The 53,451-nt window shown below is 71.0% G+C and carries 49 protein-coding genes and 4 tRNA genes; 14 read left to right on the forward strand and 39 right to left on the reverse strand.

Annotated elements, in window-relative coordinates; all coding sequences use genetic code 11:
* From IEZ01_RS21170 to IEZ01_RS21200, 7 genes are all read right to left on the reverse strand, one after another.
* On the reverse strand, positions 1 to 413 hold a 413-nt coding region (locus IEZ01_RS21170), incomplete at its 3' end, for a chorismate synthase (RefSeq protein WP_189203198.1).
* 165 nt (positions 414 to 578) lie between these two features.
* Entirely contained in the window at positions 579 to 1,436 is an 858-nt protein-coding gene (locus IEZ01_RS21175) for a shikimate dehydrogenase (protein ID WP_019884833.1), read from the reverse strand.
* Entirely contained in the window at positions 1,433 to 3,130 is a 1,698-nt protein-coding gene (mltG, locus tag IEZ01_RS21180) for an endolytic transglycosylase MltG (RefSeq protein WP_189203200.1), read from the reverse strand. The genes IEZ01_RS21175 and mltG overlap by 4 nt, the downstream gene beginning before the upstream one ends.
* Before the next feature lie 101 nt (positions 3,131 to 3,231).
* Positions 3,232 to 3,699, reverse strand: a complete 468-nt coding sequence (ruvX, locus tag IEZ01_RS21185) for a Holliday junction resolvase RuvX (protein WP_189203279.1) — start codon at positions 3,697 to 3,699, stop codon at positions 3,232 to 3,234.
* Positions 3,700 to 3,701: 2 nt separating this feature from the next.
* The gene (alaS, locus tag IEZ01_RS21190; RefSeq protein ID WP_189203202.1) at positions 3,702 to 6,371 is read right to left on the reverse strand and encodes an alanine--tRNA ligase; all 2,670 of its coding nucleotides are present in this window, start codon (positions 6,369 to 6,371) and stop codon (positions 3,702 to 3,704) included.
* Complete coding sequence (locus IEZ01_RS21195) at positions 6,371 to 6,718, reverse strand: DUF6167 family protein (protein ID WP_019884840.1); 348 nt, start codon at positions 6,716 to 6,718, stop codon at positions 6,371 to 6,373. Before IEZ01_RS21195 ends, alaS begins: the two co-directional genes overlap by 1 nt.
* Before the next feature lie 5 nt (positions 6,719 to 6,723).
* Entirely contained in the window at positions 6,724 to 7,155 is a 432-nt protein-coding gene (locus IEZ01_RS21200; protein WP_028797314.1) for a DUF948 domain-containing protein, read from the reverse strand.
* A gap of 158 nt (positions 7,156 to 7,313) precedes the next feature.
* On the opposite strand from IEZ01_RS21200, the gene IEZ01_RS21205 reads away from it, so the two are divergent.
* Positions 7,314 to 9,443 (forward strand): ATP-binding protein, encoded by a 2,130-nt coding sequence (locus IEZ01_RS21205; protein WP_189203204.1) that lies wholly within the window; start codon positions 7,314 to 7,316, stop codon positions 9,441 to 9,443.
* Between the two features lie 24 nt (positions 9,444 to 9,467).
* On the opposite strand, the gene rpsD is transcribed toward IEZ01_RS21205, so the two are convergent.
* Positions 9,468 to 10,082 (reverse strand): 30S ribosomal protein S4, encoded by a 615-nt coding sequence (gene rpsD, locus IEZ01_RS21210; protein ID WP_019884843.1) that lies wholly within the window; start codon positions 10,080 to 10,082, stop codon positions 9,468 to 9,470.
* A gap of 254 nt (positions 10,083 to 10,336) precedes the next feature.
* Here rpsD and IEZ01_RS21215 point away from each other — a divergent pair, with 254 nt between their 5' ends.
* Entirely contained in the window at positions 10,337 to 11,032 is a 696-nt protein-coding gene (locus IEZ01_RS21215) for a DUF2470 domain-containing protein (protein ID WP_189203206.1), read from the forward strand.
* Between the two features lie 7 nt (positions 11,033 to 11,039).
* Here the strand turns inward: IEZ01_RS21215 and IEZ01_RS21220 are convergent, their stop codons facing one another.
* The 4 genes from IEZ01_RS21220 to IEZ01_RS21235 all read right to left on the reverse strand — a co-directional run bounded on the left by IEZ01_RS21220 (position 11,040) and on the right by IEZ01_RS21235 (position 15,228).
* Entirely contained in the window at positions 11,040 to 12,398 is a 1,359-nt protein-coding gene (locus IEZ01_RS21220; protein WP_019884845.1) for a replication-associated recombination protein A, read from the reverse strand.
* Positions 12,399 to 12,455: 57 nt separating this feature from the next.
* Positions 12,456 to 13,076, reverse strand: coding sequence for a vitamin K epoxide reductase family protein (locus tag IEZ01_RS21225; protein ID WP_019884846.1), 621 nt, complete (start codon positions 13,074 to 13,076; stop codon positions 12,456 to 12,458).
* A gap of 170 nt (positions 13,077 to 13,246) precedes the next feature.
* Positions 13,247 to 14,509, reverse strand: coding sequence for a histidine--tRNA ligase (gene hisS / locus IEZ01_RS21230; protein ID WP_189203208.1), 1,263 nt, complete (start codon positions 14,507 to 14,509; stop codon positions 13,247 to 13,249).
* An 11-nt stretch (positions 14,510 to 14,520) separates the two neighbouring features.
* The gene (locus IEZ01_RS21235; protein WP_189203210.1) at positions 14,521 to 15,228 is read right to left on the reverse strand and encodes an MBL fold metallo-hydrolase; all 708 of its coding nucleotides are present in this window, start codon (positions 15,226 to 15,228) and stop codon (positions 14,521 to 14,523) included.
* Positions 15,229 to 15,367: 139 nt separating this feature from the next.
* Between IEZ01_RS21235 and IEZ01_RS21240 the strand changes: the two genes are divergently transcribed.
* Both IEZ01_RS21240 and IEZ01_RS21245 read left to right on the forward strand, forming a co-directional pair.
* Positions 15,368 to 16,144, forward strand: coding sequence for a peptidylprolyl isomerase (locus tag IEZ01_RS21240; RefSeq protein WP_019884850.1), 777 nt, complete (start codon positions 15,368 to 15,370; stop codon positions 16,142 to 16,144).
* A 178-nt stretch (positions 16,145 to 16,322) separates the two neighbouring features.
* On the forward strand, positions 16,323 to 17,552 hold the full coding sequence (locus tag IEZ01_RS21245; protein WP_189203212.1) for a DUF349 domain-containing protein: 1,230 nt from the start codon (positions 16,323 to 16,325) through the stop codon (positions 17,550 to 17,552).
* Between the two features lie 66 nt (positions 17,553 to 17,618).
* On the opposite strand, the gene IEZ01_RS21250 is transcribed toward IEZ01_RS21245, so the two are convergent.
* From IEZ01_RS21250 to pgsA, 15 genes are all read right to left on the reverse strand, one after another.
* Complete coding sequence (locus IEZ01_RS21250) at positions 17,619 to 20,111, reverse strand: RelA/SpoT family protein (RefSeq protein ID WP_019884852.1); 2,493 nt, start codon at positions 20,109 to 20,111, stop codon at positions 17,619 to 17,621.
* 282 nt (positions 20,112 to 20,393) lie between these two features.
* Positions 20,394 to 20,936 carry an adenine phosphoribosyltransferase gene (locus tag IEZ01_RS21255; protein ID WP_189203214.1) on the reverse strand — a complete coding sequence of 181 codons (543 nt, stop codon included), beginning with the start codon at positions 20,934 to 20,936 and terminating at the stop codon, positions 20,394 to 20,396.
* Positions 20,933 to 22,033 carry a protein translocase subunit SecF gene (gene secF, locus IEZ01_RS21260; protein WP_019884854.1) on the reverse strand — a complete coding sequence of 367 codons (1,101 nt, stop codon included), beginning with the start codon at positions 22,031 to 22,033 and terminating at the stop codon, positions 20,933 to 20,935. The genes IEZ01_RS21255 and secF overlap by 4 nt, the downstream gene beginning before the upstream one ends.
* A 1-nt stretch (position 22,034) precedes the next feature.
* Positions 22,035 to 23,789 (reverse strand): protein translocase subunit SecD, encoded by a 1,755-nt coding sequence (gene secD, locus IEZ01_RS21265; RefSeq protein WP_028797316.1) that lies wholly within the window; start codon positions 23,787 to 23,789, stop codon positions 22,035 to 22,037.
* Between the two features lie 141 nt (positions 23,790 to 23,930).
* Positions 23,931 to 24,374, reverse strand: coding sequence for a preprotein translocase subunit YajC (gene yajC, locus IEZ01_RS21270; protein ID WP_019884856.1), 444 nt, complete (start codon positions 24,372 to 24,374; stop codon positions 23,931 to 23,933).
* 165 nt (positions 24,375 to 24,539) lie between these two features.
* Positions 24,540 to 25,613 (reverse strand): Holliday junction branch migration DNA helicase RuvB, encoded by a 1,074-nt coding sequence (ruvB, locus tag IEZ01_RS21275; protein WP_019884857.1) that lies wholly within the window; start codon positions 25,611 to 25,613, stop codon positions 24,540 to 24,542.
* A gap of 171 nt (positions 25,614 to 25,784) precedes the next feature.
* Entirely contained in the window at positions 25,785 to 26,414 is a 630-nt protein-coding gene (gene ruvA, locus IEZ01_RS21280) for a Holliday junction branch migration protein RuvA (protein ID WP_019884858.1), read from the reverse strand.
* Positions 26,411 to 26,959, reverse strand: coding sequence for a crossover junction endodeoxyribonuclease RuvC (ruvC, locus tag IEZ01_RS21285; RefSeq protein ID WP_189203216.1), 549 nt, complete (start codon positions 26,957 to 26,959; stop codon positions 26,411 to 26,413). The genes ruvA and ruvC overlap by 4 nt, the downstream gene beginning before the upstream one ends.
* 129 nt (positions 26,960 to 27,088) lie before the next feature.
* Positions 27,089 to 27,841: a YebC/PmpR family DNA-binding transcriptional regulator gene (locus IEZ01_RS21290; RefSeq protein ID WP_028797318.1), complete on the reverse strand. Its 753-nt coding sequence runs from the start codon at positions 27,839 to 27,841 to the stop codon at positions 27,089 to 27,091.
* A gap of 61 nt (positions 27,842 to 27,902) precedes the next feature.
* Entirely contained in the window at positions 27,903 to 28,493 is a 591-nt protein-coding gene (pdxT, locus tag IEZ01_RS21295; protein ID WP_019884861.1) for a pyridoxal 5'-phosphate synthase glutaminase subunit PdxT, read from the reverse strand.
* Positions 28,494 to 28,498: 5 nt separating this feature from the next.
* Entirely contained in the window at positions 28,499 to 29,422 is a 924-nt protein-coding gene (gene pdxS, locus IEZ01_RS21300) for a pyridoxal 5'-phosphate synthase lyase subunit PdxS (RefSeq protein ID WP_019884864.1), read from the reverse strand.
* 164 nt (positions 29,423 to 29,586) lie between these two features.
* The gene (locus IEZ01_RS21305) at positions 29,587 to 30,126 is read right to left on the reverse strand and encodes a membrane protein (protein ID WP_019884865.1); all 540 of its coding nucleotides are present in this window, start codon (positions 30,124 to 30,126) and stop codon (positions 29,587 to 29,589) included.
* Positions 30,127 to 30,399: 273 nt separating this feature from the next.
* Positions 30,400 to 31,560, reverse strand: coding sequence for a glycosyltransferase family 4 protein (locus IEZ01_RS21310; RefSeq protein ID WP_019884866.1), 1,161 nt, complete (start codon positions 31,558 to 31,560; stop codon positions 30,400 to 30,402).
* A complete protein-coding gene (locus tag IEZ01_RS21315; RefSeq protein WP_019884867.1) occupies positions 31,557 to 32,483 on the reverse strand; it encodes a phosphatidylinositol mannoside acyltransferase in 927 nt (308 codons plus the stop codon). The genes IEZ01_RS21310 and IEZ01_RS21315 overlap by 4 nt, the downstream gene beginning before the upstream one ends.
* Positions 32,480 to 33,142 (reverse strand): phosphatidylinositol phosphate synthase, encoded by a 663-nt coding sequence (pgsA, locus tag IEZ01_RS21320; protein ID WP_189203217.1) that lies wholly within the window; start codon positions 33,140 to 33,142, stop codon positions 32,480 to 32,482. The genes IEZ01_RS21315 and pgsA overlap by 4 nt, the downstream gene beginning before the upstream one ends.
* 331 nt (positions 33,143 to 33,473) lie before the next feature.
* Here pgsA and IEZ01_RS21325 point away from each other — a divergent pair, with 331 nt between their 5' ends.
* Together IEZ01_RS21325 and IEZ01_RS21330 are read left to right on the forward strand one after the other, a co-directional pair.
* Positions 33,474 to 35,681, forward strand: a complete 2,208-nt coding sequence (locus IEZ01_RS21325) for an elongation factor G-like protein EF-G2 (RefSeq protein WP_189203219.1) — start codon at positions 33,474 to 33,476, stop codon at positions 35,679 to 35,681.
* 186 nt (positions 35,682 to 35,867) lie between these two features.
* Positions 35,868 to 37,526, forward strand: coding sequence for an AbeC-like domain-containing protein (locus IEZ01_RS21330; protein ID WP_189203221.1), 1,659 nt, complete (start codon positions 35,868 to 35,870; stop codon positions 37,524 to 37,526).
* Between the two features lie 37 nt (positions 37,527 to 37,563).
* Here IEZ01_RS21330 and IEZ01_RS21335 read toward each other — a convergent pair whose 3' ends face one another.
* Positions 37,564 to 38,124: an HIT family protein gene (locus IEZ01_RS21335; protein WP_019884871.1), complete on the reverse strand. Its 561-nt coding sequence runs from the start codon at positions 38,122 to 38,124 to the stop codon at positions 37,564 to 37,566.
* Positions 38,125 to 38,201: 77 nt separating this feature from the next.
* On the opposite strand from IEZ01_RS21335, the gene IEZ01_RS21340 reads away from it, so the two are divergent.
* Complete coding sequence (locus IEZ01_RS21340; RefSeq protein WP_189203223.1) at positions 38,202 to 38,852, forward strand: potassium channel family protein; 651 nt, start codon at positions 38,202 to 38,204, stop codon at positions 38,850 to 38,852.
* A 30-nt stretch (positions 38,853 to 38,882) separates the two neighbouring features.
* Here IEZ01_RS21340 and thrS read toward each other — a convergent pair whose 3' ends face one another.
* The 3 genes from thrS to IEZ01_RS21355 form a co-directional block, all read right to left on the reverse strand.
* Complete coding sequence (gene thrS / locus IEZ01_RS21345; RefSeq protein ID WP_028797320.1) at positions 38,883 to 40,859, reverse strand: threonine--tRNA ligase; 1,977 nt, start codon at positions 40,857 to 40,859, stop codon at positions 38,883 to 38,885.
* Positions 40,860 to 40,997: 138 nt separating this feature from the next.
* Positions 40,998 to 42,242 (reverse strand): hypothetical protein, encoded by a 1,245-nt coding sequence (locus IEZ01_RS21350; RefSeq protein ID WP_189203225.1) that lies wholly within the window; start codon positions 42,240 to 42,242, stop codon positions 40,998 to 41,000.
* The gene (locus IEZ01_RS21355; protein ID WP_189203227.1) at positions 42,242 to 42,811 is read right to left on the reverse strand and encodes a DUF4365 domain-containing protein; all 570 of its coding nucleotides are present in this window, start codon (positions 42,809 to 42,811) and stop codon (positions 42,242 to 42,244) included. The genes IEZ01_RS21350 and IEZ01_RS21355 overlap by 1 nt, the downstream gene beginning before the upstream one ends.
* Positions 42,812 to 42,984: 173 nt before the next feature.
* Here IEZ01_RS21355 and IEZ01_RS21360 point away from each other — a divergent pair, with 173 nt between their 5' ends.
* The gene (locus IEZ01_RS21360; RefSeq protein ID WP_019884878.1) at positions 42,985 to 43,713 is read left to right on the forward strand and encodes a 3'-5' exonuclease; all 729 of its coding nucleotides are present in this window, start codon (positions 42,985 to 42,987) and stop codon (positions 43,711 to 43,713) included.
* Positions 43,714 to 43,772: 59 nt separating this feature from the next.
* Here the strand turns inward: IEZ01_RS21360 and IEZ01_RS21365 are convergent.
* A tRNA-Val gene (locus IEZ01_RS21365) sits at positions 43,773 to 43,844 on the reverse strand.
* A 130-nt stretch (positions 43,845 to 43,974) separates the two neighbouring features.
* On the opposite strand from IEZ01_RS21365, the gene IEZ01_RS21370 reads away from it, so the two are divergent.
* Positions 43,975 to 46,374 (forward strand): SCO7613 C-terminal domain-containing membrane protein, encoded by a 2,400-nt coding sequence (locus IEZ01_RS21370; protein WP_189203229.1) that lies wholly within the window; start codon positions 43,975 to 43,977, stop codon positions 46,372 to 46,374.
* 70 nt (positions 46,375 to 46,444) lie between these two features.
* Here the strand turns inward: IEZ01_RS21370 and IEZ01_RS21375 are convergent.
* Together IEZ01_RS21375 and IEZ01_RS21380 are read right to left on the reverse strand one after the other, a co-directional pair.
* Positions 46,445 to 46,516, reverse strand: a tRNA-Val gene (locus IEZ01_RS21375).
* A 54-nt stretch (positions 46,517 to 46,570) separates the two neighbouring features.
* Positions 46,571 to 47,026: a TIGR02611 family protein gene (locus tag IEZ01_RS21380; protein ID WP_189203231.1), complete on the reverse strand. Its 456-nt coding sequence runs from the start codon at positions 47,024 to 47,026 to the stop codon at positions 46,571 to 46,573.
* Between the two features lie 189 nt (positions 47,027 to 47,215).
* Here IEZ01_RS21380 and IEZ01_RS21385 point away from each other — a divergent pair, with 189 nt between their 5' ends.
* Positions 47,216 to 47,629 carry an SsgA family sporulation/cell division regulator gene (locus IEZ01_RS21385; RefSeq protein WP_003959770.1) on the forward strand — a complete coding sequence of 138 codons (414 nt, stop codon included), beginning with the start codon at positions 47,216 to 47,218 and terminating at the stop codon, positions 47,627 to 47,629.
* A 323-nt stretch (positions 47,630 to 47,952) separates the two neighbouring features.
* A complete protein-coding gene (locus IEZ01_RS21390) occupies positions 47,953 to 48,510 on the forward strand; it encodes a CGNR zinc finger domain-containing protein (protein WP_019884881.1) in 558 nt (185 codons plus the stop codon).
* 19 nt (positions 48,511 to 48,529) lie between these two features.
* Here the strand turns inward: IEZ01_RS21390 and IEZ01_RS21395 are convergent, their stop codons facing one another.
* Both IEZ01_RS21395 and IEZ01_RS21400 read right to left on the reverse strand, forming a co-directional pair.
* The gene (locus IEZ01_RS21395; RefSeq protein WP_019884882.1) at positions 48,530 to 48,682 is read right to left on the reverse strand and encodes a hypothetical protein; all 153 of its coding nucleotides are present in this window, start codon (positions 48,680 to 48,682) and stop codon (positions 48,530 to 48,532) included.
* 121 nt (positions 48,683 to 48,803) lie between these two features.
* A complete protein-coding gene (locus IEZ01_RS21400) occupies positions 48,804 to 49,241 on the reverse strand; it encodes a hypothetical protein (RefSeq protein ID WP_028797322.1) in 438 nt (145 codons plus the stop codon).
* Positions 49,242 to 49,398: 157 nt separating this feature from the next.
* On the opposite strand from IEZ01_RS21400, the gene IEZ01_RS21405 reads away from it, so the two are divergent.
* Positions 49,399 to 49,920, forward strand: coding sequence for a DsbA family protein (locus IEZ01_RS21405; RefSeq protein ID WP_189203233.1), 522 nt, complete (start codon positions 49,399 to 49,401; stop codon positions 49,918 to 49,920).
* A 314-nt stretch (positions 49,921 to 50,234) separates the two neighbouring features.
* Here IEZ01_RS21405 and IEZ01_RS21410 read toward each other — a convergent pair whose 3' ends face one another.
* The 3 genes from IEZ01_RS21410 to IEZ01_RS21420 are packed head-to-tail and all read right to left on the reverse strand — an operon-like array spanning position 50,235 to position 53,008.
* On the reverse strand, positions 50,235 to 51,071 hold the full coding sequence (locus tag IEZ01_RS21410) for a GNAT family N-acetyltransferase (protein WP_189203235.1): 837 nt from the start codon (positions 51,069 to 51,071) through the stop codon (positions 50,235 to 50,237).
* Positions 51,072 to 51,113: 42 nt separating this feature from the next.
* Positions 51,114 to 51,944, reverse strand: a complete 831-nt coding sequence (locus IEZ01_RS21415) for an aminotransferase class IV (RefSeq protein ID WP_019884886.1) — start codon at positions 51,942 to 51,944, stop codon at positions 51,114 to 51,116.
* Entirely contained in the window at positions 51,941 to 53,008 is a 1,068-nt protein-coding gene (locus tag IEZ01_RS21420; protein WP_189203237.1) for a chorismate-binding protein, read from the reverse strand. Before IEZ01_RS21420 ends, IEZ01_RS21415 begins: the two co-directional genes overlap by 4 nt.
* Positions 53,009 to 53,196: 188 nt before the next feature.
* On the opposite strand from IEZ01_RS21420, the gene IEZ01_RS21425 reads away from it, so the two are divergent.
* Both IEZ01_RS21425 and IEZ01_RS21430 read left to right on the forward strand, forming a co-directional pair.
* A tRNA-Gly gene (locus IEZ01_RS21425) sits at positions 53,197 to 53,269 on the forward strand.
* 39 nt (positions 53,270 to 53,308) lie between these two features.
* A tRNA-Cys gene (locus IEZ01_RS21430) sits at positions 53,309 to 53,382 on the forward strand.
* The last annotated feature ends 69 nt before the right edge of the window (positions 53,383 to 53,451 follow it).

Raw genomic sequence — 53,451 nt, forward strand, 5'->3', positions numbered from 1 at the left:
GCCCGCTCAAGCACCGGGCGCGCCTCGTCGAAACCGTACTTCTGCATGCCCGCCAGGTCGGCGTGGCCGGGGCGGGGCCGGGTGAGGGGGGCGTTGCGCCCCGTCTCCTTCAGCTCGGCGGGGTCGACCGGGTCGGCCGACATCACCTTCTCCCACTTGGGCCACTCGGTGTTGCCGACCATCACGGCCACCGGGGAGCCGAGGGAGAGACCGTGCCGGACGCCGCCCAGGAAGGTCACCTCGTCCTGCTCGAACTTCATCCGCGCGCCGCGCCCATAGCCGAGGCGCCGCCGCGCGAGGTGGTCCGCCACCATCTCCGTGGTGACCGGGACACCGGCGGGAAGACCCTCCAGCGTCGCGACCAGCGCGGGTCCGTGGGATTCCCCAGCGGTCAGCCAACGCAACCTGCTCAACGATGCTCCTCATGCTCGCGCCTGGCACTGCACGGCGCGACCTGGGGGCACCCCCAGCGAAGCTAGGGGGAGCGCGGCCCTGGCCCGCCACCCCCGATCCTCCCACGTCCGGGCCGTGGACCTGATCGGCGGTCCAGCTATCGGACGCTCGCGTGGACCGGTGCCTCACTCCCCGGTCGGGTGGCCTTCGGCGTGTGGCCGGTCGGCCAGGGCGCGTTCGCCCGCCGCCCGCATCGCGGCGAGGGGGGCCGGGACGATCCCGGTCATCTGCTCCACCTGGAGCACCGCCTGGTGCACCAGAAGGTCCAGGCCGCCGACGACGGCGCCGCCCCGCGCGGACCAGGACGCGGCGAGAGCCGTCGGCCACGGGTCGTACAGGACGTCGAACAGCGTGCCGGGCGAGGCGGGCACGGCGGCGGCCAGCGGGTCGGTGGTGCCGGCCGGGGTGGTGGCGACGACCAGCGGATACGCGAAGGCTTCGGCGGCGTCGGACCAGTCGGCCGTACGGACCTCCAGGCCGAGCCGCTCTCCCCAGCCGCGCATCTCGGCGGCGCGGGTCTCGCTGCGTACGTAGGCGCTGACCGGTCCGGTGCAGATCCGGGAGAGCGCGGCGAGCGCGGAGGAGGCCGTGGCGCCGGCGCCGAGGATCGCGGCGGACTCGACCTTCTCGACGCCCCGCTCGGCGAGCGCGGCGATCATGCCGGGGATGTCGGTGTTGTCGCCGACCCGCCGTCCGTCGTCCGTGAAGACGACCGTGTTGACCGCCTCGACCGCGGCGGCCGTCGCGCTGACCTCGTCGAGCAGCGGGATGACGGCGCGCTTGAGCGGCATGGTGAGCGAGAAGCCCGCCCAGGTCTCGTCCAGCTCCGCGAAGAACCCGGGGAGCCTGGCCTCGTCCACCTCGAAACGGTCGTAGGACCAGTGGGCGAGGCCGAGCGCCTCGTACGCGGCCCGGTGGAGCACCGGGGAGAGCGAGTGGGCGATGGGCGAGCCGAGCACGGCCGCCCGGGACTTCGTACTCACTGGCCGGACTTCTTCCGTTCCTTCTCGTATTCCGCCACGTTCTGGTTGTGCTCTTCGTTCGTCACCGAGAACACCGTCTTGTTCTCGTTGATGGAGACGAAGTAGTACCAGGGACCAGGCGTGGGGTTCATCGCGGACTTGACGGCCTCGAGACCGGGGTTGCTGATCGGTCCGGGGGTCAGGCCCTTGATGTCGTAGGTGTTGTACGGGTCCTTGATCCTACGGAGGTCCGCCACCGAACCGACGTCGAGCGTGCTCTCGTTCTTGATGTAGTTGACCGTGGAGTCGAACTCCATCCGGCCGACCGTCTCGACGTTGTTCGGCTTGAGGCGGTTGTAGACGACCCGCGCGACCTTGTCGAAGTCGTGCTTGTACTTGCCCTCGACCTGCACGAGGCTCGCGACCGTGATCAGTTCCCACGGTCCCTTGAGCCCGAGCTCCTTGGACTTCGCCTCCAGGTCGAGCTTGCCGTACTCGTCGTTGGCCCGGGCGACCATCTTGCGCAGGACGTCCTCGGGCTTGTTGCCCTTGGCGACCGGGTAGCTGGACGGGAAGAGGAATCCTTCCAGCGGATCCTTGACGTCCTTGTGGCCCTTGGCCCAGTCCGGCAGCCCGAGTTCGTTCGCCTGCGCCTTGGCGACGCCTTCGGTGGTGCCCTTCTTGAGGGCGAGCCGCTTGTCGATCTCGGCGTACACCCAGCCGTTGCGTTTGCCCTCGGGGATGATGAAGTTCGCCCGGCTCGCCGGATTGAGCATCAGGTCGACCGCGCGCGCGGCGGACATGCCCTTCTTCAGCGTGTAGACGCCGTCCTGGATGGACGAGCCCTTGGGGTTCTGCGCCTGGGCGGAGACGAAGGCGTCGACGCTCTTGACGACGCCGGCCTTCTTCAGGATGTTGCCGATGTCGTAGCCGCCGGCGCCCTTGGGGATCTCCACCTCGACGGATCCGCTGCCTTCGCCCACGAAGTCCGGTGCGGCACCGAACTGGCCCTGCCAGAACTGGTAGCCGAAGTAGGCGACACCGCCGACGCCGCCGACCAGGACCGCCGCGACGACCAGGCAGGCGATGCCGTTCTTGCTCTTCTTCTTGCCCTTGCCCTTGCCGCGCCGGTCCCGGCCGCCGCCGCGTGAGGAGCGGGAGCCCGGCTCGTCGTCACGGCCGTCGCCGTCGTCCGCGCCGTCGCCGGTGAAGAAGGGGTGCTTCTCCTCCTCCTGCGCCTGCGCGTCCCAGTCGGTCTGGGGTTCGGGCTCGGCCGGGCGGCGGGCCGGCGGCTGCGGCGGCGGGTACGCCTCCAGGGTGCCGTAGAGGTCGGGGCCCTGCCCGTCGGCGTACGGGTCGGGGGCCGGCGCGGCGTAGGGCATCGCGGCCTGCTGGCCGGTCTCCCAGCCGCCGTCGTACTGCTGCCCGGGGAAGCCGGACGTGTCGTACGTCTGCCCGCCGTACTGCGGGTCGGCGTACTGAGGATCGGTGTACTGAGGATCGGTGTACTGCTGCTGGCCGCCGTAGCTCTGCCCGTACACCTCCTGGGAGGTGCCGTACTGCGCCGACTGCTGCGGCTGCGACTGCTGTGGGGCCGACTGCTGGTAGTACTGCTGCTGGCCGCCGGCCTGCTGACCTCTCCATCCCTGGTCCCCGAACAGCGGGTCCTCGGGATGCCACGGTTCGGAGCCGGGGCTCCGGCCATACTCAGTCATCGATCCCCAAACGGCCGCGAGGCTTCCGGACGGTCCGCCTCTACGTAGTGCGGCAGCTGTTCGAACACTGCCGCATCGCGCGGAACGTTACCGTATCGCGATCAGATGACCACTTCGACGCCCTCACCGGGCGGATTACCTGATACCCGTTCGGACTCAAGAGCGTTCTGAAGGATGATCACAGCAGCGGCCTGATCGATGACCGACCGGCCCTTCTTCGACTTCACCCCAGAGGCGCGCAGGCCCTGACTCGCCGTCACCGTGGTCATGCGCTCGTCGACCAGGCGTACGGGCACGGGGGCGATGCCCCGGGCCATCTCCTGGGCGAAGAGGCGCACCTTCACCGCGGCCGGGCCCTCGCCCCCGGAGAGGGAGCGGGGCAGCCCGACCACGACCTCGATCGGCTCGTACTCCTGGACGATCTGGCGAAGCCGCCGGTGGGCGGCCGGGACGTCGCGTCCCGGCACGGTCTCCACCGGCGTGGCGAGGACCCCGTCGGGGTCGCACGAGGCGACCCCGATCCGGGCGTCCCCGACGTCGATCGCGAGACGACGTCCTCGGCGCATCATCGTCACGCGGTTTCCACGACGAGACGCTCGACGGCGACGATGGCGTCGCCGATGGCGTCCGGGTTCTGACCGCCGCCCTGGGCGACGTCCGGCTTGCCGCCACCGCCGCCGCCGAGGGTCTTGGCGGCCGTACGGACCAGCTCGCCGGCCTTGAGGCCGCGCTCGCGGGCGGCTTCGTTGGTGGCGATGACCGTCAGCGGACGGCCGTTGGCCGTCGTGAAGAGGGCGACCACGGCCGGGCGGTCACCGGGGATGCGGCCCCGGACGTCGAGGACGAGCTTGCGCAGGTCGTCGGCGGTGGTGCCGTCCGGGACCTGGCCGGTGACCAGGGCCACGCCACGGATGTCCTTGGCGCTGTCGACGAGCCCGGCGGCGGCCTGGAGGACCTTCTCCGCCCGGAACTTCTCGATCTCCTTCTCGGCGTCCTTCAGCTTGCCGAGCATGGCGGAGATCTTCTCCGGCAGCTCCTCGGGACGGCCCTTGACCAGCTCCTGGAGCTGGGCGACGACCGTGTGCTCCTTGGCGAGGAAGTTGTAGGCGTCGACGCCGACCAGGGCCTCGACCCGGCGGACGCCGGAACCGATCGACGACTCGCCGAGCAGCTTCACCAGACCCAGCTGGGCGGTGTTGTGGACGTGCGTACCGCCGCACAGCTCCTTGGAGAAGTCGCCGATGGTGACGACCCGGACCCGCTCGCCGTACTTCTCGCCGAACTCGGCGATGGCGCCCTGACGCTTGGCCTCGTCGATCGACATGATCTCGGCGTGGACGTCGAGCTCCCGGGCGAGGACCTCGTTGATCTTCTGCTCGACGTCCGTGAGGACCGTGCCGGGCACGGCGTTCGGCGAGCCGAAGTCGAAGCGGAAGCGGCCGGGCGAGTTCTCCGAACCGGCCTGGGCGGCCGTCGGGCCGAGCGCGTCACGCAGCGCCTGGTGGGTGAGGTGCGTGGCGCTGTGGGCGCGGGCGATGGCGCGGCGGCGCTTGACGTCGATGGTGGCGTAGGCGGTGGAGCCGACGGTCACCTCGCCGACCTGGACCGAGCCCTTGTGCACGGAGACACCGGGGACCGGCTGCTGGACGTCGCGGACCGTGATCACGGCGCCGCTGTGCAGCTTGATCCGGCCCTGGTCGGCGAGCTGGCCGCCGCCCTCGGCGTAGAAGGGCGAGCGGTCGAGGACGACCTCGACGTCGTCGCCCTCGGAGGCGGCCGGCGAGGGGACGCCGTTGACCAGCAGACCGACGACGGTGGTCTCGCCCTCGGTGTTGGTGTAGCCGGTGAACTCGGTGGCGCCGTTGCTGTCGGCGATCTCGCGGTAGGCGGTGACGTCGGCGTGGCCGGTCTTCTTGGCCTTGGCGTCGGCCTTGGCGCGCTCGCGCTGCTCCTGCATCAGGCGGCGGAAGCCGGTCTCGTCCACGGAGAGGCCCTGCTCGGCGGCCATCTCCAGGGTGAGGTCGATCGGGAAGCCCCAGGTGTCGTGGAGCAGGAACGCCTTGTCGCCGGAGAGGACGGTGCCGCCGGCGGCCTTGGTCTCGGTGACGGCGGTGTCGAGGATGTTGGTGCCGCCCTTGAGGGCCTTGAGGAACGCGGCCTCCTCGGCGAGGGCGACGGTCTCGATACGCTTGCGGTCGGTGACCAGCTCCGGGTACTGCTCGCCCATCGTGTTGATCACGACGTCGACGAGTTCCTGGACGACCGGGCCGGTGGCGCCGAGCAGGCGCATGTTGCGGACGGCGCGGCGCATGATGCGGCGCAGCACATAGCCGCGGCCCTCGTTGCCGGGGGTGACGCCGTCGCCGATGAGCATCACGGACGTACGCATGTGGTCGGCGACCACACGCAGCGAGACGTCGCTGTCGTGGGCCTTGCCGTAGGAGACACCGGTGAGCTCGGTGGCCTTGTCGATGACGACCTTGAGGGTGTCGGTCTCGTACATGTTCTGTACGCCCTGGAGGATCATCGCCAGGCGCTCCATGCCGAGGCCGGTGTCGATGTTCTTGGCCGGGAGGTCGCCCAGGATCGGGAAGTCCTCCTTGCCGTCACCGGCGCCGCGCTCGTACTGCATGAAGACAAGGTTCCAGATCTCCACGTACCGCTCGTCGTTGACGGCCGGGCCGCCCTCGACGCCGAACTCGGGGCCGCGGTCGTAGTTGATCTCGGAACAGGGGCCGCAGGGGCCGGGGACGCCCATGGACCAGAAGTTGTCCTTCTTGCCCAGGCGCTGGATGCGCTCGGCGGGGACGCCGACGACGTCGCGCCAGATGGTCTCGGCCTCGTCGTCGTCCTGGTAGACGGTGATCCAGAGCTTCTCCGGCTCAAGACCGTAGCCGCCGTGCTCCACCGAGGTGGTCAGCAGCTCCCAGGCGAGCTTGATGGCGCCTTCCTTGAAGTAGTCGCCGAAGGAGAAGTTGCCGCACATCTGGAAGAACGTGCCGTGCCGGGTGGTCTTGCCGACCTCTTCGATGTCCGGCGTACGGACGCACTTCTGCACGCTGGAGGCGCGCGTGAACGGCGGCTTGACCTCGCCCAGGAAGTAGGGCTTGAAGGGCACCATGCCGGCGGGGACGAGGAGCAGAGTCGGGTCGTCCGCGATGAGCGACGCCGAAGGGACGACGGTGTGCCCGCGCTCCTCGAAGAAGCTCAGCCAGCGGCGGCGAATTTCGGCCGACTCCATCAGTGGTCCTCATTCCGGTTGTACGAACGCGTCGGGTGCGCATGTGGATGCGTGGTGTTGTACGGGGTGTTGCCGAGGGCGGCCCGCCCGCGCTGTGCGGGGAGCTCCCGGTCGGCCGGGGCGGCCTCCAGACCCAGTGCCTCACCCAACTCCGCCTCGCGCTGGACCATTCCCGCGCGGACGTCGAGGGCGAAGTCCTTGAGCCGGTGACCCGTCTCGATCGCCTTGTTCGCGGCCTGCGCCGCGAGGCTCTCGGGGGTCAGCTGCCTGAGCTTGCGGTTGACCTTCGTGGTGGCCCACACACCGGCCGCGGCGCCCGCGGTGAACCAGAACGTACGGCGGAACATCGCGGTCAGCCCTTCTGCTTGCGGCGCCGGGCGGAGGGCACGGTGCGGCCGACGATCACGGTACGACGGGTCTGGCGCGCGGGCGCGTCGTCCCCGCCGCGGCTCAGGGCGCGGCGGACGCCGTAGCCGAAGGCGGCCACCTTGACCAGCGGGCCTCCGAAGGTGGAGGCGACGGTGGTGGAGAGCGCCGAGGCGTTGGAGGTGACTTCCTGGACGTCCGAGGCGATGGCGTCGACCTTGTCGAGCTGCGTCTGCGCCGAGCGGACGGCGGCCGAGGCGTCGGCAAGCAGCGGAACCGCCTGCTCTGTCACGTCCGCCACCAGTTTGGTGGTCGCCCGGAGCGTCTGGGCCAGCCTCACCAGCACCACGGCGAGGAAGGAGACCAAGATCGCCCAGAAGACGGCCACCAGGATCCCGGCAACCTCTCCACCGGTCACTCTGCACCGCTCTCTGCTGTCGTTGGGGCCTTGCGAAAGTCGTCCTACGACCCTATCGCGCCCACGGTCCACCGCCGTACCGCATTAACGGTCCGTGGGGCAGGAGTTACGCGGTCGGATTGTACGGAGCGGATCCGGGTGAGTACGCTCCGTGTCCCATGCGACGGAGCGATCTCCCGGCGGAGCTGAACCGGTTCGTGGGCCGGGCGGCGGAGCTGGACGAGCTGGGCCGGATGCTGACGCGGGCCCGCCTGGTCACCGTGGTCGGGGTGGGCGGGGTCGGTAAGACACGGCTGGCGCTGCGGGCCGCCGCGGTCGCGCAGAAACGCTACGCCGACGGGGTCCGGCCGGCCGAGCTGTCCGCGCTGCGGGACCCGGTGGTGGTGGCGCACGCGCTGGCCGAGGCCGTCGGGTTGACCGATCACACCCTGCGGCCGCCGCTCGAGATGCTCGTGGAGCATCTGGCTGAGCGCCAACTGCTGCTTGTGGTCGACGGCTTCGAGCATCTGGTGGAGGAGTGCGCCCCGCTCCTGCGCGAGCTGCTGCGGCGGGCGCCGGGTCTGACGGTGCTCGCGGTGGGACGCCGGCCCGTAGGGATCGCCGGGGAGGCGGTCTTCGCGCTCGCCCCGATGAGCGAGGGGGACGCCGTGGCGCTGTTCGGTGAGCGGGCCGCCTCGCTCGGGGCGCCGCCCGGCGGCGATGCGGAGGTGCGGGAGCTGTGCCGGCGCCTGGAGGGGATTCCGCTGGCGCTGGAGCTGGCGGCCGGCCGGCTGCCGGTGCTCTCCGTCGGGCAGGTGCTCCAGCGGCTCGGCGACCGGTTCCGGCTGCTGGACGACGGGCCGCGCGGTGAGCTGCCCCGGCATCGGACGCTGCGTACGGCCATCGGCTGGAGCCATGAGCTGTGCACGCCCAAGGAACGGCTCCTGTGGGCACGGCTCTCGGTCTTCGCGGGCCCCTTCGACCTGGAGGCGGTGGAGTACGTCTGCGGCGGCGCCGAGCTGGCGCCGGACGAGGTGCTGGGGGTGCTGTCGGGCCTGGTCGCGCAGTCCCTGCTGAGCCGGGAGGACGGCCCGGCCGGCCCGCGCTTCCGGATGCTGGACACGGTGGCGGCGTACGGCGCCGGGTGGCTGGCGGCGCTCGGCGACACCGAGCGGATGCGCCGGCGCCACCGCGACTGGTACGTGGGCCTTGCCACCTGGTGCGAGCTGGAATGGTTCAGCCCCCGGCAGGCGGAGGTGGCGGCCTGTACGGAGAGCGCGCTGCCGCATCTACGGGCCGCGCTCGACCTGTGCCTGGAGCACCCCGAGGATGCGCATCTGGCGCAGTATCTGGCGGGGACTCTCTGGTTCTACTGGGCCGGGTGCGGGCGGCTCGCCGAGGGCCGCCACTGGCTGGAGCGGGCGCTGGCGATGGATTCCGGCCATCAGGATGCCCGGCTGAAGGCGCTGTGGGTGCTCGGATACGTGGCGGTCCTCCAGGGCGATCCGACCGCGGCGCTCGGGGCGCTGTACGAGTGCGGGGAGCGGGCCCGGGGCGCGGGGAACGCGGTCGCGGAGGCGTACGCCGTGCACCGCATGGGCTGCCTGGCGCTGCTCTCGGACGACCTGCCCCGGGCCGAGGAGCTGCTGCGGCAGACCCTGGACGCCTACCGGGAGTTGGGCGAGCTCAACAGCAATGTCCTGATGGCCCAGGTCGAGCTTGGGATGGCGCTGGTGTTCCGGGGCGATCTGGAGGGCGCGGTGGCGCTCTGCGCCGAAGCGCGGGAGGTCTGCGAGGACCACGGCGAGCGCTGGACCAGGGCGTACGCGCTGTATGTGCTGGCGTACGCGGCGTGGACGCGGGACGCGTACGGCGAGGCGCGGGAGCTGCTCGGTGAGTGCATCGCCATCGACCACGCCTTTCACGACCTGGTGGGTCTTGTGCTGGCGTTCGAGTTGCTCGCGCTGGTGACGGCGAGCGAGGGCGATCCCGCCGAGGCTGCCGTGCTCCAGGGGGCGGCCGAGACCGTGTGGGACACGGTGGGCCTGCCGTTGTTCGGCTCGGAGTCCTTCAACGCGCCCCGGGCGCTGTGCGAACGGCAGGCGGGCGAGGTGCTAGGAGCCGAGGTGTACGCGGCAGCGGTCCGGGAAGGGCGGGCGCTCTCGCCGGACGCGGCGGTGGAGCGGGCGCTCGCCCGGCGCACACCGGACGCGGGGCCGGGCCGCGGGACGCCGGGGCGTGTTCCCGCGCCGGGAACGCGGAAGCCCGCCGGCTCCCCCACCGGAAACGGCGGGGAGACGGCGGGCTGATACCGCGAAGTGACTGCGCCTGCGTCAGCGGGCGTAGTACTCGACGACCAGCTGCTCGTCGCAGATGACCGGGATTTCCTTGCGGTTCGGGTCGCGGTCGAGGCGGAAGGCCAGGGCCTTCAGGTTGACCTGCAGGTAGCGCGGGGTCTCACCGTCGGCGGCGAAGCCTCCCTCGCGGGCGACCTGGAACAGGGCCTTCTCGCGGGAGCGCTCGCGGACCGTCACGACGTCGTCGGGACGGACGCGGAAGGACGGCTTGTCGACCTTGCCGCCGTTGACCTCGATGTGGCCGTGGACGACCATCTGGCGGGCCTGGTAGATGGTGCGGGCGATGCCCGAACGCAGGACCAGGGCGTCGAGACGACGCTCGAGCTCGACGACCAGCGCCTCGCCCGTCTTGCCCTCGGCCTTCTTGGCGCGGTCGTAGGCGCGGGCCATCTGGCGCTCGCTGATGTCGTACTGGGCGCGCAGACGCTGCTTCTCGAGCAGACGGACCTTGTAGTCCGAGTTCTGCTTGCGGCCACGGCCGTGCTCGCCCGGCGGGTAGGGGCGGGCCTCGAAGTACTTGACGGCCTTCGGCGTCAGCGCGATGCCGAGCGCACGGGACTTCTTGACCTTGGGACGCGACTGGTTAGGCACGTTCTCCAGACCTCCGTTGTAGGTTAGGTTAGGCTCACCTTACTCAAGGAGATCGCATGTCTCGTCCGGGGAACACCAGTCACGTCACGGACAACACGGAGAAGGCCGACCCCAGCGCAGGGGTCAGCACCACCGGCTCCCAGGAAAACCATGGGGCCGACGCCGGCGCCCAGGTGGTGCATCGCGCCGGTCACGTGACGGAGGTCCGATCAGATCGTGGTCAGCCGCGTCCCAGCGGACTTGAAATCGCGCGGATGCCGTCAGCAGCCGAGCGCACACGAACTCTCGTACAGAGTACATGCTCCGCGGTGCTGATCGTTCCGGGGGCCGAGGCCTTCGGCTCCGACCGGCTGATGCCCGAGACCCGATCCGTCGGTCCGGACGGCGAGGTCTTCCTGCTCTTCCCGGCCGACGCCCCGGCCGTACGGGCCGCCACGCACGCCCAGGACGACGAGCTGCCGGCCGTGCTCGAGCTCACCGACGTGGCCCCGGTCTCCGTCCCCCACCGTATCCGCGGCCGGGCCTGGATCTCCGGCTGGCTCACCTCACTGCCCGGGCACGCCGGCCCCGGCCGGATGATGCTGCGCCTGGAGGTGGGCGAGGCGAGCGTCGACGACCTGTGGGGCGCGGCGAAGGTCGACCCCGAGGCCTTCGCACAGGCCGCACCCGACCCCCTGGTCTCCCACGAGACCGAACTGCTCCAGCACCTCCACGCGGCGCACGGCCCCCAGGTACGCGAGCTGGGCACCCTCCTCGGCGACCGCGCGGCGCAGGGCACGGCCGTACGGGACGTGGTCCCGCTGGCGCTCGACCGCTTCGGCCTGCGGATCCGCTTCAGCGACGGAGCGGGCCACTGCTTCGACACCCGCTTCGACTTCCCGGAGCCCGTACGCGACGTGAGCGAACTCCGCCGCGCGATGCACCGCCTCTTCGAGGCGGCCCAGCACTGACCTCGGCTCAGCCGCCGCTCTCGCCCTTCAGGCGCTCGCGGACCTTCTCCACCACGTCCGCGTACCGGGCCTCCGCGCCGTAGCGGGTCGGTTCGTAGTAGCGCTTGCCGTGGACCGCGTCCGGGGCGTACTGCTGCGGGGCGATGGCGCCGGGGACGTCGTGGGGGTAGACGTAACCCTGGGCGTGGCCGAGTTTGGCCGCGCCCTTGTAGTGGCCGTCGCGCAGATGGGGCGGGACCGGGCCCGCGAGACCGGCCCGGACATCTGCGAGGGCCGCGCCGATCGCGGTGGTCGCCGCGTTCGACTTCGGGGCCAGGGCGAGGGCGATGGTGGCGTGGCTGAGGGTCAGCGCCGCCTCGGGGAAGCCGATCATGGCGACAGCCTGGGCCGCGGCGACCGCGGTCGGCAGGGCCGTCGGATCCGCCAGGCCGATGTCCTCGCTCGCCGAGATCATCAGCCGGCGGGCGATGAACCGCGGGTCCTCCCCCGCCTCGATCATCCGGGACAGGTAGTGCAGCGCCGCGTCCACGTCCGAGCCGCGGATCGACTTGATGAGGGCGCTGGCCACGTCGTAGTGCTGGTCGCCGTCCCGGTCGTACTTCACCGCCGCCCGGTCGACGGTCTGCTCGACCGTCTCCAGGGAGATCTCCGGCTCGCCCTTGGCGATGGCCGCGCCCGCGGCCGCCTCCAGGGCGGTCAGGGCCCGCCGGGCGTCGCCGCCCGCGATCCGCAGCAGGTGCCCCTCGGCGTCCGCAGTGAGGGTGACCGCGCCGCCGAGGCCGCGCTCATCGGTGAGGGCCCGCGCCATCAGGCCGCGCAGGTCGTCCTCGGTGAGCGGCTCCAGAGTCAGCAGCAGGGAGCGGGAGAGCAGCGGTGAGATCACCGAGAAGTAGGGGTTCTCGGTGGTGGCGGCGATCAGCGTCACCCAGCGGTTCTCCACCGCCGGGAGCAGGGAGTCCTGCTGGGCCTTGCTGAAGCGGTGGATCTCGTCGAGGAAGAGGACGGTGTCTTTGCCGAAGCCGCCGGCCGCGCGCCGCGCCCCGTCGATGACCGCGCGGACCTCCTTGACGCCGGCGGTGATCGCGGAGAGCTCGACGAAGCGTTTGTTGGTCGCCTTGGAGACCACGTAGGCGAGGGTGGTCTTGCCCGTGCCGGGCGGGCCCCAAAGGATCACCGAGGAGGCCCCGGCGGGGCCGCCCGCGCCGTCGCCGACCAGGCGCCGCAGCGGGGACCCCGGCCTGAGCAGATGCTGCTGGCCGACGACCTCGTCCAGGGTGCGCGGGCGCATCCGTACGGCCAGGGGGCTGCTGGACGGGTCCTTCTCCTGGCGTTCTTCGGCGGCTGCGGTAAACAGGTCGGGCTCCACGTCCTGAAGCCTAGGTCACCCCACTGACAACGCCGAAAGGGCGGTCGTCGGAGGAGGTCAGCTCGTCCAGAAGTCCCACCAGCGCGTAAGGATCAGCATGCCGATGATCCCGATGTGCAGGACAGGCAGGACCCAGGTGAACTCGTCCAGGAAGCGGCGCAGCCAGGCGGGGGCGGGCAGCAGCCCGCGGCGGACGTTGTGCGAGGTCACGTACCAGAACATGACGATGGTGGCGACCCAGGCCAGGCAGCACCACAGGCAGAGCGAGCCGATCACGTACAGGGACTGGTACGTCAGCCAGGCGCAGAAGCCGACGCCGAAGAGGGTGCCGGCGTTGAGGCCGAGCCAGTACCAGCGGCGGAACCGGGCCCCGGCGACCAGGGCCATGCCGATCGCGATGACCATCCCGTAGGTGACCAGACCGAGCATGGGGTTGGGGAAGCCGAAGGCCTCCGCCTGCTCGCTCTTCATGATGTTTCCGCAGGCCACGACCGGGTTGATGCTGCATCCCGGGGTGAAGCCCGGGTCTTCGAGCAGCTTGAACTTGTCGATCGTGATGACCCAGGAGGCCAGCAGGCCCGCCGCGCCCGTGATCACGAGCAGCCAAGCGAGCGCCCGGCTCGCTCCGACGCCTCCGTCCCTTTCGGAGGAGACGCCGTCAACCGCTGCTTTCGTCATGTCGCCGTTCCATCACTCGGGGCCTGGGCATGGTCATTCTGCCGCAAAGCCTTGTGCGTCGGCCGTTCGATGGACATAAGGACGGACGCGGGTGCGACAGGAGGGCGGACATGAAGGGGCCCCGGACCGGCCGGTCCGGGGCCCCTTCGCCCGCACGCGCGTACGGGATGTCAGCCGAGCTTCGCCCGCAGCCGCTCCGTCACCTGCTCCAGGGCGACCGCCTCCTGCTCGCCGGACTCCATGTCCTTGAGCTGGACGACACCCTCGGCGAGGTCACGCTCGCCCGCGACGAGGGTGAAGCGGGCTCCCGAGCGGTTGGCGTTCTTCATGTGGCTCTTGAGGCCCTTCGCGCCGTACGAGAAGTCGGCCGCGATGCCCTCCTTGCGCAGCTCGGTGACCTTGCCGAAGAGGACCTTGCGGGCCTCTTCGCCGAGGGCCACCGCGAAGACGCTGGTGGGGGCCGGGATGTCGAGCTCGATGCCCTCGGCCTGGAGCGCCAGGACCGTACGGTCCACGCCCAGCGCCCAGCCGACGGACGGCAGCGCCGGGCCGCCGATCATCTCGGACAGGCCGTCGTAGCGACCGCCACCGCCCACCGCGGACTGGGAGCCCAGACCGTCGTGGACGAACTCGAAGGTGGTGCGGGTGTAGTAGTCGAGGCCGCGCACCAGCTTCTCGTCGTCCTCGAAGGCGACGCCCGCCGCGCCGATCAGCTCACGTACCTCCTCGTGGTACGCCTTGCAGTCGTCGCACAGGTAGTCGCGCAGCATCGGGGCGCCCACCAGCTGCTTCTGCACCTCGGCGCGCTTGTCGTCGAGGACCCGCAGCGGGTTGATCTCGATGCGGCGGACGGTCTCCTCGTCGAGGTCGAGGCCGCGCAGGAAACCCTGGAGCGCCTCGCGGTAGACCGGGCGGCACTGCTTGTCGCCGAGCGAGTTGAGCAGGATGCGGAAGTTGGACAGCCCGAGCGTGCGGTACGCCTGATCGGCCAGGATGATCAGCTCGGCGTCGAGCGCCGGGTCCTCGGCGCCGATCGCCTCTGCGCCGACCTGCGAGAAGTGGCGGTAGCGGCCCTTCTGCGGGCGCTCGTAGCGGTAGTACGAGCCGGAGTACCAGAGCTTGACCGGCAAGCCGCCGGCCTTGTGCATGTTGGCCTCCAGCGCCGCGCGCAGCACGGAGGCGGTGCCCTCGGGGCGCAGCGCCAGGTTGGCGCCGCCCTTCGTGGTGAGGGTGTACATCTCCTTCGTCACGATGTCGGTGGACTCACCGACACCGCGGGCGAAGAGGTCGACGTCCTCGAAGCCGGGGGTCTCGATGTAGCCGTAGCCCGAGGCGCGCAGCGGCGCGGAGATGGCGTCGCGGACGGCGAGATACGTGGCCGAGTACGGCGGGATGAGGTCGTAGGTGCCCTTGGGGGCCTTGAAGGTGCTCACGGAAACTCTTGTCACATTCCTCGTCGGGGAGCGGCGGGGCTCCCGAGGCCGGCGGCCACGTCCCGCAGATAGGGGTTCGTGGCGCGCTCACGGCCGATGGTCGTCTGGGGGCCGTGGCCGGAGAGGACCACGGTCGAGTCGTCGAGTGGCAGGCACACGCGGGCCAGCGACGCGAGCATCTCGTCCATGTCACCTCCGGGCAGGTCGGTGCGTCCGATGGAGCCGGCGAAGAGCAGATCGCCCGAGAAGAAGACGGACGGGACGTCCGCCGCTTGGGGCATCTGGAAGGTCACCGACCCCTTGGTATGGCCGGGCGCGTGGGCGACGGTGAATTCGAGGCCGGCGAGCGACAGCTGGGCGCCGTCGGTCAGCTCCTTGACGTCGTTCGGCTCCCCGACGGTCAGCTCGCCCATGAGCTGCGTACCGAAGGAGCGGCCGAGGGCCTTCTCCGGGTCGCTCATCATGTACCGGTCCGAGGGGTGGATCCAGGCGGGTACGTCATGGGCTCCGCAGACCGGGACGACCGAGGCGACATGGTCGATGTGGCCATGGGTGAGCACGACCGCGACGGGCTTGAGCCGATGCTTCTTGAGCGTCTCCTCGACTCCCTGGGTGGCCTGGTGGCCCGGGTCGATGATCACGCACTCCTCGCCTGCGGCGGGGGCGACCAGATAGCAGTTGGTCCCCCAGGCCCCGGCGGGGAACCCGGCAATGAGCACGATCGTCCTTAGATGTCGTCGTCCGGCGGAAGAATGCAGATCAGAGCCTACCGGCGCGGCTCATCCCACAGCCAACCCGTATACGGTACGGGCACACCCGTCCCGGACAGGAACAGACGACCGACAAGGAGCAGAACCGGTGGTCAGCAGCGATCAGCGGCGGCGGCAGCTCGCCAGGGAGAAGTTCGAGCGGCAGCAGCGGCGCCGCGCCGAGGCACAGAAGAAGGCCAAGCGCCGCAATACGGTCATCGCCGCCGCGCTGGCCGTGGTGCTGGCCTCGGGCGGCGCGGTGTACGGATCGATCGTGCTGACCGGCGAGGACAAGGCGTCGGACGACGCGGCGTCGTCGAGCGCGTCGCCCTCGGAGAGCGCGTCGCCGGAGCCGGCGATGACGGTCGACCGCAAGGCGAAGTACACGATGTCGCTCGCCACGAACCAGGGCGCCGTCACGATCACGATGGACGCGGCGAAGACCCCGCGGACGGTGAACTCGTTCAAGCACCTGGCCGACAAGAAGTACTTCGACGGGACCAAGTGCCACCGCCTGACCACAGCCGGGATCTTCGTGCTCCAGTGCGGGGACCCGAAGGGCGACGGCAGCGGCGGCCCGGGCTACACCATCCCGGACGAGAACCTGAACGCGCTCGGCAAGCCCGGCGCGGACGGCTCGGTGACGTTCCCGGCGGGAACGGTGGCCATGGCCAACACGATGCAGCCGAACACCGGCGGCAGCCAGTTCTTCCTCGTCTACCAGGACACCAAGCTGCCTCCGCAGTTCACCCCCTTCGGCACGATCGACGCCGCCGGGTTGAAGGTCGTCCGGGACGTGGCGAAGGGCGGTGTGGAGGGCGGCGCCAAGGACGGCGCGCCCAAGAAGCCGGTCACCATCGAGAAGGCCGCTGTCCGGAAGGTGTGAACCGCTGAATTTCGGTCGCGCTGGGAGCGGACAGCCGGGCGGCCGGTCGCCTAGATTGGCGTTGTGCAGCGCGGGGTTCGATTCGCGCTGTGGAGGGCGGGCGAGGCCCGTCGCGGAAACTGTGGACGATGCCCAGGGGGCGAGGGCCCCCTCACCGGCATCATGTGGAGGAGGCGCTGTGAGCAGCGACCCGTGGGGCCGCGTCGACGAGACGGGGACCGTGTACGTGCGGACAGCCGATGGCGAGAAGGTCGTCGGATCGTGGCAGGCCGGCACTCCAGAGGAGGCACTGGCCTACTTCGAGCGCAAGTACGAGGGACTGGTGGTCGAGATCGGCCTCCTCGAACGGCGGGTGAAGACCACCGATCTGTCGGCGAAGGACGCCACGACCGCGATCGAGCACCTGCGTCAGCAGGTGGACGAGCACCACGCGGTCGGCGACCTCGCCGCGCTCGCCAAGCGTCTGGACGCACTGGCCGAGACCGTGGAATCGCGCCGCGAGGAGCGCAAGGCGCAGAAGGCGAAGCAGGCCGACGAGGCCAAGTCCGCCAAGGAGGCGCTGGTCGCCGAGGCGGAGGAGCTGGCGCAGAGCGAGCAGTGGCGGGCGGCCGGTGAGCGGCTGCGGGCGCTCGTGGACACCTGGAAGGGCCTTCCCCGGCTCGACCGGAAGTCCGACGACGAGCTGTGGCACCGCTTCTCGCACGCTCGCTCGGCCTTCTCCAAGCGCCGCAAGGCGCACTTCGCCTCGCTGGACGCGCAGCGCGAGGAGGCCCGTAAGACCAAGGAGAAGCTGGTCGCGGAGGCCGAGTCGCTCTCGAGCTCCACCGACTGGGGTGCGACGGCCGCCCGGTACCGCGAGCTGATGGCGGACTGGAAGGCCGCGGGCCGCGCCCAGCGCGAGCACGAGGACGATCTGTGGAACCGCTTCCGCGGCGCCCAGGACGTCTTCTTCGCGGCGCGCAGCGAGGTCTTCGCCGAGCGGGACGCGGAGCAGATCGAGAACCTCAAGCTCAAGGAGGAGCTCGCCGCCGAGGCCGAGAAGCTGGTGCCGGTGACGGACCTGAAGGCGGCCCGGGCGGCCTTCCGGGCTGTCAACGAGCGCTGGGAGGCCATCGGGCACGTGCCGCGGGACGCTCGCTCCAAGGTCGAGGGCCGGATGCACGCCGTCGAGCGCGCGCTGCAGGAGGCCGAGGAGTCCGAGTGGCGTCGTACGAACCCTGAGGCACGCGCGCGTGCCGCGGGTCTGACCGGCCAGCTCCAGGACGCCGTGGACAAGCTGCAGAAGCAGATCGACGCGGCCCGCTCGGCGGGCAACGACGCCAAGGCCGACAAGCTCGCCAAGGAGCTCGAGGGCCGGCAGGCGCTGCTGGACCAGGCGCTGAAGGGCCTGGAGGAGTTCGGCGGCTGACGCCGTACGGCTTCCGGTACGAGAAGGGCCCCCCGTGACGTACAGGGGGCCCTTTCGTGTGCCGGGTTACGGGCGGCGCGCCGAGGTCACCCGGTAGACGTCGTACACCCCCTCCACGCCCCGTACGGCCTTCAGGACGTGTCCGAGGTGCTTCGGGTCGCCCATCTCGAAGGTGAAGCGTGAGGTGGCCACCCGGTCGCGGGAGGTCTGCACGGCCGCCGAGAGGATGTTGACGTGCTGGTCGGACAGGACGCGGGTGACGTCCGACAACAGCCGGGACCGGTCGAGGGCCTCGACCTGGATGGCGACCAGGAAGACCGAGGACTGGGTCGGCGCCCACTCGACGTCCAGCATCCGCTCGGGCTGCTGGGAGAGGGAGTCGACGTTGACGCAGTCGGCGCGGTGAACCGATACGCCGCTGCCGCGGGTGACGAAGCCGATGATCGGGTCGCCCGGCACGGGCGTGCAGCAGCGGGCCAGCTTCACCCAGACGTCCTCGACGCCCTTGACGACCACACCGGGGTCGGCGTTGGCGCGGCGCTTGGAGCGGCCGCGGGACGGCGGGGCGGTCTCGGCGATGTCCTCGGTGGCGGCCTCCTCGCCGCCGAGCGCCTGCACCAGCTTCTGCACGATGCTCTGCGCGGTGACGTGTCCCTCGCCGATCGCCGCGTACAGCGAGGAGATGTCGCTGTAGCGCATCTCGTGGGCGAGGGTGACGAGCGAGTCGCCGGTGAGGATCCGCTGGATCGGCAGGTTCTGCTTGCGCATGGCGCGCGCGATGGCGTCCTTGCCCTGCTCGATCGCCTCGTCGCGGCGTTCCTTGGAGAACCACGCACGGATCTTGTTGCGAGCCCTCGGCGACTTGACGAAGCCCAGCCAGTCGCGGGACGGCCCGGCGCCGGGTGCCTTGGAGGTGAAGACCTCGACCAGGTCGCCGTTGTCGAGGGTCGATTCGAGCGGGACGAGCCGTCCGTTGACCCGTGCGCCTATCGTGCGGTGGCCGACCTCGGTGTGCACCGCATAGGAGAAGTCGACCGGGGTGGCCCCGGCCGGGAGCGCGATGACATCGCCCTTGGGGGTGAAGACGAAGACCTCGTTGCGGGAGAGGTCGAAGCGCAGCGACTCCAGGAACTCCGAGGGGTCTTCGGTCTCCTTCTGCCAGTCGAGCAGCTGGCGCAGCCATGCCATGTCGTTGAGGTGGTCGTCCTTGCCGCCGCTCTTGCGGGGCACGTCCGTACGCACCTTGGAGGCGCCGGCGACGGCCTCCTGCTTGTACTTCCAGTGCGCGGCGATGCCGTACTCGGCGCGGCGGTGCATGTCGAAGGTGCGGATCTGCAGCTCTACCGGCTTGCCGTTGGGCCCTATGACCGTCGTGTGGAGCGACTGGTACATGTTGAACTTGGGCATCGCGATGTAGTCCTTGAACCGGCCGGGGACCGGGTTCCATCGCGCGTGGACGGTGCCGAGGGCGGCGTAGCAGTCCCGGACGGTGTCGACGAGGACGCGGATGCCCACCAGGTCGTAGATCTCCGCGAAGTCCCGGCCGCGGACGATCATCTTCTGGTAGACGCTGTAGTAGTGCTTGGGCCGGCCGGTGACGGTGGCCTTGATACGGGCGGAGCGCAGGTCGGACTGGACCTCGTCGGTCACTATGGCGAGGTACTCGTCGCGCTTGGGGGCGCGCTCGGCGACGAGCCGGACGATCTCGTCGTACATCTTGGGGTAGAGGATCGCGAAGGCGAGGTCCTCCAGCTCCCACTTGATGGTGTTCATGCCCAGCCGGTGGGCCAGCGGGGCGTAGATCTCCAGGGTCTCGCGGGCCTTCTTCTCCTGCTTCTCCCGCTTGAGGTAGCGCATCGTGCGCATGTTGTGCAGCCGGTCGGCGAGCTTGATGACCAGGACGCGCGGGTCCTTGGCCATGGCGACGACCATCTTGCGCACGGTCTCGGCCTGGGCGGCCTCGCCGAACTTGACCTTGTCGAGCTTGGTGACGCCGTCGACGAGGAGGGCGACCTGGTCGCCGAAGTCGCGGCGCAGGGTGTCCAGGCCGTACTCGGTGTCCTCGACGGTGTCGTGCAGGAGACCGGCCATCAGGGTCGCCGGGTCCATGCCAAGCTCGGCGAGGATGGTGGTGACGGCGAGCGGATGGGTGATGTACGGGTCGCCGCTCTTGCGCTTCTGGCCGCGGTGCCAGCGCTCGGCGACCTGGTACGCGCGCTCGATCTGACGGAGCGTGGCCGTCTCGATCTTGGGATCGTTGGAGCGGACGATCCGCAGCAGCGGCTCCAGGACCGGGTTGTACGGCGACGAGCGCTGGACGCCGAGCCGGGCGAGGCGGGCGCGGACCCGGTTGGAGGACCCGCCCGAGCGGGCGACGGCCGGTGCCGCGGGCTTGGGCGCCGTGACCGGCGGCGGTCCCGGGGCCTGGACACGCTCCGGCACCGACGGCGTGGGCCGGTGCTCCCCGGGCTTGTTCTGGGGCGCGGCGGGAGCCGCCGCGGCCTTGTGCGCCTGCGGGTCGGGCTTCGCGGCGGAGAGTGACTGGGCCTCGTCTGGCAAGAGCGCTCCTCGTGCGGATCCGGGTCCCCCGGTCGAGCCCGGACATCCCATGGTATCGACACGGTGGCCCCGGTGCTCACGCGCGTGACCCGGCCTCCGTCAGGCCCGTCGGCCCAGCCCGGCGGACAGGCCCGGCGGATCAGGGAGGCTCCCTTGATCTGGGTCTCCTTCGACGCCGATCCCGGAGGAACGGGAAGGGCGCCCCGGAGTTCTTCCGGGACGCCCTTCGCAGTTCCGTTCGGGCCCTCATCCACCGGAGTGAGCTCCGGGAGCGGGGACCGGTCAGATGGTGATCAGTGCCTCCAGCGGGGCACCGCGCAGCGCGGGCTCCAGACGGGCCCGGCCCGCCAGGAAACCGAGCTCCATGAGGACCGCGACGCCCGCGACCTCGGCGCCCGCCCGGCGGACGAGCTCCAGCGAGGCCTCGGCGGTGCCGCCGGTGGCGAGGACGTCGTCGATGACCATGACCCGGTCGCCCGCGTCCAGGTCCTCGGCGTGCACCTCGATCTCGGCGGTGCCGTACTCCAGCTCGTACGCCTGCCGCAGGGTCGCCCCGGGGAGCTTGCCCGCCTTGCGTACGGGCACGAAGCCCAGGCCGGCGCGGACGGCGACCGGCGCGGCCAGGATGAAGCCACGCGCCTCCAGGCCGACGATCTTCGTGGCGCCGTGCGTGGCGCACAGCGCGGCGAGCTCGTCGGTGAGGGCGGTGAACGCCGACGGGTCGGCGAGCAGCGGCGTGATGTCCTTGAACAGCACACCGGGCTTCGGGTAGTCGGCGACGTCCCGGATCCGGCTGAGCAGGAGCTCCCGCGTGCCTCCGGTCATCGGCGCTTGTCCGTCGGACGGCCGCGGCGGCCACGCTGGCCGACGACGGCACCGGCGGGTGCGGCGTCGACCGGGAGCGGGTCGAAGTCGCCCGGGCCGGACGGCCCGTCCAGCGACTCGCCCTTGGCGGCCGCGGAGGCCCGCTTGGCCATGACGCGCTTGCGCAGCGCCTTCATCGCCGGCTCGCGCTCCTTGAGGTCGGCGACGAGCGGGGTGGCGATGAAGATCGAGGAGTACGCACCGGCGGCGAGGCCGACGAAGAGCGACAGCGAGATGTCGTTCAGCATGCCGGCGCCGAGGACACCGCCACCGATGAAGAGCAGACCGGCGACGGGCAGCAGGGCCACCACGGTGGTGTTGACCGAGCGGACCAGGGTGCTGTTGATCGACCGGTTGGCGATGTCGCTGTAGGTCCAGCGGGTCTGCTTGGTGATGTCCTTCGTCCCCTCCTTGAGGGAGTCGAAGACGACCACTGTGTCGTACAGCGAGTAACCGAGGATCGTCAGCAGACCGATGACCGTACCTGGCGTGACTTCGAAGCCGACCAGGGCGTAGACACCGACCGTGATGGTGATGTCGTGGATCAGCGCGATCAGGGCGGCCACCGCCATGCGCCATTCGAAGGCGATGGCCAGATAGATCACCACGAGGATCATGAAGATCCCGAGGCCGGTCCAGGCCTTGTTGGCGATCTGCTCACCCCAGCTGGGACCGACCAGCTCGGAGTTGATGTCCCCGGCCTTGAGGTTCAGGTCCTGGACGAGCTGGGCCTCGACCTTGTCGGCCTGCTCGGTGTTGAGGCTGCTGACCTGGATACGCAGGCCACCGGTACCGAGCTCCTGGACGATCGCGTCGTGGCCGGCGGCCTCTTCCGCGAACTTCTCCGCCTGGGAGGCCGAGACGGTCACCCGGTCGGTGGTGAAGACCGCGCCGCCCTGGAACTCGATGCCCATGTTCAGCCCGCGCACCGCCAGGCCGACGATGGCCGTGATGGTGATCAGGATGGACAGGCCGTACCAGAACTTGCGGTTGCCGACGAAGTCGTAGCCGACCTCGCCGCGGTGGAGCCGGGCGCCGAGATTGCCGAGCTTCGACATCTCACGCCTCCTTCGGGTCGGTGGGGGCGGAGACACGGCGGGAGCGGCGAAGCGGCGGCTGGGCGCCGAGCCGCTTCGGGTCCAGACCGGACCAGGCGTGACCGTTGCCGAAGAACTTCGTCCGGGCGAGCAGCGTCATGATCGGCTTGGTGAAGAGGAACACCACGACGACGTCGAGGAGGGTCGTCAGGCCGAGCGTGAACGCGAAGCCCTGCACCTTGCCGACGGTGACCACGAAGAGCACGGCCGCGGCGAGGAAGGAGACGAAGTCGGAGACGAGGATCGTGCGGCGGGCGCGCGGCCAGGCGCGCTCGACGGCGGGGCGCAGCGTGCGGCCCTCGCGGACCTCGTCCCGGATGCGCTCGAAGTACACGATGAACGAGTCGGCGGTGATACCGATGGCGACGATGGCGCCGCAGACCGCCGGGAGGTTCAGCGCGAAGCCGATGGCCGGACCGAGCAGCGCCATCAGCGTGTACGTCAGCACCGCCGAGGCGAGGAGGCTGAGGATGGCGATCAGCGACAGGCCGCGGTAGTAGACCACCAGGTAGATCACCACCAGGGCGAGACCGATGGCGCCGGCGATCAGACCGGCCTCCAGCTGCTCACCGCCGAGGGCGGCGGTCACGGTGGTGACGCTCTCCTCGTTGAAGGAGAGCGGCAGGGCGCCGTACGACAGGATGTTGCCCAGGTCCTGTGCGGACTCCTGGGTGAAGCTGCCGGAGATCTCGGCGTTGGCGCTGAGGGTCGTACGGACCGAGGGGGCCGAGACGACCTCGCCGTCGAGGACGATCGCGAACTGGTTCATCGGCGGCTGCTGCTGCGAGAGCCGGCCGGTGATCTTCTGGAACTTCTTGGCGCCGGCGTCCGTGAACTCCATCTGGACGATCCACTGGCCGACGCGCTCGTCGATGGCGGCCTTGGCGTCGTCGACGTCCTTGCCGTCCACCTCGGCCGGGCCGAGGATGTACTTCTCCCACTGCCCGATGCCGTTCTTGCCGCAGGCGACGATCGTGTCGGTCGGCTTGACGTCCTGACCGGCGGCGGAGCGCTGCTTGGGGTCGAGGCAGTTCAGCGCGGCGAACTTCTTCTCGAGAGCGGCGGTGGCGGCGTCGGGGGCCGGCGGCGTGGAGGCCTTGGGGGTCTCGGTGGCCTTCGGCGAGCCGGAGGCGGTGGCGCTCGGCGTGGGCGCCTTCTTCAGGCCGTCGGTGACGGGACGGCCCTGGGTGGTGGCGCTCGCCGAGGGGGTGGCGGACGACTTGCCCTTGCCGTCCGTGCCCTTCCCGTCGGAGGCGGAGGCGCTCGGCGACGGCTTGGGGCTGCCGGAGGGCTTCGCCGCCGGCTCGCTGGGCGCGTACGTCAACACAGGGCGGAAGTAGAGCTGGGCGGTGGTACCGACCTGCTCACGGGCCTGCTTGGAGTTCGTCCCCTTGGGGATGTTGACGATGATGTGCTCTTTGCCCTGCGTCTGGACCTCGGCCTCGGAGACACCCAGACCATTGACACGGCGTTCGATGATGCCGACCGCGGTGTTCATGTTGGTCTCGTTGACGGCGTCTTCCTTGCCCTTTTCGGCCTCCGCCTTGAGCGTGATCGTCGTACCGCCGGCCAGGTCAATGCCGAGACGCGGCGTGGTGTGACCCGACCAGAACATCCCGCCGGTGAGCGCGACCATGGCGATCAGGATCAGAGCCAGGGCACGCCCCGGCCTGCCCTGTCCCCCCGCCGGCCCTCGGCCCTTCTTCGGTGCTGCCACCTTGTCGTTTCTCCCTGTCCAACCGCGCCGCGCCGGGTGTGCGCGGGGCGGCCACGAAGTGTTGTGGGGATCTGCCCCCGCAGACGTAGACACGTTCCGGGGACCGCGGGCACCCGTGGGTGCCGCGGTCCCCGGCCCCCGCTACTTCGCGTCGGTCTCGCCGTCGGCCTTGCCGCCCTTCGGCTCCGCGTCGTCGGACTTCTTGGTGAGGTCCGGCTTGGCGGTGTCGGTGTCGGCGTCGGCACCCTCGGTCAGCGACGAGACGTCGTCCGGGACGACCGGGCTGTCGTCCTTGGCCGGGTCGTCGCCGTGGACGATGTGGTTGTACTCGTCGTCGGTCAGGACCGCGCCGATGGCGTTCTTGGCGAAGACGGCGTGCACGGCGGGGGCCAGCTCAAGGAGGACGGTGTCGTCGTTGACCTCCTTGACCGTGGCGTACATGCCGCCGATGGTGCGGACGCCGGTGCCGGGCTGCATCTGGTCGCGCATCTGGGCGGCCTGCTGCTGCTTCTTCTTTGCGGACCGGGTCATCAGGAACATGGCCCCGATGAGCACGATGAACGGGAGGAAAGTCAGGAGATTCACGGGACGGAAATTCCTTCGCACGACCGCGCTGGATTGCGGCCTGGTCTTCGGGGGTGGGCACGCCGACCTGGAAGGGCGGCATCGGCGGAGTCTAAGCGAGTCCGCATCGATGGAACAACGCCCAGCATCGCACCGTGGTTCCTGGCCCAGCGAGTCTCCGCGCCGTCAAGGGCCGAACAGCCCCTGTTGTCCGCTTCCGGGCGCGGCCGGGCCCGGCGGCACGAGTCCCAGGTGGGCCCAGGCCGCGGGGGTGGCGACCCGGCCACGGGGCGTACGCGCGAGCAGTCCTTCCCGTACGAGGAAGGGCTCGGCGACCTCCTCGACGGTCTCGCGCTCCTCCCCCACCGCCACCGCGAGGGTCGACAGGCCGACCGGGCCGCCGCCGAAGAGCTTGAGGAGGGCCTCCAGGACGGCCCGGTCCAGGCGGTCGAGGCCGCGGCTGTCGACCTCGTACACCCCGAGGGCGGCGGCCGCGATCTCTCGGGTGATCACGCCGTCTGCCCTGACCTGGGCGTAGTCCCGCACGCGGCGCAGCAGGCGGTTGGCGATACGAGGCGTGCCCCGGGAGCGGCCGGCGATCTCGGCGGCTCCGGCGGTGTCGATCTCGACGTCGAGCAGCCCGGCCGAGCGGTGGATGACGCGCTGGAGCTCGGCGGGCTCGTAGAACTCCATGTGCGCGGTGAAGCCGAAACGGTCGCGCAGCGGGGGCGGCAGCAGTCCGGCCCGGGTGGTGGCGCCGACCAGGGTGAAGGGGGGCAGCTCCAGCGGGATGGCGGTGGCGCCGGGGCCCTTGCCGACGATGACGTCGACCCGGAAGTCCTCCATCGCCATGTAGAGCATCTCCTCGGCGGGCCGGGACATGCGGTGGATCTCGTCGAGGAAGAGGACCTCTCCCTCCTGGAGGGAGGAGAGGATCGCCGCGAGGTCTCCGGCGTGCTGGATGGCGGGGCCGGAGGTGATCCGGATCGGGGCGCCCATCTCGGCCGCGATGATCATGGAGAGGGTGGTCTTGCCGAGGCCGGGGGCGCCGGAGAGCAGGACGTGGTCGGCGGTGGCGCCGCGCTGGCGGGCCGCCTTGAGGACGAGGTCGAGCTGCTGGCGGACCTTCTCCTGGCCCACGAACTCGCTCAGATCCTTGGGGCGCAGGGCGGCCTCGACCGCGGTGTCCTCACCGTCGGCGGCGGGCGCGACCAGCCGCTCGGCGGCGGTGCCGGTGTCCGTCTCGTCGTCCCAGTTCACGTGGTCTGCCTATCTCGGTGGTCGGTGCGGGCGTGGTGGTGGCGTGAGGGGCGGCCGCTGCCCGGGCATTTCGCCGGCTGGAAACCGGCCCGTCCGGCGTTTGAGGACCGGGGTCCGGCGCGGAGCCCCAGTGCGGGAAGGGGCGGGGGAATGCCCCGCGCGGCGGGCCCGTCAGCGCGTGCGGTTCAGGGTCTGGAGAGCCGCTCTCAGGAGCTGGGGGACCGGGGCGGAGCCGCCCGCGGCGATCGCCTCCTCCGCCTGCGGCGTCACCGCGGTCACCGCGTCGTCCGCCTCCCGGGCCGCGTAGCCGAGGCCGATCAGGGCGGCGTGGAGCTGCTCGGTCCACGGCGCCGGACCCGCCGCGACGCGCTGCGCGCCGACGACCGCGCCGGTGCCGAGCGGCTGCCCCAGCTTGTCCTTCAGTTCGAGGAGGAGTTTCTGCGCGCCCTTCTTGCCGATGCCGGGCACGGCCGTCAGCGCCTTCTCGTCCCCGGTGGAGACGGCCAGGCGCAGCGCGTCGGGGCTGTGCACACCCAGCATCGCCTGGGCGAGCCGCGGGCCCACGCCACTGGCGGTCTGGAGCAGCTCGAAGACCTGGCGCTCGTCGTCGTCCGCGAAGCCGTAGAGGGTGAGCGAGTCCTCCCGTACCACCAACGAGGTGGCCAGCCGGGCCTCCTGACCGATCCTCAGGGCGGCGATGGTGTTGGGCGTGCACTGCACGGCCATGCCGACACCGCCGACCTCGACCACCACGGTCGTCGGGGCGAGGGCGGCGACGGGTCCGCGGACGAACGCGATCATGAGGTGCGGCCTTTCGCTGCGCGCTGGGCGTTCCGGGCGTGCTGGGCGACCGCCTGGTGGAGGCGGTTCTGGGCGGGGGCGCGCCAGATGTGACAGATGGCGAGGGCGAGCGCGTCCGCCGCGTCGGCGGGCTTGGGCGGGGCGTCGAGCCGCAGCAGCCGGGTCACCATCGCGCCGACCTGCGCCTTGTCGGCGCGGCCGCTGCCGGTGACGGCGGCCTTGACCTCGCTGGGGGTGTGCAGGGCGACGGGGATCCCGCGGCGGGCGGCGCAGAGCATGGCGACCGCGCTGGCCTGGGCGGTGCCCATCACCGTACGGACGTTGTGCTGGCTGAACACCCGCTCCACGGCGACCAGTTCGGGGCTGTGGGCGTCGAGCCACTCCTCTATGCCGGCCTCGATCGCGACCAGACGGTGGCTGATGTCGGCGTCGGCGGGGGTACGGACGACGCCGACGCCCCGCATCGTGAGCGGGCGGCCGGCGACCCCTTCGACGACACCGACCCCGCACCGGGTCAGCCCTGGGTCCACCCCGAGAACACGCACCGCACCCCTCCTTCGACCTCTTGTTCGTGCAGGCTATCGGCAGGCACTGACAACGCGACGGGCCGACGGGGGGTGTGTCCCCGTCGGCCCGTCGCACAGGCGTGTGTCAGGCGCTGATCAGAATGCCGATCAGGCGTCGACCTTCTCCATGACCTCGTCCGAGACGTCGAAGTTGGCGAAGACGTTCTGCACGTCGTCACTGTCCTCCAGGGCGTCGATCAGCTTGAACATCTTGCGCGCGCCCTCCTCGTCCAGCTCGACCTGCATGGTCGGGACGAAGCTGGACTCGGCGGAGTCGTAGTCGATACCGGCCTCCTGGAGGGCGGTGCGGACCGCGACCAGGTCGGTGGCCTCGCTGATGACCTCGAAGTTCTCACCGAGGTCGTTGACCTCCTCGGCACCGGCTTCGAGCACGGTCTCCAGGACGTCGTCCTCGGACAGCTCACCCTTGGGGAGCACGACGACGCCCTTGCGGTTGAAGAGGTACGAGACCGAGCCCGGGTCGGCCATCGAGCCGCCGTTACGGGTCATGGCGACGCGCACGTCGGAGGCGGCGCGGTTGCGGTTGTCGGTGAGGCACTCGATGAGCACGGCGACACCGTTCGGGCCGTAACCCTCGTACATGATCGTGGCGTAGTCGACGCCACCGGCCTCCAGGCCGCCGCCGCGCTTGACCGCGGAGTCGATGTTCTTGTTCGGCACGGAGCTCTTCTTCGCCTTCTGGATGGCGTCGAAGAGGGTGGGGTTACCGTCCGGGTCGGCACCGCCGGTCCGGGCCGCGACCTCGATGTTCTTGATCAGCTTCGCGAAGAGCTTGCCGCGCTTGGCATCGATCACGGCCTTCTTGTGCTTCGTCGTAGCCCATTTAGAGTGGCCGGACATCTGCCTGTCTCCTTCGCGTAACCCATTTCTGAACGAACCCCAGAGATCCTACCGGGACCTCTCAGGCCGCCGCGCGCACCATCTCGACGAACAGGGCGTGCATCCGGTGGTCGCCCGTCAGCTCCGGGTGGAAGGACGTGGCCAGGGCGTTTGCCTGGCGTACGGCCACGATGTGGCCCTCGTGCTCGGCGAGGATCTCCACCTGCGCGCCGGTCGATTCGACCCACGGGGCACGGATGAAGACGCCCTCGACGGGGCCGCCCTCGACGCCCTCGACGGCGACGGACGCCTCGAAGGACTCGTTCTGCCGGCCGAAGGCGTTACGGCGGACGATCATGTCGATGCCGCCGAACGTCTCCTGACCCGAACGCGGGTCCAGGATCTTGTCGGCGAGCATGATCAGACCGGCGCAGGTGCCGTAGACGGGCATGCCGGCCGCGATGCGCTCACGCAGCGGCTCCATCATGCCGAACAGCGTGGCCAGCTTGGAGATGGTGGTGGACTCGCCGCCCGGGATGACCAGGCCGTCGACCTCGGCGAGCTCCTCGGGGCGCCGCACCTCCCTGGCCGTGGCGTCCGCCGCGGCCAGGGAGATCAGGTGCTCCCGTACATCGCCCTGGAGGGACAGGACGCCGATGACGGGGTTGCTCATGGTGCTTACCAGCCCCGGTTGGCGTAGCGCTCGGCCTCGGGGAGGGTGTCGCAGTTGATGCCGACCATGGCCTCGCCCAGGTTGCGCGACGCGTCCGCGATGATCTTCGGGTCGTCGAAGAAGGTCGTGGCCTTCACGATGGCGGCGGCGCGCTTGGCCGGGTCGCCCGACTTGAAGATGCCGGAGCCGACGAAGACACCCTCGGCACCGAGCTGACGCATCAGCGCGGCGTCGGCCGGGGTCGCCACACCACCGGCGGAGAAGAGCACCACCGGCAGCTTGCCGAGCTCGGCGACCTCCTTGACGAGCTCGTACGGGGCGCGCAGCTCCTTGGCGGCCGCGTACAGCTCGTTGTTGTCGAAGCCGCGCAGCTTGGCGATCTCGTTCTTGATCTGGCGCAGGTGACGGACGGCCTCGACGACGTTGCCGGTGCCGGCCTCACCCTTCGAGCGGATCATGGCCGCGCCCTCGGCGATCCGGCGCAGCGCCTCGCCCAGGTTGGTGGCGCCACAGACGAAGGGGGTGGTGAAGGCCCACTTGTCGGAGTGGTTGACCTCGTCGGCCGGGGTGAGGACCTCGGACTCGTCGATGTAGTCGACACCCAGGGACTGCAGGACCTGCGCCTCGACGAAGTGGCCGATACGGGACTTGGCCATGACCGGGATCGAGACCGCGCCGATGATCTCCTCGATCATGTTCGGGTCGGACATACGGGCAACGCCGCCGTCCTTGCGGATGTCCGCGGGGACCCGCTCCAGGGCCATGACGGCCACGGCGCCGGCGTCCTCGGCGATCTTCGCCTGCTCGGCGTTGACCACGTCCATGATCACGCCGCCCTTGAGCTGCTCGGCCATGCCGCGCTTCACGCGGGACGTACCGATCGCCGAGGACTCAGCGGACTGCGGGGTGGTGGGAAGCGTGCTGGACACGGAAGTGACCTCATTCGGAGAACGGGGGGTTACGACACAGGAAGGAAACAGGCCACCTCAGGGCCACAGCAAGGGCCAATGGAGAGCCGGTGGCTCGTTTTCCGAGGTCAGGACGGTACGTCGGCTTCGATTGAGGGGGCTCTCAGGGGGTACGGCGGGCCTGCTCAGGGGCGGTCCGCCAACGCGACGGGCGGCTCGTCGTCCATCTCGAAAGCCAGCGGGAACGGGGCATGACCCGCCAGCCGGAACCAGCGCACCTTACGGTGCCGGCGCAGCGCACGGGCCGCGCGAACGGCGTCGTTGTGGAACCGGCGGGCCATCGGAACCCGACGCACCGCCGCCGCAAGCTCCCCCGCCGCATCCTCCCCACCCGGCGCCTGCCGCACCACATCGACCTGCTCCGGCTCCCCGAACACCGCCCGCAACGCCTGACTCAACTCGCTCTCCGCGACCTCCCGCTGCTCCCCCTCCGCCTGCCGGGCCGCATGCGCGGCCTGATACAGCACGATCGACGCGGCAGGATCCAGAACGCCCGACGTCGCCAACTCCTGAGCCACCGAAGCACGCCGCAGAAGCTGCGCGTCCAAAGCCGCGCGGGCCGCATCGATCCGCGTATGCAGCCGATCGAGCCGCCCCGCGGTCCAGCTCAAATACAGGCCGATCGCGACAAGCCCAACGACAATCCAGATCAGTGTTGCGGTCACGGGCGCCCAGGCTACCGGGTGTTTTTTGGAGGCTCGGTTCGCCTCCGGGCGCCAACGCCCACCACGACCGCCTGCCTGAACAGCCACCACGACCGTTTCGGGCCCACCACGACCGCCTCACGGTCACCCCGACCGCCTGGCGAGTGAACCGAAGGGCGCGCGGGCGCCGACAGGGAGAACGCGCGCAGGCCCCCGAGGAACGAGGGGGGCCGAGCACGATCGACCGTCGGCGCCCGCTAAAAGCGCCCGGAGGTGAACCGAGCCCTAAAAAAGTCAATCCCTGGCCAGGCCGAACCTGGCCATCAGGCCCGTGCGTTCGTCCGTCGCCACCGACGCCGCGCCGTCCGTCACCGTCTCGTACACCGCCAGGATGTCCGCACCCACCGTCGACCAGTCGAAGCGGCGCACATGCGCGCTGCCCCGGGCCCGGAGCTCCTCGCGGCGCGGCGCGTCGGCCAGCAGCCGCAGGGCGGTCTTGGCCAGCGCGTCCGCGTCCTCGTTGGCGAAGAGCTCACCCGCGCCGCCCTGGTCCAGGACCTGGGCGAAGGCGTCGAGGTCGCTGGCGAGGACCGGGGCCCCGGCCGAAAGGGCCTCCACGAGGATGATGCCGAAGCTCTCGCCGCCGGTGTTGGGCGCCACATACACATCGACGCTGCTCAGCAGCCGCGCCTTGTCCTCGTCGCTGACCATGCCGAGGAACTCGACCTGCCGGCGCATCTCCGGCGGCAGACACGCCACCGCCTCCTCCTCGTCGCCGCGCCCGGCGACCAGGAGCCGCGTGTCGGGCCGCTCGGCGAGAATCTTGGGCAGCGCCTTCATCAGGACCGGCAGGCCCTTGCGCGGCTCGTCGATACGCCCGACGAAGCCCAGCGTGCCGCCCTGCCACTCCGCCTTCGGTTCGGCCTTGGCGAAGAAATCGACGTCCACGCCGTTGGGGATGACCACCGCGTCGCCGCCGAGGTGCTCCACCAGGGTCCGCCGCGCGTACTCGCTCACCGCGATCCGCGCGCTGATCTTCTCGAGCGCGGGCTGCAGGATCGGATAGGCCGCGATCATCGCCCGCGAGCGCGGGTTGGACGTGTGGAAGGTCGCCACGATCGGGCCCTGCGCCGCCCAGCAGGTCAGCAGCCCGAGGGAGGGCGAGGTCGGCTCGTGGATGTGGATGACGTCGAACGTGCCGTCGTGCAGCCAGCGCCGCACCCGCGCCGCCGACAGGAAGCCGAAGTTGAGCCGGGCCACCGAGCCGTTGTACGGGACGGGCACGGCCCGGCCCGCCGAGACGACGTACGGCGGCAGCGGGGTCTCGTCGTCGGCGGGGGCCAGGACGGAGACGGTGTGGCCGAGCCGGATCAGATGCTCGGCGAGGTCCCGGATGTGGAACTGGACGCCGCCGGGCACGTCCCAGGAGTACGGGCAGACGATGCCGATCTTCATGGGCGCGGCTCCCCGGGCGGGGCGGGGCGCTCCTCGAGGTCGGCGAGCCACAGCCGCTGGAGCATGTGCCAGTCCTCCGGGTGTTCGGCGATGCCGGTGGCGAAGGCGTCGGCCAGCGCCTGTGTCATGGAGGACGTCTTCTCCGCCCTGGCACCTGTCTCGGGTACCTCGATCGGCGGATGGACCCGCCCCTTCATCACCGGCGTCTCGTCGTACCAGAGAGTCACCGGCAGCAGCAGCGCGCCGGTCTGCTGGGCGAGTATCGCGGGACCGGCGGGCATGCGCGCGGTCTCGCCGAAGAACTTCACCTCGACACCGGACGCCGACAGGTCCCGGTCGGCCACCAGGCAGACCAGCCCCCCGGCCCGCAGCCGCCGCGCCAGGGTCCCGAAGGCCGAGCCGCCGGCATGCGGCAGCACCTCCATCCCCAGCGACTCGCGGTAGGCGACGAAGCGGTCGTACAGCGTCTCCGGCTTCAGCCGCTCGGCGACGGTGGCGAACGGCACGCCCAGGGAGCGGGTCACCCACACCCCGGCGAGGTCCCAGTTGGCCAGGTGCGGCAGCGCGAGTATGACGCCCTTGCCCGCGGCCAGGCCGTCCGTGAGGTGGTGGACGTCCTTCACGTCGAAGCCGCCCGAGACCCGCTCCTTGCTCCAGGTCGGCAGGCGGAAGGACTCCATCCAGTAGCGCATGTACGAGCGCATGCCGGCCTTGGAGAGCTCGGCCAGGCGCTCAGGGGTGGCGTCGGGCACCACGCGCGCGAGGTTGGACTCCAGCCGCAGCACGCTCTTGCCCCGGCGGCTCCAGGCCATGTCGGCGATGCGGCGGCCCAGCCCTGCCGCGACCGGCTCCGGGAGCTTCTTGACGGTGGCCCAGCCCAGTCCGTACAGGCTGTCGGTGAGCCTGTCCTTGACGCTGCTCACGAGGTCGCCTCCCGTCCGTGCGCGGCGGCCGCGTCGGCCTCGGCCGACTCGCGCCGTACCGTCACCACCCGCTGCCCCAGGGTCACCGCCGAGCCCACCGCCACGATCCACAGGGCGATCGGGAGCAGGACGTCGACGCCCGGCACGCCGAACGCGTGCAGACCGGCCAGACCGGCCGCGACCAGCGAGATCACCAGCCGTTCGGCCCGCTCCACCAGACCGTTGACGGCCACCGGCAGGCCGATGGCCTCACCGCGCGCCTTGGTGTATGAGACCACCTGCCCACTGGCCAGGCAGAAAATCGACACGGCGCACAGGACGTTGTCATTTCCGCCGCCCGCGTACCAGAGCGCGAAGCCGCCGAAGATCGCCCCGTCGGCGACCCGGTCGAGGGTCGAGTCGAGGAAGGCGCCCCAGCGGCTGGAGATGCCCGCCTGGCGGGCCATGTTGCCGTCGATCAGGTCCGAGAAGACGAACAGCGTGATGACGATCGTGCCCCAGAAGAACTCTCCCCGGGGGAAGAAGACCAGCGCACCCGCCATCACCCCGGCCGTGCCGATGAGCGTGACCGCGTCGGGGCTCACTCCCCGGCGGAGCAGAAACGCGGCGAACGGCGTGAGGACACGCGTGAAAAAGGCACGCGCGTACTTGTTCAGCATGGCCTTCCCGAGGGGTCGGTGGGCCGTGCGGCCCCTACGGCCACCGGCTGGCCCATCGTAGCCAGGACGGTCCCGGGCCACGCCGCGCACCCGGCCCGTCGCGTCGCGCCCCCCGCGAGCCCCCCGCTGGGGCCGTTCCGGCCCTCCGTCACAGCCCGTCGTCCTCCGGCCGCCGTGTCCGGCGAACGCCGTCGGCACCGTACGACGTATGGACGCAGCGTGACGGCAGTGCAAAGCTCGAAAGACCACCGCGGGCATCGCCGGAGCCTCCCGTCGCGGCTCCCCGCCCGCGCCCCCACCTCACCGTGCAAGCGATCGGGAGGCATGAATCATGGGCGACAAGGCGAACACCCACCCCGGGGCCGCCGGCAGGGCTACAGCGGCCGACCAGCCCTCGGAGGTACGCAACGTGGTGCTGGTCGGCCACAGCGGATCGGGCAAGACCACCCTCGTCGAGGCACTGGCCCTGACCGCCGGCGCGGTCAACCGGGCCGGGCGGGTCGAGGACGGCGGCACGGTCTCCGACTACGACGAGATCGAACACCGCCAGCAACGCTCTGTACAACTCTCCCTCGTCCCGGTGGAATGGGGCGGATACAAGATCAACCTCCTCGACACCCCCGGGTACGCCGACTTCGTCGGGGAGCTGAGGGCCGGTCTGCGGGCAGCGGACGCGGCCCTCTTCGTCGTCTCGGCCGCACAGGAGGCCGACGCCGTCGCGGGCGCCACCCGGATGGTGTGGGAGGAGTGCGCGGCGGTCGGCATGCCCCGCGCCATCGTCGTCACCCACCTTGACACCGCGCGCACCAGCTTCGACGAGCTCACGAAGGTGTGCGGGCAGATCTTCGGCGGCGACGACCCCGATGCCGTACTCCCGCTCTACCTGCCGGTCCACGGCGCCGAAGCGCCCGACGGGCACGCGCCCGCCACCGGCCTGGTCGGGCTGCTCACCCGCAAGATCTTCGACTACTCCTCCGGCTCGCGCAGCGAGAATCCGCCCGACGCCGGGCAGGAGGAACTCATCCAGGAGGCCCGCAACCGGCTCATCGAGGGGATCATCGCCGAGTGCGAGGACGAGTCCCTCATGGACCGCTACCTCGGCGGCGAGGAGATCGACCTCAAGACGCTCGTCGACGACCTGGAGAAGGCCGTCGCCCGGGGCGTCTTCCACCCCGTGCTCGCCGCCGCACCCGCCGGCGACGGCGGCAAGGAGGGCCTCGGCACGGTCGAGCTGCTCGAACTGATCACCGGCGGCTTCCCCACCCCCCTGGAGCGCGAGGCACCCGCCGTCACCACCCCCGACGGCAAACCCCGCCCCCAGATCGTGTGCGACCCGGACGGCCCCCTGGTCGCCGAGGTCGTCAAGACCGCCTCCGACCCCTACGTCGGCCGGCTCTCGCTGGTACGGGTCTTCTCCGGCACCCTGCGCCCCGACGAGACCATCCACGTCTCCGGCCACGGCCTGGAGGACCGCGGCCACGAGGACCACGACGTCGAAGAACGCATCGGCGGCCTGTCCGTCCCCTTCGGCAAACACCAGCGCGGCCTCAACAAGTGCATCGCCGGGGACCTCGCCTGCGTGTCCAAACTGGCCCGCGCCGAGACCGGGGACACCCTGTCCGGCAAGGACGACCCGCTCCTGATGGAGCCCTGGTCCATGCCCGACCCCCTGCTGCCGCTCGCCATCCAGGCGCACAGCAAGGCCGACGAGGACAAGCTCTCCCAGGGACTCGCCCGGCTGGTCGCCGAGGACCCCACCCTGCGGCTCGAACAGAACCAGGACACCCACCAGGTCGTCCTCTGGTGCCTGGGCGAGGCCCAGATGGACGTGGCCCTCGAACGGCTGCGCACCCGCTACGGCGTCCAGGTCGACGTCGTCCCGCACAAGGTCTCCCTACGGGAGACGTTCGCCACCCCGGCCGCAGGCCGCGGGCGGCACGTGAAACAGTCCGGCGGACACGGCCAGTTCGCGATCTGCGAGATCCAGGTGGAACCGCTGCCCGCCGGCTCCGGAATCGAGTTCGTCGACAAGGTCGTGGGCGGCGCGGTACCCCGCCAGTTCATCCCGTCCGTCGAAAAGGGCGTACGGGCCCAGGCGGCACGCGGCGTCGCGGCCGGATACCCGCTCGTCGACGTACGCGTGACGCTGCTGGACGGCAAGGCCCACTCGGTGGACTCCTCCGACGCCGCCTTCCAGACGGCCGGCGCGCTGGCGCTGCGCGAGGCCGCCGCAGACGCGCGGATCAACCTCCTGGAGCCGGTCGCCGAAGTCGAGGTGCTCGTACCGGACGGCTTCGTCGGCGCCGTGATGAGCGACCTGTCCGGCCGGCGCGGCCGAGTCGTCGGCACCGAACAGGCAGGCCCGGGGCGGACGCTCGTACGAGCCGAGGTGCCGGAGATCGAGATCGGCCGCTACGCCGTGGACCTGCGCTCCATCTCGCACGGCACCGGCCGCTTCGACCGCTCGTACGCCCGCCACGAAGCCATGCCACCCCAACTCGCCGAAAAGATCCGCGAACAGGCGGAAAAGGGAACATAGTTAACCCCGGCCGACCCAGCCGCCCACCTCAACTCCACTGAGGTGGGCGGCATTCGGCCGCCCTTGTCCGGTCACCTGACGCGCACACCGCGTGCCCGATACGCTGGGGTGCCCCAGCTCAGAAGGTGTGCGGGGCACGCGGGTTGGGAACAGGCCGCAGAGCGGAGACACGCACGGCACGCGGCGATGGGGGCGGAGTTGAGTTTCGACGGAGGTTTCGGTCCCGGGGCACAGATCCCCCTCCAGGGATCGGACGGACAGATGGCGGCCACCCATGCGCTCGCCTCCGCCGCGTACCGCGACGGCCCGGTGGACAAGATCCTGGAAGCCAACAACGAATGGCATGAATCCACGGTCAAGAAAGGCAAGTTCAGCCTCTTCGAACCCGACCTGGGCGAGGCGTTCTCCCGGGCCGTACAGGTACGACTCCTCGGCGGCGCCCGCAAGGCACTGATCCAGTCGTTCGGCACCGAACCCCAGCCGGTCGTCGAACACTGCCTGGCCGCCACCCGGATCCGCAAACAACGCGACACCCGGCTCACCCTCGTCACGTTCCTCTTCGGCATCCTCTTCCTGCCCGGCCTGCTGCTGTGGCTCGGCGTCTTCCAGCTGCGCCGCACCATCGCCGGCGCCTCCGACAAGAAAGCCGGCGCCCTGGGCACCGCCCTCCTCGCCGGCGTCGGCATCCTCGCCGTGCTCGTGATGGTCGCCCTGCCCTTCACCGGCTTCCTCTCCTTCTACCTGCGCGCGATGATCATCGCCCCGGCGCTCGGCTGGTTCCTCGCCAAGCGCATCTGCGAGACCACCGCCAAGGACCTGCGCGCCCGCTGGGACTCCCTGCTCAGCGGCGGCGGCATCGGCGCCAAAATCCCCGAAGCGGTCCCCCAGGACCCCGGCCAGAGCGCCGCCGAGGAGCTCCGCCAAGCCCTGGAGAAGCTCACCGCCGAGCAGCACTCCAACATCGTCTTCTACGCGGGCGCCAAGGGAATACTGGGCATGGGCACCCGCTGGGGCAGCTGGACACTGGCCGAGGAGCTCGTCCCCAAGGAAGGCCGGGAGATCCACGACTTCCGCGCCTGGGACGTCGTACGCCCCATCCACGACCAGCTGAAACTCCTGGAGCGCGGCTCCCTCAAGACCGGCTTCCCCAAGCCGACGGTGAAGCACTGGATCGTCTCCCCCGTCGGCGAAGGCGCCAAGGAGGTCGCCCGCCCGGAGGGCGAGAACATCGTCACCTTCCAGGTGAAGCCGCACGAAATACAGCGCATCTGCAACGACCAGCAGTTCGGCAGCGGAAACCGCCACTACCTCGGCGTGCAGTTCACCCTGTGGGACGGCCAGCTGGTCCTCACCATGATGATCACGGTGACCTCACTGCTGCACACCCTGCGCATCGAGGTCACCGGCCACGCGCTCGGCCCGGTCCACGGCCTGTTCACCACCAAACCGGCCCCCAAGACCAAGGAGGTCTCCAAGACCGTCCGGTTCTGGGAGACCAAGGAAATCCCCCTGCCCCTCGTGGAGACCAACGAGGTCGTCCGCCAGGCCGTCCGCGCACCCCTGACCTGGTTCCCGCCGGTCCTCGACTTCCTCGGCGGCAAACTCGTCCTGCCGGAGCCCTTCGGCCTGCGCCACGCCTGGGCCGCCAAACCCTGGGGCAACCGCTTCATGGCCGACGACGTGATCCGCGCGGCCACCCCCGTCATGCGCGCCGTCCACGCCGCCACCATCAAGGTCCTCGACGAGCACGGCGTGGACACCGAACGCTTCACCAACCGCTCGCTCATCCTCAGCGGCATGGTCCAGGAACCCATGCCGAGGAAGGCCGACCTTTACGACGCGTAGCCGCCCTCGACGAGACCGACCGGCCGGAACGCGGACGTCAGGCCACCGGCCAGGCGTCCGCAAGCATCTTGCGGGTGTCCGCGAGCAGCTGCGGCAGCACCTTGGTGTGGCCCACCACCGGCATGAAGTTCGTGTCGCCACCCCAGCGCGGCACGACGTGCTGGTGCAGATGAGCGGCGATACCCGCCCCGGCCACACCGCCCTGGTTCATGCCGATGTTGAACCCATGAGCCCCGGAGGCCGCCCGCAGCGCCGTCATCGCATGCTTGGTGAACGCCGCCAGCTCCACCGTCTCCGCGTCGTCCAGCTCCGTGTAGTCGGCGACATGGCGGTACGGCACCACCATCAGATGGCCGCCGTTGTACGGATACAGATTCAGCACGACGTACACCTTCTCACCGCGCGCGATCACCAGCCCGTCCTCGTCGGACTTCGCCGGAATCGAGCAGAACGGACAGCCGTCGTCGGCCCCCGGGCCGGTCGGCTTGTTCTCGCCCTGGATGTACGCCATCCGGTGAGGCGTCCACAGGCGCTGGAACGCGTCCTGCGTCCCCACTCCGATCTGCTGCTCCGGCTCAATCGTCATGCTGTGCAGCATATGGCTTCGCCCGTTCGGAGCGTGCCGCCGGGGCGTCGATCATGTGCCGCCATGCCGGGTGAGGGGATCCTGAGCCCGTGACCGAGAGCCAAGAACGCTGGGAGCGCCGCACCGACACCCCGCTCGCCGTCGCCTCGCTCCTCTTCCTCACCGGCTACGCGGTACGGGTCCTCGCCCCCGGTCTCTCCGACACCTGGCGGCTGCTCTGCACCGCAGTCATCCTCGCCTCCTGGGCCTTCTTCGCGGTCGACTACGCCGTACAGCTCCGCCTCAGCGGCCAGGGACTCCGCTTTCTGCGCAGCCACTGGCTGGACACGCTCGTACTGCTCCTTCCCCTGCTGCGGCCCCTGCGGATCGTCCGCCGGTACGAGGCCGTCCGCCGCCGCCGCGCACGGCCCCGGCTCAGCCTCTACGCGCGCGTGATCGTGTACGCGGGCCTGACGGTGGGCCTGCTCGGCTTCACGGCCGCCCTCACGGTGTACCACGTGGAGCACGGCGCCCCGGGTGCGTCGATCCGTACCTTCGGCGACGCGGTCTGGTGGACGTGCGCGACGCTGGCGACGGTGGGGTACGGCGACGTGACGCCGGTGACAGGGCTGGGGCGGCTCACCGCGGTGGGGGTGATGGCGTGCGGGCTTGGGCTGCTGGGGGCGGCGACGGGTTCGTTCTCGTCGTGGCTGATCCAGACGTTTGCGTGGGAGGACGAGAAAAGGCCCCCGGAAAGCTGAGCTTCCCGGGGACCGAGCCCTACTCAGGTGTCACACCTGGACGCGGCGCTCCACGACGTCGACCAGCTTCGCCAGCGCCTCGTCACGGGCGATCCCGTTCTCCTGCGAGCCGTCGCGGTAGCGGAAGGAGACCGTGCCGGCGGACATGTCCTCGTCACCGACGATGATCATGAACGGCACCTTCAGCTTCTGGTGGGTCCGGATCTTCTTCTGCATCCGGTCCGAGGACGCGTCGACCTCGACCCGCAGGCCCTTGCGCTTCGCCTCCGCCGCGAACTCCTGGAGGTACTCGACGTGCGCGTCGCCGATCGGGATGCCGACCGCCTGGACCGGGGCCAGCCACGGCGGCATGGCGCCCGCGTAGTGCTCCAGCAGGACGGCGAAGAACCGCTCGATCGAGCCGAAGAGCGCGCGGTGGATCATGACCGGGCGCTGGCGGGAGCCGTCGGGGCCGGTGTACTCCAGGTCGAAGCGCTCGGGGAGGTTGAAGTCGAGCTGGACGGTCGACATCTGCCAGGTACGGCCGATGGCGTCCCGCGCCTGCACCGAGATCTTCGGGCCGTAGAAGGCCGCGCCGCCCGGGTCGGGGGTGAGCGGAAGGCCCTGCTTCTCGGCGACCTGCTGGAGGACCGCGGTGGCCTCCTCCCACGCCTCGTCCGAGCCGACGAACTTGGTCTCGTCCTTGGTGGACAGCTCCAGGTAGAAGTCGGTCAGACCGTAGTCGCGCAGCAGGTTCAGGACGAAGGTGAGGGTCTTGTCCAGCTCCTCCGCCATCTGCTCGCGGGTGCAGTAGATGTGCGCGTCGTCCTGGGTGAAGCCGCGGGCGCGGGTCAGGCCGTGCACGACGCCCGACTTCTCGTACCGGTACACGGTGCCGAACTCGAACAGGCGCAGCGGCAGCTCACGGTACGAGCGGCCACGCGCGTCGAAGATCAGGTTGTGCATCGGGCAGTTCATGGGCTTGAGGTAGTAGTCGGTACCACCGTCGAGCTGCATGGGGGGGTACATGCCCTCCGCGTACCAGTCCAGGTGGCCGCTCTTCTCGAAGAGGGCGCCCTTGGTCGCGTGCGGCGAGTAGACGAACTCGTAGCCCTCCTCCTCGTGCCGCTTGCGCGAGTAGTCCTCCATGACCCGGCGGATGATGCCGCCGCGCGGGTGGAAGACCGCGAGACCGGAGCCGATCTCGTCGGGGATGGAGAAGAGGTCCAGCTCGCTGCCGAGCTTGCGGTGGTCACGCTTCTCGGCCTCGGCGAGGAAGTCGAGGTACGCCTTCAGCTCGTCCTTGGACGGCCAGGCGGTGCCGTAGATGCGCTGAAGCATCGGGTTCTTCTCGCTGCCCCGCCAGTAGGCGGCCGCGTTGCGCATCAGCTTGAAGGCCGGGATGTTCCGGGTGGTCGGCAGGTGCGGGCCGCGGCAGAGGTCCTTCCAGCACAGCTCGCCGGTCTTCGCGTCCAGGTTGTCGTAGATGGTCAGCTCGGCGCCGCCCACCTCGACGTTCGCGCCGTCGTCGGTCGACGCGGCGCCCTTGATGCCGATGAGCTCCAGCTTGTACGGCTCGTCGGCGAGCTCCTCGCGGGCGGCCTCGTCGGTGACCACACGGCGGGAGAAGCGCTGGCCGCGCTTCTGGATCTCCTGCATCTTCTTCTCGATGGCCTTGAGATCCTCGGGGGTGAACGGCTTCTCGACATCGAAGTCGTAGTAGAAGCCGTCCTTGACCGGCGGGCCGATGCCGAGCTTGGCCTCGGGGAAGAGCTCCTGCACGGCCTGGGCCATGACGTGCGCGGTGGAGTGGCGCAGGATGTTGAGACCGTCCTCGGAGGAGATCTCGACGGGTTCGACGACGTCGCCCTCGGCGAGGGCGTAGGTCAGGTCCTTCAGCTCGCCGCCGACGCGGGCGGCGACGACGGTGCGGTCGTCGGCGAACAGGGCGCCGGCCGTGGTGCCCGCGCTCACCGCCCGTTCCTCGGATCCTGAGGCGGACTGGACGGTCACACGGACATCAGACACAGGTGCTCCATACATTGGGGCGCGGCAGACACGAGGTGCCGGCGCCGGTGGTGCGCGACAGAGACGAGGTGCCGCGTCGCCGCCGATCGTACCGAGCATCCGTGCCCGACCGCGAAACAGTTGTGTCGGACGTCCAGGTCAGTCGTCGCTGCCGCACGCCTCCTCGAAGAAGTCCAGATTCTCCTGGAGCGACTTGAGCAGCCGGTCCCGCTCGGCCTCGTCGACCTGTACGGGCACCACTCCGGACGCGTCCGTCAGGCGTCGGAAGCCGCCCCTGCTCTCCAGCCGGCCCACGACCCGGATCGGCAGTCCGAGCAGATGGGCGTGGCCGGCCGTGCGGTACGACTCCTCGTCGAGGGCGACCCGGATGTGCGGGACCTCCGCCCCGCCGAGGACGCGCAGCCGTACGGTGCCCTCGCCGCCGGGGCCTGACCTGCGCATGCGGACGACGGTGCCGGTGATGCGGACGGGGATCGAAGGCTCGTCGGAGAGGTAGCGGCTGCCCGCCTCGCGCAGGGCGGGCAGGTCGCCGGGTGAGAACTCCACCGGTTCGGGCCGTGCGGCGCAGCCTTCGGGGACGCCGGCGGCGGGGGCCCATTCGAGGGCGATCCTGGCGCCTTCGGCGCCGCGTACCAGCGCGATGAGCGCCTCGGTCAGTTCGCGGCTCACGCCGGCTTCGACGGCGGCGTCGAATGCCTCCATGCCGCCGGTGGCGCGCTGGTAGTCGGCGGCTTCCCGGGCCGCGTACAGCGCGTGGTAGAGCCGGACCGCGATCGGGCGGCCGGGGTCGACGGGGACGAAAGCGGTCAGGCCGCGGCCTGAGGGGCCGGTGGCGACCAGGAAGCTTTCGAGTGAGGCCTGGGCCTGCCTCCGGTGGCGGGCGCCGTAGTAGCCGGCCCGGCCGCGTACGGCGAGGGCGCCGGCCAGGAGCAGCTGGCGGGCGGCGGACCTGAGCTGTTCCTGTACGGGCCAGGGGACCTCGCCGGAGGGGCCCTGGGGGACGTCGCGCCACCAGCGGATCTCGTCGCTGGGGACGGTGAGGGAGACGAGGACCTCGCGTGCGGAGGGGGCGGCGCTGCGGGCGAGTGCGGTGAGGGCTTCGCCGACGAGGTCCTCGCTGTCGGGGAAGGCGCGGCTCTCGGGGACGAGCAGGCTCGTGCCCGTGCCGGGGCCGGGTGGGGTCCAGCGGGTGTAGCGGCCGGCCGCTCCGCCGCGCCGTCGCCAGCCGTGCCGGGCGAGCAGGGCGCCGAGCACGAGCGGGTCCACGCGCGCGGGGTCGGGTTCCTGTGCGCCGACGTGCCAGGGGCCGGGCAGCGGGGGTCGGGGGCGGGCGTCGGCGGGCGGGAGCGGGCCGGTGGGTGGCTCGTCGATCGGGCGGTGCATCAGGGTCTCCCTCCCACCCCGACCCGGGCCATGATCTCGCACAGGGCCCGGTCGTCGAATATCCGTGACGTCGGTATGCGCACGGTGGTGCGGCGTCTGCCCGTCACGGGGTGACCGGCCAGGTTGATCCAGTAGCAGCAGTGGCGCAGGTCGAGCCGGTCGTGGCCGGCCCGTACCCATTCGTCCTGGGTTCGGGGCACGAGCATCACGACGAGGATCTTGTGCACCGAGACGGGGCTGCGGGCCAGCTTCACCAGGTGGTCGTTGTCGAGGGTGAAGGAGAACGCGGCCCCTGGGGGGTGTGGGGCGATCTGGTAGGTGCATTTGAGCTGGACCTTGATGGTGACTTCGTCGTCGACGGTGTGGCCGGGGGCGCTGTGGCTCACGTGCCAGTCGATGCCGTTGTCCGGAAAGGGTTGTGCGAGCGAGCAGCCGGCGGCGGCCGCGACCGCGTGGAGGTAGCCCACCTGGAGGGTCTCCATGCAGGCGGTGGTGGCGAGCGCTCCGCGCAGCGGTGCGGTCCGCTGCGGCAACAGCCCTCCTTGGGGTTCGGGCTGCGCGAGCGCCATGGGGCTCCCCGTACCTTCCGGGCCGTTCCGATCGATTTTTCCGAGACGGGGCGTCAACTCACGTCCCGTCATCTGTGTTGTCACCGCGTTGCGTACAGGGCAAACAGGCCGGGTATCACCGGTTCGGGCAGTGGGACGACGCCATCTGCCAGCTACGTGCGAGGAGTTCGGCGATGACGCTGTGGTACGAGGGCCCCTTGGCCTCATTCGACACGGAGACCACGGGAGTTGACGTCGAGGAGGACCGGATCGTCTCGGCCGCTCTCGTCGTCCAGGATGCGGCCGGGTCGCGGCCGCGGGTGAGTCGCTGGCTGGTGAATCCGGGGGTGCCGGTGCCGGCCGAGGCGATAGCGGTGCATGGTCTGACGGAGGATCATCTGCGGTGCAACGGGCGCTGGCCGGCGCCGGTGATGGAGGAGATAGGCCGGGCGCTGGCGGAGCAGTGTGCCGCGGGGCGGCCGATAGTGGTGATGAACGCGCCGTTCGACCTGACGATGCTGGACCGGGAGCTGCGGCGCCATCGGGCTTCGCCGCTGGCGCGGTATCTGGAGAATGTGCCGCTGTGTGTGCTGGACCCGAGGGTTCTGGACAAGCATCTGGACCGGTATCGCAAGGGGCGGCGCACGCTGACCGATCTGTGTGCGCAGTACGGGGTGGAGCTGGCGGGGGCGCATGACGCGGCCGCGGACGCGACGGCGGCCTTGGAGCTCGTGCGGGCGGTGGCGCGGCGGTTCGCCGGCCGTCTGGAGCGGTTGTCCCCGGCGGAGCTGCACACGTTGCAGGCGGTGTGGCACGCGGCGCAGGCGCGGGGGTTGCAGGCGTGGTTCGCGCGGAACGGCACGCCGGAGGCGGTCGATCCGGCCTGGCCGTTGCGGCCGGAACTCCCGGCGGCCGCGGCGTGATTCATGGCGCGGAGGGTGCAAAAAGGGCCGGTCCGCTGTGCGGACCGGCCCTTTCCCGGTGGGCGATACTGGGTTCGAACCAGTGACCTCTTCGGTGTGAACGAAGCGCTCTCCCACTGAGCTAATCGCCCGGGAACGGGTTGAACCATACAGGTCCCGGCGGGTTCCGTTCAAACTCGTTGCGGGGGCAGGTGAGTACTCAGCCGGGATCTGAGTATCCCCGCCCATGCCGAGGGGTGTGCTCTGGGCCACACTCCTGGCATGTCCACTGCCCTGCCGCCCGCCGAGGAGCTGGCGCTGGTCGACCGTGAGCTGGCTCAACTCGATGCCCGCCGGTCCCAGTTGCTGGCCCGCCGTGCCTGGCTGCTGCATGTCCTGCACCCGCCCGTTCCCGCCGCGCAACCGAAGGCCTGGGGCCCGCGCGCCGAGGCTTCACCGCCCAGCGTGCAGAACGTTCTACTCACGCTCGGCGGGGTCCTGCTGACGGTCGCGGCTGTTGCGTTCACCCTGGTCAGCTGGGGTCATCTGGGCATCGGCGGCCGGGCCGCGGTGCTGGCCGTGGTGACGGTGGCGACGCTCGGCGCGCCCGTGCCGCTGCTGCGTCGCGGTCTGGTGTCGACGGCGGAGTCGGTGGCGGCGCTGGGTCTGGTGCTGACGGTCCTGGACGCGTACGCGCTGTACCGGGTCGCGCTGCCGGGGTCCGGCGCGGTCGGGTACACGGCGGCCGCTGCGTCTGTGCTGTGCGGGGTGTGGGCGGCGTACGGGCTGGTGCTCGGGCGGCTGAGGATTCCGCTGCCGGCCTCGGTGGCCGTGGCGGGGCTTCCCCTGCCGTTGTGGGCGCTGGCGGCGGACGCGGGCGGTCTGGTGCTGGGCTGGGCGGCGCTGGTGACGGCGGCCGGGACGGCCGTGGTGGCGGAGCGGGCGACGGCCCGGATCGCGGTCCGTGTCGTGGCTCTGACGGTCGGGGGCGGGATGGGCGGCTGGGCGCTGCTCGCGGGTGTCTGGTTCTCGGTGAGTGCCGGGTCCGTGGCGGCCGCTTTCGCGCCGGGGGCGCTGCTGCTGGCCGCGGGGGCCGTGGCGGTGTACGCGACCTGGCGGACGCCGGCCGCGTCGACGGCCGGTGCCGTGGTGGCGGGCCTGGCGGCGGTGGCCGCGGTGGGCGGGGTGCTGCGTGCTGCCGTCCCCTCCGACTGGGCGGTCCTGGCCTATCTGCTGTGCGGGGTGGCGCTGCTGGCGGCTCCGCAGCGGGTGCGGCAGGGCTTCACGATCGCGTCGGGGACGGTCGCGGCCGTCTCGGTGGCGTGGGCGCTGCCGGCGGTGGCGCTGGTGCTGGCGGTCCCGCTGACGACGCTGAACGGGGTCTGGGCGGGTGCCCCTGCCTTCCCCCACACCGAGCCGGCGGCTCCGCTGGTGCTGCTGACGGCCGCGACGGCGCTGGTCTGGTTCCCGTACGTGTGGTCCCGCTGCGTTGCGCTGGCTCTCGCCTGTGCGACGGTCCTGCTGGTGGCCGGTCCGAGCCTGGCGTCGTTCCTGGTGACGACGGCGGCGGCCTTGGCGGTCGCGTCCCGGCCGGGGCTGCTGACATGGGGCGTGGGCCGGGGGCCGGCGGCGGCGCGGGAGTCCACCTCGGAGGATGCCTCGGACGGTGTTTCCGCCGAAACGGAGCCGGCCACGGTCTCGGGTCGTCCGTCGCCGGAGGGGGCGCTCGCCGTCACCGCGCTGGTGTGCGCTCTGGTGACGGCCGTCGGCGGGGCTGTGCTGGCTCTGGGGACGCGGTCGGCGACGTTCGTCGCCCTGGGGGTGCTCTGCGCGCTGTTCGCCGGGGTCGCGGTGGCCGCTGCCGAAGCCGTACGGACCGTGGCCGCCTGCTCGGCCGTCGTCGCCGCCACGGGGCTGGTCGCGGCAGGCGCCGCGGCCGCCGGACTGCCGGTGCACCAGGCGGCGCTCGCGCTGCTCGCCGTGCCCGCCGCCACGGCGGCCTTGGGTGCCCGGCTGCGGCGGCACCCCGTCGCGCTGCCGGTGGAGGTGACCGGGGCCGCGGCAGGCCTGCTCGCGGTCGGGCTCGCCGTGCCGCGTCCTGCGTATCTGGCACTGGTGCTCGCGCTGGGCGGGGTCGTGGCCGCGGCGACGGCCGTGCGGGAGGAACGCCGGCCGGTCGCCGGATGGGTCGCGGGCGGGCTCTTCCTGCTGGCGACCTGGGTGCGGCTGGGTGCCTGGGAGGTCTCGGCGCCGGAGGCGTACACCCTGCCGGTCACCGTTCCGGCACTCGCCGTCGGGGTGCTGCGGCGCCGGCGGGACGCTCAGGTCTCGTCGTGGACGGCGTACGGTCCGGGTCTCGCCGCGACGCTCCTGCCGAGTCTCGCCGCGGCCTGGGGTGACGACCACTGGCCGCGGCCGCTGCTCCTGGGGGCCGGCGCGCTGCTGGTCACTCTGGCCGGTGCCCGGCTGCGGCTCCAGGCTCCGCTGGTTCTCGGCGGGATCGTCCTCGGCCTCGACGCCCTGCACGAGCTGGCGCCGTACGTGGTCCAGGCCGTCGGCGCGCTGCCCCGCTGGCTGCCGCCGCTGCTGGCCGGGCTGCTGCTGCTCGCCGTGGGTGCCACCTACGAGCAGCGGCTGCGGGACGCGCGGCGGCTGCGCGAGCGGCTCGGCCGGCTGCACTGAGTCCGGCCCCCTCAGGGGGCCGGGCACGACGAAGGCCCTGGAGGAGATCCTCCAGGGCCTTCGATCCGGGTGGGCGATACTGGGTTCGAACCAGTGACCTCTTCGGTGTGAACGAAGCGCTCTCCCACTGAGCTAATCGCCCGGGCGCACCGCAAACATTACCGCATGTCAGCGGGGCCTTTGACCATCAGGAGGGTCAGCGGTCGATGTTCCAGGGCAGGGCGAGGCCGTACTTCCAGAGGTAGATGCCCACCAGGACGGCGACGATGACCAGACCGACCGTTGTCAGGATGATGTTCCGGCGCCGCACCTTGGGGTCGAGCGCCTTCTGCGCCGCCTCGGTCACCTTCCGCTTCGTCCAGCGCAGCACCAGCTGGGCCCAGACGAACTCGGTGGCCCAGATGGCCATGCCACCGAAGATCACCACCCAGCCCGGTCCTGGCAGCACCAGCATCGCGACGCCCGCGCCGACGACGGCCAGGCCGACCACGAAGACTCCGACCTGCCAGCTCAGGTGGAGTGTTCGGCGCGCTTTGATGAAGTCTGGCGCCCGGGAGCCGAGCGGCGGCTCCTCTTCGGTCACGTCCCCCGTCGCGGCGGCCTTGGTCCCGGGCCCGGCGACCTTTCCCCGCTCGTCACTCTCCGCATTCATGACCCCAACCTACCGGACCGCGCCGATGTACCCGAATGGCGGTACGAGCGGAAGTTGCACACCGCCATACGAGCTACCTGAAGGATCACAAAACAGACAGAGGGGTTTACAACGGCACCGTAGGTGGCATGTCGATTTCGCCGACGTGCGAATCCCCGAGCGCACACTGAGCGAAAGGCCCTGGCGCTTATGAACACCACGGTCAGCTGCGAGCTGCACCTGCGCCTCGTTGTGTCGAGCGAGTCCTCACTGCCTGTACCCGCGGGCCTGCGGTATGACACGGCCGATCCCTATGCCGTGCACGCCACCTTCCACACCGGTGCCGAAGAGACGGTCGAGTGGGTCTTCGCCCGCGATCTTCTCGCCGAAGGTCTGCACCGGCCCACCGGCACCGGCGACGTCCGCGTCTGGCCGTCGCGCAGCCATGGTCAAGGCGTCGTCTGCATCGCGCTGAGCTCCCCTGAAGGCGAAGCCCTGCTCGAGGCCCCGGCGCGCGCCCTGGAGTCGTTCCTGAAGCGGACCGACGCCGCGGTGCCACCCGGCACCGAGCATCGCCACTTCGACCTTGACACGGAGCTCTCCCACATCCTGGCCGAAAGCTGAGCCAGGCCGAGAGCCGCACGGCGCCGTCCGACTCGGGGCGACGGCGCCGCGCGGACAACCCCCTACGGCGGGCGTCGGCGCCGTCACCGCGAAGCCACCGCGGTGACGGCGCCGACGTGCTTTCCGGCCCGCCCTCGCCCGTACCGCCCCGGCGCCTTCCGTAGGGCCTCGGTGGGGCCTCCGGCGCGGTTTTCGGCCCCGGCAGGGATGGTTCGGGCCCTCTTGGGGCCCGGTTTCGGACCGCCCCGGGTCCCTCGTGCCCAAGCCGCTAGAGTCAGCGCAATCCGGCGGGCGCCCGCCCGCAGCTGGCCAGGGAGCGAAGCGTGCTGATCCCCCACGACACCCGGATCGCCCTCGACACCGTCGTCGATCTGATGAACACCGCGCCGCAGGGCGGGCGGGGCGACGAGCTCGGGGACGTACCGGCGCTGGGCGTGTTCGTGCGCGCGCACGACATCAGCGACGTGGGTGAGCTCGGGGAACGCGACCTGAAGGCCGTCCGGGAGGTGCGGGAACGGTTCGCCGCGGTGTTCGCGGCGCCGGACGCCCGGGTCGCGGCCGCGCTGATCAATCAGCTGGTGGCCGCCGCGGGCACGACGCCGCAGCTCACCGACCATGACGGCTACGACTGGCATGTGCACTACTTCGCGCCCGGCGCGTCGGTGGCGGACCATCTGGCCGCCGACTGCGGCATGGCCCTCGCCTTCATCGTGGTCGCGGGTGAGCAGGAGCGGCTGCGCCGCTGTGAGGCGCCGGACTGCGGGCGCGCGTTCGTCGACCTGTCCCGCAACCGCTCGCGCCGCTACTGCGACAGCCGGACGTGCGGTAACCGGCTCCATGTGGCCGCGTACCGGGCGCGGCGCAAGGAAGCCGCGGGCTGAGCGCGCCCTCCGGGCCCCTTCACAGCAGGAAGAGGTCGTGGACGGACGCCATGAGCAGCAGACAGCCGATCACCGCGAGGAAGATCATCAGCGGCGGCTGGGAGAGCGCGAAAAGGCAGCCTCGCGGCTCTTCGGTGGGGGCGGGTGACTCGTCCCGCGAGGTATCCAGCATCTCGGGGCGATGATGACGCAGGACACGGCGTGGTGAACGCTCAACACGCTTCACGGCCCGGGCAGTTCACCGGATCTCGTCTCGCCCCGTGGACGTGTTGCCGAGCCGACGGCCGGGCCGGTCAGATGCCGTGCTTCTTCAGGATGGCCTCGATGTCGCTGAAGTCCTCGCCGGCGTTCGCCGTGGTGTTCGCGGCCCGCGGTGGGGCGGCACGCCCCAGGGACGGCGCCGACGCGGCTGGGGCGACGGCCTCGGGTCCGGCGGCGGACTTGGCGGCTGCCTTGCGTTCCTTACGGGTGCCGCCCCTGCGCCGCTCGACGGTACGGGTCGACATGAACAGCACCCAGGCCGCGCCCAGGATCCCGAAGCCGGCCCACGCGACCGGGCTGAAGGCCGTCCTGGCCAGCCACTCCACGGCGCCGGTCATGACCAGCCCGAGCGGGACGAGGGAGTAGGCGGCGATCCGCGCGGCGGTGAGGAACCGCTTGCGGTACGCCGTGATCGCCGCGATGCCCAGGCCGGCCGCGGCCACCGCGGAACAAATGGTCTCGGCAAGCATCTGGTCCTCCAGGCATGGGGCGATACGTCCCTTCCATCCTGCACCTGCGGGCGCGGCCGGGGCCACGGCGCGGGGCAGGTTTCAGGGAGATCTCCGGGGCGCGCTCCTCCCCAGGTGCCGGTTGGGCGGGCCGGGACGGGGCTGGAAGACTGGCCCCATGAGTGACTCGACCCCCGACAGCACCGCCGCCCCCGTCGTCCTGGACGTGTGGTGCGAGCTCCAGTGCTCCGACTGCCACAGCGCCCTGACGGACATCCACGCCCTGCGCGAGCGGTACGGGGACCGTCTGGAGGTGCGGCTCCGGCACTTCCCGCTGGAGAAGCACAAGCATGCCTTCGCCGCGGCGCAGGCGGCCGAGGAGGCGGCGGAGCAGGGCCAGGGCTGGGCGTACGCGGAGGCCGTGCTCGCCCGCACGGAGGAGCTGACCGCGCGCGGCGAGCCGGTGCTGGTCGAGGTGGCGCGGGAACTGGGTCTGGACGCCGAGGAGTTCGACACGGCGCTGATCGACGGCCGGCACATCCTGATCGTCGACGCGGACCAGGCCGAGGGCAAGGCGATCGGGGTGACCGGCACCCCCACGTACGTGATCGGCGGCGAGCGCCTGGACGGCGGCAGGAGCCAGGAGGGCCTGCGGGAGCGCATCGAGGCGATCGCGGACCGTCTGCTGGCGCAGGGCTGAGGCTGACGGGGGGGGCGGCTCTGGCCCCGTGCCCGGGGCGGCTGTCCGCGCGGGGCACGGGGCTGACGGGGCCGACTCGGGGCCCGTGCCCGGAGCGGCTGCCCGCGCGGAGCCGAGAGCTGACGGGGGCCGCCTTGCGCTCGGGGCCCGGCCCGGACCGGGTTCCTCGCGCACGGGCCGAGAACGGACGGGCGCTGGCTCGTCCTCAGCTCCCGTGCGCGGACCGGCTGCCCGCGCGGAGCCGAGACCAGCCGGGGCCGCCCCGGCGACGCAGATCAGGAGCGCGCGGGGGCGAGGCCGGATCGAAGGGCGGCCTAGAGCAGGTCCTTCGCGCTGTTCAGGTGGGTCGTGCGGTAGCCGAGGGATTCGTACAGTCGCAGCGCCTGGGTGTTGCCGGCGAAGACGTGGAGTCCGATCCTGCTCTCCCCGGCCTCCAGGGTGAGCCGTTCGGCCAGCAGCATCAGCGTGCGGCCGTGGCCCTGGCCGCGCCGTTCCTCGGTGACCTCGACGTCGTAGACGAAGGCGGCCCGTACGCCAGGCGCGATCTCGCGCCGTCCGGTCCAGAGCGTGCCGACGACCTCGCCGTCCTGGACGGCGACATGGAGGGCGACGCCCGGGGTGGCCAGGCCCTCGGGAAGGTTCTCGCGCATGCTGGCCTCGGTCTTGGCCCTGGCCTGCTCCTCAGGGACGCCCTGCTCGATCCAGCTGCGGGCGAACCCCACCCGGGAGGCGGCCTCCCACACCTCGTACTCACCTTGCGTCATGGGCCGGACGTCCACGCCCGCCGGCAGGGCGGGGGCCGGTCCGAGCTCCTTGACCATGTTGCGGCTGCGTTCGGTGTAGCCGAGCGCGGCCGCCATCCGCAGCGCGGCGTGCGCGTCGGCCGGTACGGAGACGAGGATCTGGCGGCAGCCCCAGCCCCGCAGCACTTCCTCGGCGGCGAGCGCGGCGACGGTCCCACGGCCCCGGCGGCGGTCCGGCTCGTCGATACGCAGGTCCTCCATGGTGCCGACGGCCGGTCCGAAGCCGGGCATGGTGGCGAGGTGGACCGATCCGACCGGTCGGCTGTTCACCCGGACCTCGTAGGGGCGGTTACGTGTTCCGTCGGCGGAGTGCTGGAGCGGCGCCGTCGGCCGCAGGGTGGTGGTCATCAGGGGTGTTGTACCTGCCCCGCGGCCGCGCGTCACGCGGTTTCACCGCTCCAGGGGGTCCGTTTCGGCCGCGGCGCGCTCCTCGAAGATCCGCATGGCCTTGGCGGTGACCGGACCGGGGGCGCCGGGCAGTTCACGGCCGTCGACGCGGTGGACGGCCTGGACGTCGCGGAGGGTCGAGGTGAGGAAGACTTCTTCGGCCCGGTCCAGGACGTCCATGGGCAGTTCGCTCTCCTGGGCGCCGGTCCAGTCGATGGTCAGGGCGCGGGTGATGCCCGCGAGGCAGCCGGAGGCGAGGGGCGGGGTGTGGATCTGTCCGTCGAGGACGACGAAGACGTTGGAGCCAGTGCCTTCGCAGAGCTGTCCGGCCGTGTTGGCGAACAGCGCCTCGGAGGCGCCGTGCTCGCGGGCGCGGGCGAGCGCGACGACGTTCTCGCCGTACGAGGTCGTCTTCAGGCCGGTGAGGGCGCCCCGCTCGTTACGGGTCCAGGGGACGGTGATCACGGCGGTGGAGTCCGGGCGGCGGCTGGTCTCTCCGAGCGCGACCACGAGGGTGGGGCCGGTGTCGCCGCGTTCCGAGCCGAGCGGGGAGATCCCGCCGGTGTACGTGATCCGCAGCCGGCCGAGCTCCATCGGGTTGGCCTCGACGACGGCGGCGCAGGCGCGGCGGACCTCGTCGAGGTCGGGGTCGGGCAGGCCCAGTCCGCGGGCGGAGCGGGTCAGCCGGTCCAGGTGCCGGGTGAGGGCGAAGGTCTCGCCTCGTACCGCCTTGACCGTCTCGAAGACGCCGTCGCCGACAGTCAGACCGTGGTCCAGTACGGACACGCGGGCCGCGTCCGCGTCGTGCAGGCCGCCGTTGACCCAGAGTTTCATCGAGAAATGGCCTTTCCGCTCACCTCGGGTGCCCCCGACTCGTGTGTTCCCGACGCTACCGCGAGCAGCCGGGCCGCCTTCAGCTCGGTCTCGGCCCACTCCCGCTCGGGGTCGGAGCCCCAGGTGATGCCGGCGCCGGTGCCGAAGCACAGGGCTCCGGCCATGCGGTCGATCCAGAACGTACGTATACCGACGGCGAGCTCGGCGGTGCCGGCGCCGGCGTCCACCCAGCCGATGCCGCCGCAGTACGGGCCGCGGGGCGCGGTCTCCAGGGCGTCGATGATCCTCAGCGCGCTGGACTTGGGGGCGCCGGTGACCGAGCCGGGCGGGAAGGTGGCCGCGAACAGCTCCGGCCAGCCGGCGTCGGGGCGCAGCCGGCCGCTGACGGTGGAGACGAGGTGGACGAGGCCGGGGTGCTCCTCGATCGCGCACAGGGCGGGTACGGCGACCGTTCCGGTCTCGCAGACGCGGCCGAGGTCGTTGCGGACCAGGTCGACGATCATCACGTTCTCGGCGTGGTCCTTGGGGAGCAGATCGGCGGCGGTGCGGCCGGTGCCCTTGATGGGGCCGGACTCGACGGTGCGGCCGGTGCGGCGCAGGTAGAGCTCGGGCGAGGCGGTGGCGATCTCCACGCCGTGCGCGGGAAGCCGGATCGTTCCTGCGAAGGGTGCGGGGTTTCCCCGGGCCAGGAGCGCGGTCAGTGCGTCGACGTCCGAGGCGTCCGGGTCGGGCAGCGGCGCGGACAGCACCCGGCAGAGGTTCGCCTGGTAGACCTCGCCGGCCGCGATGTGCTCGCGGATCCGGCGGACGCCCGCGATGTACGCGGCGCGGTCCAGGGAGGAGGTCCAGTCCCCCGCCCCGGGGCCGCGCCAGCCGCCGGGGACCGGGGCGGGCACCGGCTCCCTTCGCACGTCCGCGAAGCGGGCGCAGGTCAGACGGCCTTCGAAGTCCGCCGCGACGGCCCAGAAGCCGGAGGAGTCGAGGGCTTCGGGGTCGTGGGTGACGTCCCGGAGGTCGGTGGCGACGAGGCCGCCGAAGCGGGCCAGAGGAGCGAGGTGCTGCACGGATGTGAGTCTAGGGCGGCGCCGGGAGGGGCGCCCCGGGGCGGGGGCGGGGGCTCCCGGAGGTGGCCTGGAGTGAACGCGACACGAACACAGGTCAGCACGCTGCGGAAACGCGTTTTTGTACTGGCCCAGGAATCCGCTAGAGTTCAACACGTCGCCGGGACGCGCAAGCGAAACGGAAACGACAAGCGGACGTGGCTCAGTTGGTAGAGCATCACCTTGCCAAGGTGAGGGTCGCGAGTTCGAATCTCGTCGTCCGCTCGATGTGGGGGATCTTCCCGAACCCCTGTATTCACTCCTGGTGGAGTGGCCGAGAGGCGAGGCAACGGCCTGCAAAGCCGTCTACACGGGTTCAAATCCCGTCTCCACCTCCAAGGACGATTAGCTCAGCGGGAGAGCGCTTCCCTGACACGGAAGAGGTCACTGGTTCAATCCCAGTATCG

This window comes from Streptomyces purpureus (assembly GCF_014648195.1).
Taxonomy (GTDB): domain Bacteria; phylum Actinomycetota; class Actinomycetes; order Streptomycetales; family Streptomycetaceae; genus Streptomyces; species Streptomyces purpureus.

Bases quoted from the DNA above. Each gene is read 5' to 3' on its own strand.
- IEZ01_RS21205 (WP_189203204.1), top strand. From the start codon at position 7,314: ATGCGACGGAGCGATCTCCCGGCGGAGCTGAACCGGTTCGTGGGCCGG.
- mltG (WP_189203200.1), bottom strand. From the start codon at position 3,130: ATGACTGAGTATGGCCGGAGCCCCGGCTCCGAACCGTGGCATCCCGAG.
- IEZ01_RS21225 (WP_019884846.1), bottom strand. From the start codon at position 13,076: ATGACGAAAGCAGCGGTTGACGGCGTCTCCTCCGAAAGGGACGGAGGC.
- IEZ01_RS21215 (WP_189203206.1), top strand. From the start codon at position 10,337: ATGCCGTCAGCAGCCGAGCGCACACGAACTCTCGTACAGAGTACATGC.
- IEZ01_RS21370 (WP_189203229.1), top strand. From the start codon at position 43,975: ATGTCCACTGCCCTGCCGCCCGCCGAGGAGCTGGCGCTGGTCGACCGT.
- IEZ01_RS21195 (WP_019884840.1), bottom strand. From the start codon at position 6,718: ATGTTCCGCCGTACGTTCTGGTTCACCGCGGGCGCCGCGGCCGGTGTG.
- IEZ01_RS21360 (WP_019884878.1), top strand. From the start codon at position 42,985: ATGACGCTGTGGTACGAGGGCCCCTTGGCCTCATTCGACACGGAGACC.
- IEZ01_RS21395 (WP_019884882.1), bottom strand. From the start codon at position 48,682: ATGCTGGATACCTCGCGGGACGAGTCACCCGCCCCCACCGAAGAGCCG.
- IEZ01_RS21380 (WP_189203231.1), bottom strand. From the start codon at position 47,026: ATGAATGCGGAGAGTGACGAGCGGGGAAAGGTCGCCGGGCCCGGGACC.
- IEZ01_RS21415 (WP_019884886.1), bottom strand. From the start codon at position 51,944: ATGAAACTCTGGGTCAACGGCGGCCTGCACGACGCGGACGCGGCCCGC.
- IEZ01_RS21310 (WP_019884866.1), bottom strand. From the start codon at position 31,560: ATGAAGATCGGCATCGTCTGCCCGTACTCCTGGGACGTGCCCGGCGGC.
- pgsA (WP_189203217.1), bottom strand. From the start codon at position 33,142: ATGCTGAACAAGTACGCGCGTGCCTTTTTCACGCGTGTCCTCACGCCG.
- IEZ01_RS21330 (WP_189203221.1), top strand. From the start codon at position 35,868: ATGGGGGCGGAGTTGAGTTTCGACGGAGGTTTCGGTCCCGGGGCACAG.
- IEZ01_RS21400 (WP_028797322.1), bottom strand. From the start codon at position 49,241: ATGCTTGCCGAGACCATTTGTTCCGCGGTGGCCGCGGCCGGCCTGGGC.
- IEZ01_RS21290 (WP_028797318.1), bottom strand. From the start codon at position 27,841: ATGTCCGGCCACTCTAAATGGGCTACGACGAAGCACAAGAAGGCCGTG.
- IEZ01_RS21385 (WP_003959770.1), top strand. From the start codon at position 47,216: ATGAACACCACGGTCAGCTGCGAGCTGCACCTGCGCCTCGTTGTGTCG.
- ruvX (WP_189203279.1), bottom strand. From the start codon at position 3,699: ATGATGCGCCGAGGACGTCGTCTCGCGATCGACGTCGGGGACGCCCGG.
- alaS (WP_189203202.1), bottom strand. From the start codon at position 6,371: ATGGAGTCGGCCGAAATTCGCCGCCGCTGGCTGAGCTTCTTCGAGGAG.
- IEZ01_RS21410 (WP_189203235.1), bottom strand. From the start codon at position 51,071: ATGACCACCACCCTGCGGCCGACGGCGCCGCTCCAGCACTCCGCCGAC.
- IEZ01_RS21335 (WP_019884871.1), bottom strand. From the start codon at position 38,124: ATGCTGCACAGCATGACGATTGAGCCGGAGCAGCAGATCGGAGTGGGG.
- ruvA (WP_019884858.1), bottom strand. From the start codon at position 26,414: ATGATCGCGTTCGTCCGCGGACCCGTCGCCGCCCTCGCCCCGACGACC.
- IEZ01_RS21255 (WP_189203214.1), bottom strand. From the start codon at position 20,936: ATGACCGGAGGCACGCGGGAGCTCCTGCTCAGCCGGATCCGGGACGTC.
- IEZ01_RS21405 (WP_189203233.1), top strand. From the start codon at position 49,399: ATGAGTGACTCGACCCCCGACAGCACCGCCGCCCCCGTCGTCCTGGAC.
- pdxT (WP_019884861.1), bottom strand. From the start codon at position 28,493: ATGAGCAACCCCGTCATCGGCGTCCTGTCCCTCCAGGGCGATGTACGG.
- IEZ01_RS21355 (WP_189203227.1), bottom strand. From the start codon at position 42,811: ATGGCGCTCGCGCAGCCCGAACCCCAAGGAGGGCTGTTGCCGCAGCGG.
- secF (WP_019884854.1), bottom strand. From the start codon at position 22,033: ATGTCGAAGCTCGGCAATCTCGGCGCCCGGCTCCACCGCGGCGAGGTC.
- IEZ01_RS21350 (WP_189203225.1), bottom strand. From the start codon at position 42,242: ATGCACCGCCCGATCGACGAGCCACCCACCGGCCCGCTCCCGCCCGCC.
- IEZ01_RS21325 (WP_189203219.1), top strand. From the start codon at position 33,474: ATGGGCGACAAGGCGAACACCCACCCCGGGGCCGCCGGCAGGGCTACA.